62 protein-coding genes, 2 pseudogenes and 3 riboswitches (2 of these 67 cut by a window edge) are annotated in these 56,620 nt (G+C 34.6%); of the genes and pseudogenes, 40 read left to right on the forward strand and 24 right to left on the reverse strand.

Annotation, left to right across the window (positions count from 1 at the left end):
- Both MRBLBA3_RS01945 and MRBLBA3_RS01950 read left to right on the forward strand, forming a co-directional pair.
- On the forward strand, positions 1-651 hold the 3' portion of the coding sequence (locus MRBLBA3_RS01945; RefSeq protein WP_000428552.1) for an NAD(P)-dependent oxidoreductase. The gene continues 228 nt to the left of window position 1, outside the view; 651 of the gene's 879 nt are visible here — the last part of the coding sequence; its start codon lies beyond the left edge, outside the window; it ends in the stop codon at positions 649-651.
- 5 nt (positions 652-656) lie between these two features.
- Complete coding sequence (locus tag MRBLBA3_RS01950; RefSeq protein WP_044737832.1) at positions 657-989, forward strand: DUF3909 family protein; 333 nt, start codon at positions 657-659, stop codon at positions 987-989.
- Positions 990-1,050: 61 nt separating this feature from the next.
- Here MRBLBA3_RS01950 and MRBLBA3_RS01955 read toward each other — a convergent pair whose 3' ends face one another.
- From MRBLBA3_RS01955 to MRBLBA3_RS01980, 6 genes are all read right to left on the reverse strand, one after another.
- Positions 1,051-1,326 carry a hypothetical protein gene (locus MRBLBA3_RS01955; RefSeq protein ID WP_044737833.1) on the reverse strand — a complete coding sequence of 92 codons (276 nt, stop codon included), beginning with the start codon at positions 1,324-1,326 and terminating at the stop codon, positions 1,051-1,053.
- Positions 1,327-1,645: 319 nt separating this feature from the next.
- Positions 1,646-2,158, reverse strand: a complete 513-nt coding sequence (locus MRBLBA3_RS01960; protein ID WP_000057299.1) for a 1,2-dihydroxy-3-keto-5-methylthiopentene dioxygenase — start codon at positions 2,156-2,158, stop codon at positions 1,646-1,648.
- Positions 2,136-2,774 (reverse strand): methylthioribulose 1-phosphate dehydratase, encoded by a 639-nt coding sequence (locus MRBLBA3_RS01965; RefSeq protein ID WP_044737834.1) that lies wholly within the window; start codon positions 2,772-2,774, stop codon positions 2,136-2,138. Before MRBLBA3_RS01965 ends, MRBLBA3_RS01960 begins: the two co-directional genes overlap by 23 nt.
- Entirely contained in the window at positions 2,771-3,430 is a 660-nt protein-coding gene (locus MRBLBA3_RS01970) for a 2-hydroxy-3-keto-5-methylthiopentenyl-1-phosphate phosphatase (protein WP_044737835.1), read from the reverse strand. Before MRBLBA3_RS01970 ends, MRBLBA3_RS01965 begins: the two co-directional genes overlap by 4 nt.
- Positions 3,427-4,671: a 2,3-diketo-5-methylthiopentyl-1-phosphate enolase gene (gene mtnW / locus MRBLBA3_RS01975; protein ID WP_000014175.1), complete on the reverse strand. Its 1,245-nt coding sequence runs from the start codon at positions 4,669-4,671 to the stop codon at positions 3,427-3,429. Before mtnW ends, MRBLBA3_RS01970 begins: the two co-directional genes overlap by 4 nt.
- 65 nt (positions 4,672-4,736) lie before the next feature.
- Positions 4,737-4,842: riboswitch (SAM riboswitch) on the reverse strand.
- 64 nt (positions 4,843-4,906) lie between these two features.
- Positions 4,907-6,085, reverse strand: coding sequence for a pyridoxal phosphate-dependent aminotransferase (locus MRBLBA3_RS01980; RefSeq protein ID WP_000765520.1), 1,179 nt, complete (start codon positions 6,083-6,085; stop codon positions 4,907-4,909).
- Between the two features lie 100 nt (positions 6,086-6,185).
- Between MRBLBA3_RS01980 and MRBLBA3_RS01985 the strand changes: the two genes are divergently transcribed.
- From MRBLBA3_RS01985 to MRBLBA3_RS02000, 4 genes are all read left to right on the forward strand, one after another.
- Positions 6,186-6,965 (forward strand): carbon-nitrogen family hydrolase, encoded by a 780-nt coding sequence (locus MRBLBA3_RS01985; RefSeq protein WP_044737851.1) that lies wholly within the window; start codon positions 6,186-6,188, stop codon positions 6,963-6,965.
- Positions 6,966-7,037: 72 nt separating this feature from the next.
- Positions 7,038-7,180: riboswitch (SAM riboswitch) on the forward strand.
- A gap of 91 nt (positions 7,181-7,271) precedes the next feature.
- On the forward strand, positions 7,272-8,453 hold the full coding sequence (gene mtnK, locus MRBLBA3_RS01990; RefSeq protein ID WP_044737837.1) for an S-methyl-5-thioribose kinase: 1,182 nt from the start codon (positions 7,272-7,274) through the stop codon (positions 8,451-8,453).
- Positions 8,450-9,514, forward strand: a complete 1,065-nt coding sequence (gene mtnA, locus MRBLBA3_RS01995) for an S-methyl-5-thioribose-1-phosphate isomerase (protein ID WP_044737838.1) — start codon at positions 8,450-8,452, stop codon at positions 9,512-9,514. The genes mtnK and mtnA overlap by 4 nt, the downstream gene beginning before the upstream one ends.
- A 64-nt stretch (positions 9,515-9,578) precedes the next feature.
- On the forward strand, positions 9,579-9,716 hold the full coding sequence (locus MRBLBA3_RS02000; RefSeq protein WP_000393342.1) for a YvrJ family protein: 138 nt from the start codon (positions 9,579-9,581) through the stop codon (positions 9,714-9,716).
- Between the two features lie 210 nt (positions 9,717-9,926).
- Here MRBLBA3_RS02000 and MRBLBA3_RS02005 read toward each other — a convergent pair whose 3' ends face one another.
- Positions 9,927-10,703, reverse strand: a complete 777-nt coding sequence (locus MRBLBA3_RS02005; RefSeq protein WP_044737839.1) for a 3-hydroxybutyrate dehydrogenase — start codon at positions 10,701-10,703, stop codon at positions 9,927-9,929.
- 195 nt (positions 10,704-10,898) lie between these two features.
- Between MRBLBA3_RS02005 and MRBLBA3_RS02010 the strand changes: the two genes are divergently transcribed.
- Genes MRBLBA3_RS02010 through MRBLBA3_RS02025 form a run of 4 tightly spaced genes read left to right on the forward strand, consistent with a single transcriptional unit; the run spans position 10,899 to position 13,097 of the window.
- Positions 10,899-11,231: a PadR family transcriptional regulator gene (locus MRBLBA3_RS02010; protein ID WP_000107977.1), complete on the forward strand. Its 333-nt coding sequence runs from the start codon at positions 10,899-10,901 to the stop codon at positions 11,229-11,231.
- Positions 11,231-11,998, forward strand: a complete 768-nt coding sequence (locus tag MRBLBA3_RS02015; protein ID WP_212087908.1) for a DUF1129 domain-containing protein — start codon at positions 11,231-11,233, stop codon at positions 11,996-11,998. Before MRBLBA3_RS02010 ends, MRBLBA3_RS02015 begins: the two co-directional genes overlap by 1 nt.
- Positions 11,999-12,011: 13 nt before the next feature.
- Positions 12,012-12,773: a DUF1129 domain-containing protein gene (locus MRBLBA3_RS02020; protein ID WP_044737841.1), complete on the forward strand. Its 762-nt coding sequence runs from the start codon at positions 12,012-12,014 to the stop codon at positions 12,771-12,773.
- A gap of 51 nt (positions 12,774-12,824) precedes the next feature.
- On the forward strand, positions 12,825-13,097 hold the full coding sequence (locus MRBLBA3_RS02025; protein ID WP_044737842.1) for a hypothetical protein: 273 nt from the start codon (positions 12,825-12,827) through the stop codon (positions 13,095-13,097).
- A gap of 191 nt (positions 13,098-13,288) precedes the next feature.
- On the opposite strand, the gene MRBLBA3_RS02030 is transcribed toward MRBLBA3_RS02025, so the two are convergent.
- On the reverse strand, positions 13,289-13,906 hold the full coding sequence (locus tag MRBLBA3_RS02030; protein WP_363379639.1) for an ImmA/IrrE family metallo-endopeptidase: 618 nt from the start codon (positions 13,904-13,906) through the stop codon (positions 13,289-13,291).
- A gap of 177 nt (positions 13,907-14,083) precedes the next feature.
- Between MRBLBA3_RS02030 and MRBLBA3_RS02035 the strand changes: the two genes are divergently transcribed.
- The 3 genes from MRBLBA3_RS02035 to MRBLBA3_RS02045 all read left to right on the forward strand — a co-directional run bounded on the left by MRBLBA3_RS02035 (position 14,084) and on the right by MRBLBA3_RS02045 (position 16,249).
- A complete protein-coding gene (locus MRBLBA3_RS02035; RefSeq protein ID WP_000288333.1) occupies positions 14,084-14,377 on the forward strand; it encodes a DUF3928 family protein in 294 nt (97 codons plus the stop codon).
- A 107-nt stretch (positions 14,378-14,484) separates the two neighbouring features.
- Positions 14,485-14,934 carry an NUDIX hydrolase gene (locus MRBLBA3_RS02040; protein WP_000540508.1) on the forward strand — a complete coding sequence of 150 codons (450 nt, stop codon included), beginning with the start codon at positions 14,485-14,487 and terminating at the stop codon, positions 14,932-14,934.
- 139 nt (positions 14,935-15,073) lie between these two features.
- Positions 15,074-16,249 carry an acetyl-CoA C-acetyltransferase gene (locus tag MRBLBA3_RS02045; RefSeq protein WP_044737845.1) on the forward strand — a complete coding sequence of 392 codons (1,176 nt, stop codon included), beginning with the start codon at positions 15,074-15,076 and terminating at the stop codon, positions 16,247-16,249.
- 30 nt (positions 16,250-16,279) lie between these two features.
- Here MRBLBA3_RS02045 and MRBLBA3_RS02050 read toward each other — a convergent pair whose 3' ends face one another.
- Together MRBLBA3_RS02050 and MRBLBA3_RS02055 are read right to left on the reverse strand one after the other, a co-directional pair.
- Positions 16,280-17,005: an AAA family ATPase gene (locus tag MRBLBA3_RS02050; protein ID WP_000567976.1), complete on the reverse strand. Its 726-nt coding sequence runs from the start codon at positions 17,003-17,005 to the stop codon at positions 16,280-16,282.
- Between the two features lie 10 nt (positions 17,006-17,015).
- Positions 17,016-17,284, reverse strand: a pseudogene (locus MRBLBA3_RS02055) (hypothetical protein).
- Between the two features lie 148 nt (positions 17,285-17,432).
- On the opposite strand from MRBLBA3_RS02055, the pseudogene MRBLBA3_RS02060 reads away from it, so the two are divergent.
- Together MRBLBA3_RS02060 and MRBLBA3_RS02065 are read left to right on the forward strand one after the other, a co-directional pair.
- Positions 17,433-18,160 (forward strand): annotated as a pseudogene (locus tag MRBLBA3_RS02060) (DUF4184 family protein).
- A gap of 190 nt (positions 18,161-18,350) precedes the next feature.
- Entirely contained in the window at positions 18,351-19,109 is a 759-nt protein-coding gene (locus tag MRBLBA3_RS02065) for a hypothetical protein (RefSeq protein ID WP_000973888.1), read from the forward strand.
- A gap of 36 nt (positions 19,110-19,145) precedes the next feature.
- On the opposite strand, the gene MRBLBA3_RS02070 is transcribed toward MRBLBA3_RS02065, so the two are convergent.
- Positions 19,146-19,577: a DUF3997 domain-containing protein gene (locus MRBLBA3_RS02070; RefSeq protein WP_000832854.1), complete on the reverse strand. Its 432-nt coding sequence runs from the start codon at positions 19,575-19,577 to the stop codon at positions 19,146-19,148.
- 131 nt (positions 19,578-19,708) lie between these two features.
- On the opposite strand from MRBLBA3_RS02070, the gene MRBLBA3_RS02075 reads away from it, so the two are divergent.
- The 3 genes from MRBLBA3_RS02075 to MRBLBA3_RS02085 all read left to right on the forward strand — a co-directional run bounded on the left by MRBLBA3_RS02075 (position 19,709) and on the right by MRBLBA3_RS02085 (position 21,113).
- Positions 19,709-20,164: an RDD family protein gene (locus MRBLBA3_RS02075; RefSeq protein WP_044737847.1), complete on the forward strand. Its 456-nt coding sequence runs from the start codon at positions 19,709-19,711 to the stop codon at positions 20,162-20,164.
- 278 nt (positions 20,165-20,442) lie between these two features.
- Positions 20,443-20,538 carry a hypothetical protein gene (locus MRBLBA3_RS02080; protein ID WP_000145641.1) on the forward strand — a complete coding sequence of 32 codons (96 nt, stop codon included), beginning with the start codon at positions 20,443-20,445 and terminating at the stop codon, positions 20,536-20,538.
- A 65-nt stretch (positions 20,539-20,603) separates the two neighbouring features.
- Positions 20,604-21,113: an SDR family NAD(P)-dependent oxidoreductase gene (locus MRBLBA3_RS02085; protein WP_000218315.1), complete on the forward strand. Its 510-nt coding sequence runs from the start codon at positions 20,604-20,606 to the stop codon at positions 21,111-21,113.
- Between the two features lie 66 nt (positions 21,114-21,179).
- Here the strand turns inward: MRBLBA3_RS02085 and MRBLBA3_RS02090 are convergent, their stop codons facing one another.
- Positions 21,180-22,280 (reverse strand): ABC transporter ATP-binding protein, encoded by a 1,101-nt coding sequence (locus MRBLBA3_RS02090; protein ID WP_000818942.1) that lies wholly within the window; start codon positions 22,278-22,280, stop codon positions 21,180-21,182.
- Positions 22,281-22,552: 272 nt separating this feature from the next.
- Between MRBLBA3_RS02090 and MRBLBA3_RS02095 the strand changes: the two genes are divergently transcribed.
- Positions 22,553-24,229, forward strand: a complete 1,677-nt coding sequence (locus MRBLBA3_RS02095) for a glycoside hydrolase family 13 protein (protein ID WP_044737848.1) — start codon at positions 22,553-22,555, stop codon at positions 24,227-24,229.
- Positions 24,230-24,268: 39 nt separating this feature from the next.
- On the opposite strand, the gene MRBLBA3_RS02100 is transcribed toward MRBLBA3_RS02095, so the two are convergent.
- Positions 24,269-26,029, reverse strand: a complete 1,761-nt coding sequence (locus MRBLBA3_RS02100) for an alpha-glycosidase (protein ID WP_363379644.1) — start codon at positions 26,027-26,029, stop codon at positions 24,269-24,271.
- Between the two features lie 325 nt (positions 26,030-26,354).
- Here MRBLBA3_RS02100 and MRBLBA3_RS02105 point away from each other — a divergent pair, with 325 nt between their 5' ends.
- The 4 genes from MRBLBA3_RS02105 (at position 26,355) to malR (ending at position 31,141) form a co-directional block, all read left to right on the forward strand.
- Positions 26,355-27,614, forward strand: coding sequence for an extracellular solute-binding protein (locus tag MRBLBA3_RS02105; protein ID WP_000709907.1), 1,260 nt, complete (start codon positions 26,355-26,357; stop codon positions 27,612-27,614).
- Between the two features lie 76 nt (positions 27,615-27,690).
- Entirely contained in the window at positions 27,691-28,992 is a 1,302-nt protein-coding gene (gene malC, locus MRBLBA3_RS02110) for a maltosaccharide ABC transporter permease MalC (protein ID WP_001194980.1), read from the forward strand.
- Entirely contained in the window at positions 28,993-29,835 is an 843-nt protein-coding gene (gene malD, locus MRBLBA3_RS02115) for a maltosaccharide ABC transporter permease MalD (protein WP_001022608.1), read from the forward strand.
- Between the two features lie 283 nt (positions 29,836-30,118).
- Entirely contained in the window at positions 30,119-31,141 is a 1,023-nt protein-coding gene (gene malR / locus MRBLBA3_RS02120) for a maltose operon transcriptional repressor MalR (RefSeq protein WP_000219030.1), read from the forward strand.
- 14 nt (positions 31,142-31,155) lie between these two features.
- Here malR and MRBLBA3_RS02125 read toward each other — a convergent pair whose 3' ends face one another.
- The gene (locus MRBLBA3_RS02125; RefSeq protein WP_000434572.1) at positions 31,156-32,319 is read right to left on the reverse strand and encodes an aminotransferase A; all 1,164 of its coding nucleotides are present in this window, start codon (positions 32,317-32,319) and stop codon (positions 31,156-31,158) included.
- A gap of 117 nt (positions 32,320-32,436) precedes the next feature.
- Positions 32,437-32,637, reverse strand: coding sequence for a hypothetical protein (locus tag MRBLBA3_RS02130; RefSeq protein WP_000929279.1), 201 nt, complete (start codon positions 32,635-32,637; stop codon positions 32,437-32,439).
- Between the two features lie 309 nt (positions 32,638-32,946).
- On the opposite strand from MRBLBA3_RS02130, the gene kinB reads away from it, so the two are divergent.
- The gene (gene kinB / locus MRBLBA3_RS02135; protein WP_044737686.1) at positions 32,947-34,221 is read left to right on the forward strand and encodes a sporulation sensor histidine kinase KinB; all 1,275 of its coding nucleotides are present in this window, start codon (positions 32,947-32,949) and stop codon (positions 34,219-34,221) included.
- 58 nt (positions 34,222-34,279) lie between these two features.
- Here the strand turns inward: kinB and MRBLBA3_RS02140 are convergent, their stop codons facing one another.
- On the reverse strand, positions 34,280-35,029 hold the full coding sequence (locus MRBLBA3_RS02140) for a DUF3967 domain-containing protein (RefSeq protein WP_000387500.1): 750 nt from the start codon (positions 35,027-35,029) through the stop codon (positions 34,280-34,282).
- Between the two features lie 236 nt (positions 35,030-35,265).
- Between MRBLBA3_RS02140 and nucA the strand changes: the two genes are divergently transcribed.
- Positions 35,266-35,700, forward strand: a complete 435-nt coding sequence (nucA, locus tag MRBLBA3_RS02145; RefSeq protein ID WP_044737687.1) for a DNA-entry nuclease — start codon at positions 35,266-35,268, stop codon at positions 35,698-35,700.
- A 35-nt stretch (positions 35,701-35,735) separates the two neighbouring features.
- Complete coding sequence (comJ, locus tag MRBLBA3_RS02150; protein ID WP_000424027.1) at positions 35,736-36,125, forward strand: competence protein ComJ; 390 nt, start codon at positions 35,736-35,738, stop codon at positions 36,123-36,125.
- A 37-nt stretch (positions 36,126-36,162) separates the two neighbouring features.
- Here the strand turns inward: comJ and metE are convergent, their stop codons facing one another.
- From metE to MRBLBA3_RS02165, 3 genes are all read right to left on the reverse strand, one after another.
- Positions 36,163-38,451, reverse strand: coding sequence for a 5-methyltetrahydropteroyltriglutamate--homocysteine S-methyltransferase (metE, locus tag MRBLBA3_RS02155; protein ID WP_044737688.1), 2,289 nt, complete (start codon positions 38,449-38,451; stop codon positions 36,163-36,165).
- A 130-nt stretch (positions 38,452-38,581) separates the two neighbouring features.
- Positions 38,582-38,769, reverse strand: a riboswitch (cobalamin riboswitch).
- Positions 38,770-38,991: 222 nt separating this feature from the next.
- The gene (locus tag MRBLBA3_RS02160) at positions 38,992-39,549 is read right to left on the reverse strand and encodes a PadR family transcriptional regulator (protein WP_000062078.1); all 558 of its coding nucleotides are present in this window, start codon (positions 39,547-39,549) and stop codon (positions 38,992-38,994) included.
- Between the two features lie 91 nt (positions 39,550-39,640).
- Positions 39,641-41,182: an MDR family MFS transporter gene (locus MRBLBA3_RS02165; RefSeq protein WP_000388063.1), complete on the reverse strand. Its 1,542-nt coding sequence runs from the start codon at positions 41,180-41,182 to the stop codon at positions 39,641-39,643.
- Positions 41,183-41,797: 615 nt separating this feature from the next.
- Here MRBLBA3_RS02165 and MRBLBA3_RS02170 point away from each other — a divergent pair.
- Positions 41,798-42,298, forward strand: coding sequence for a hypothetical protein (locus MRBLBA3_RS02170; protein WP_000708186.1), 501 nt, complete (start codon positions 41,798-41,800; stop codon positions 42,296-42,298).
- A 31-nt stretch (positions 42,299-42,329) separates the two neighbouring features.
- On the opposite strand, the gene MRBLBA3_RS02175 is transcribed toward MRBLBA3_RS02170, so the two are convergent.
- Positions 42,330-42,563: an SPP1 phage holin family protein gene (locus tag MRBLBA3_RS02175; protein WP_000939454.1), complete on the reverse strand. Its 234-nt coding sequence runs from the start codon at positions 42,561-42,563 to the stop codon at positions 42,330-42,332.
- 164 nt (positions 42,564-42,727) lie between these two features.
- On the opposite strand from MRBLBA3_RS02175, the gene MRBLBA3_RS02180 reads away from it, so the two are divergent.
- Complete coding sequence (locus MRBLBA3_RS02180) at positions 42,728-43,381, forward strand: diguanylate cyclase domain-containing protein (protein WP_000875437.1); 654 nt, start codon at positions 42,728-42,730, stop codon at positions 43,379-43,381.
- A 552-nt stretch (positions 43,382-43,933) separates the two neighbouring features.
- Complete coding sequence (locus MRBLBA3_RS02185) at positions 43,934-44,596, forward strand: YkyA family protein (protein WP_044737689.1); 663 nt, start codon at positions 43,934-43,936, stop codon at positions 44,594-44,596.
- 31 nt (positions 44,597-44,627) lie between these two features.
- Here MRBLBA3_RS02185 and MRBLBA3_RS02190 read toward each other — a convergent pair whose 3' ends face one another.
- Positions 44,628-45,086 (reverse strand): YkyB family protein, encoded by a 459-nt coding sequence (locus tag MRBLBA3_RS02190; protein WP_000804854.1) that lies wholly within the window; start codon positions 45,084-45,086, stop codon positions 44,628-44,630.
- A 141-nt stretch (positions 45,087-45,227) separates the two neighbouring features.
- Between MRBLBA3_RS02190 and ppx the strand changes: the two genes are divergently transcribed.
- Together ppx and MRBLBA3_RS02200 are read left to right on the forward strand one after the other, a co-directional pair.
- The gene (gene ppx / locus MRBLBA3_RS02195; RefSeq protein WP_363379651.1) at positions 45,228-46,802 is read left to right on the forward strand and encodes an exopolyphosphatase; all 1,575 of its coding nucleotides are present in this window, start codon (positions 45,228-45,230) and stop codon (positions 46,800-46,802) included.
- 108 nt (positions 46,803-46,910) lie between these two features.
- Entirely contained in the window at positions 46,911-49,019 is a 2,109-nt protein-coding gene (locus tag MRBLBA3_RS02200; RefSeq protein ID WP_363379653.1) for a polyphosphate kinase, read from the forward strand.
- A gap of 167 nt (positions 49,020-49,186) precedes the next feature.
- Here the strand turns inward: MRBLBA3_RS02200 and MRBLBA3_RS02205 are convergent, their stop codons facing one another.
- Entirely contained in the window at positions 49,187-49,423 is a 237-nt protein-coding gene (locus MRBLBA3_RS02205) for a hypothetical protein (protein ID WP_000283735.1), read from the reverse strand.
- 97 nt (positions 49,424-49,520) lie between these two features.
- Entirely contained in the window at positions 49,521-50,378 is an 858-nt protein-coding gene (locus MRBLBA3_RS02210) for a metallophosphoesterase (RefSeq protein ID WP_000724520.1), read from the reverse strand.
- Between the two features lie 194 nt (positions 50,379-50,572).
- Between MRBLBA3_RS02210 and fadH the strand changes: the two genes are divergently transcribed.
- The 3 genes from fadH to MRBLBA3_RS02225 all read left to right on the forward strand — a co-directional run bounded on the left by fadH (position 50,573) and on the right by MRBLBA3_RS02225 (position 53,480).
- Positions 50,573-51,337, forward strand: coding sequence for a 2,4-dienoyl-CoA reductase (gene fadH / locus MRBLBA3_RS02215; protein ID WP_000660900.1), 765 nt, complete (start codon positions 50,573-50,575; stop codon positions 51,335-51,337).
- 253 nt (positions 51,338-51,590) lie between these two features.
- Positions 51,591-52,808, forward strand: a complete 1,218-nt coding sequence (locus MRBLBA3_RS02220; RefSeq protein ID WP_000564296.1) for an EAL domain-containing protein — start codon at positions 51,591-51,593, stop codon at positions 52,806-52,808.
- Positions 52,809-52,991: 183 nt separating this feature from the next.
- A complete protein-coding gene (locus MRBLBA3_RS02225) occupies positions 52,992-53,480 on the forward strand; it encodes a DUF3993 domain-containing protein (RefSeq protein WP_001233796.1) in 489 nt (162 codons plus the stop codon).
- A gap of 26 nt (positions 53,481-53,506) precedes the next feature.
- Here the strand turns inward: MRBLBA3_RS02225 and MRBLBA3_RS02230 are convergent, their stop codons facing one another.
- Complete coding sequence (locus MRBLBA3_RS02230) at positions 53,507-53,743, reverse strand: glutaredoxin domain-containing protein (RefSeq protein WP_000717868.1); 237 nt, start codon at positions 53,741-53,743, stop codon at positions 53,507-53,509.
- A gap of 232 nt (positions 53,744-53,975) precedes the next feature.
- Here MRBLBA3_RS02230 and MRBLBA3_RS02235 point away from each other — a divergent pair, with 232 nt between their 5' ends.
- The 6 genes from MRBLBA3_RS02235 to MRBLBA3_RS02260 form a co-directional block, all read left to right on the forward strand.
- Positions 53,976-54,212: a YkuJ family protein gene (locus tag MRBLBA3_RS02235; RefSeq protein ID WP_000055151.1), complete on the forward strand. Its 237-nt coding sequence runs from the start codon at positions 53,976-53,978 to the stop codon at positions 54,210-54,212.
- A 173-nt stretch (positions 54,213-54,385) separates the two neighbouring features.
- Positions 54,386-54,535 (forward strand): hypothetical protein, encoded by a 150-nt coding sequence (locus tag MRBLBA3_RS02240; RefSeq protein WP_000440501.1) that lies wholly within the window; start codon positions 54,386-54,388, stop codon positions 54,533-54,535.
- A gap of 74 nt (positions 54,536-54,609) precedes the next feature.
- Positions 54,610-55,128 (forward strand): ribonuclease H-like YkuK family protein, encoded by a 519-nt coding sequence (locus MRBLBA3_RS02245; RefSeq protein WP_363379656.1) that lies wholly within the window; start codon positions 54,610-54,612, stop codon positions 55,126-55,128.
- 127 nt (positions 55,129-55,255) lie between these two features.
- Positions 55,256-55,447 (forward strand): antirepressor AbbA, encoded by a 192-nt coding sequence (gene abbA, locus MRBLBA3_RS02250; RefSeq protein WP_000409964.1) that lies wholly within the window; start codon positions 55,256-55,258, stop codon positions 55,445-55,447.
- Positions 55,448-55,613: 166 nt separating this feature from the next.
- On the forward strand, positions 55,614-56,057 hold the full coding sequence (gene cbpB, locus MRBLBA3_RS02255) for a cyclic-di-AMP-binding protein CbpB (RefSeq protein ID WP_000623577.1): 444 nt from the start codon (positions 55,614-55,616) through the stop codon (positions 56,055-56,057).
- A 177-nt stretch (positions 56,058-56,234) separates the two neighbouring features.
- On the forward strand, positions 56,235-56,620 hold the beginning of the coding sequence (locus MRBLBA3_RS02260) for a LysR family transcriptional regulator (protein WP_002077049.1). Its footprint extends 499 nt past the window's final position; the window shows 386 of its 885 coding nt (coding positions 1-386); its start codon is at positions 56,235-56,237; its stop codon lies off the right edge, out of view.

Below are 56,620 nucleotides of genomic sequence, written 5' to 3' on the forward strand. Positions count from 1 at the left end.
GAAGTGTACTTTGGGATAGATGGAATTTTGGAGAATGCAAATGAAGACACGATAGCAATTGATTTTACGACATCTACACCAACATTGGCAAAACGTATTAATGAAACTGGTAAAAGTAAGAATATATATACGTTAGATGCGCCTGTATCTGGAGGAGACGTTGGTGCGAAAGAAGCAAGACTCGCAATTATGGTCGGTGGCGAGAAAGAAATATATGAAAAATGTTTACCGTTATTTGAAAAGCTAGGAACAAATATTCAGTTGCAAGGACCAGCAGGGAGTGGACAACATACAAAAATGTGCAATCAAATTGCGATTGCTTCTAACATGATAGGGGTATGTGAAGCAGTAGCATATGCGAAAAAGGCTGGACTTAATGCAGATAAAGTATTAGAGAGTATTTCAACAGGAGCAGCAGGTAGCTGGTCATTAAGTAATTTAGCTCCGCGAATGTTAAAGGGAGATTTTGAACCAGGGTTTTATGTAAAGCATTTTATGAAAGATATGAAGATTGCTTTAGATGAAGCTGAAAAACTACAATTACCAGTACCGGGTTTAACCTTAGCGAAGGAATTGTATGAAGAACTAATCGTAGATGGAGAAGAGAATAGCGGAACACAAGTATTATACAAAAAGTATATAAGGGGGTAAATGAGATGGATCTCCAAAAGTTTGATGAGATGATTGATGCTGTGCAGCAATCAACTTGTATACAGATTAATGATAAGCAAAAAGAAGCATTTAAACAAAAATACGATTTTGAGCCAAGTTTCGAATATGGACGAGATGAGAAAGGGCATTATGTTATACGAACTTCGAAAAAGATGTTAGAGGAAATGGAGTTTTATTTGGCATTGAAATATGATCGAGATGGAATTGCCCTTTATATGCATGCTGAGATTGGAGGGACATGTCACATATCCGTTAGCTATAGTGAAGAGGCACTTCATTTGCAAGAATTGTTTCAATTTCTAGAAGAAAATAAATAAAAAGTCCTCATTTGAGGACTTTTTATTTATTTAGGCAGGCATAATATTTAAGTTGGATAATTTATAGGCTGGAAGCGCGGCGGCATCGTTCAATTGGGAATGGAATAACTTGTGCAATGTGATTAGGACCAAACTGTTTCGCGCGAGCATGGCGTAGTATATAAAATGCGCACAGGAGAGCAACAGGAATAGCGCCGTACAAACCAAAAAATAAAGCGCTTACACAAGATGCAACAAAACCTAATACACCAACTTCTAATTCTTCCATAATAGCTCCTAAAATGACAGGAATAGCTCCACATGAAACTCCTAATATAAGTGCGATAAGTAAACTCATGATTATCCCCCTCTGCTTGCAATATTCTTTTCCTTCTTATTACTTGTAGTATATCATACATAAAACAGAATTTTCAGAAAAAATTCAAAAAAAGTTCAATGAATGTTCAAAAAGTGTTCCGAAATGTACTTGATAAAGTGGAAGTGTGATTTGAGATATTTGATTTGAACAAACGAAAGGGACAAATTATTTTAGTGAATAAAAAATCAGGCTTACTTCAATGTTATGAAATAAGCCTGTTCCATAGGAGGATGTATATATATGTAGAGTCAATAAAAGATTGGAAAAGGGGCTCCAATCTTTTATTCAACTAGCTACCTTAATAAATTGGAACCCAACCTTCTGTTGTAACAAAAATACGAATAGCTACAACTTGGCGATCATCTTGTAAGGTAAAATAATGTCTTGCATTTTCAGGTACAGATATAAGATCACCAGGCTCAAGTTCAACGTCAAAGAATCGACCATCTTTTCCTTCAATAGCGAAGATGCCATGACCGCTGACAATAAAGCGAACTTCATCGTCAGTATGATGGTGTTCTTTTTGGAAATTAATTAATAACTCGTCAAGGTTAGGTGTGCTACTAGAAAGTGAAATCACATCATATGCTTTATAACCTCGGCGCTCTGAAACATCAGCAATTTCTTTTGAAAACACCGTTAATATTTCAGCTTTGTTTTCATCTGTTAAGGAGTAATTTTCTTTTAAATGAGTAGGAAGTTTAGAAATATTCCATTTCTCATATAAAACATCTTCTCCTTGTAGAAAGTTTGATACCTCTACTTCACTTTCAATACGAGTATTTTCCTCATGAATACGAATTTGCGCCATTAGAAACGCCTCCTTGAATTGATAATAGTTTTATATGAAATTGGAATAAAAACTCATAAGCTTCTAATCTTTTCTTTGCATCAAAGCTATCTCGGCCCCATACGGTAATACCATGGTTACGGATTAATACTGCTCCTGAATCTCCCTGTATATGCTTTCGGAAGTTTTCTCCAAGCGTTGGGATATGGGCATGGTTTTCGATAATAGGAATGTGAATCGTTGCACCTTCTTCCCAAATATCGAGAGCTTTAATAATTTCTTGATTTTGAAGGGTGACTGCATCACTATATAAATTTGTGATGACATTATTATCAGTTGTATGAACATGAAGTACGCACCCGGCATTCGTATTGTTATAAATATGTGTATGCAATATTGTTTCTGCTGAAGGGCTTAATTCAGTCTCTAATACGGGAACCCCTAGATGATCTACTAAGAGAAAATCATCTGGAGTAGTTTTTGTTTTATCTTTACCACTTGCTGTAATAAGAAAAGTGAGTGGCTCATGACTAACCTTTATAGAAATATTACCACTCGTTGCTGGAAACCAATTTCGTGTTGTTAATTCTTTTTTTATCTCGCTTAAGTCATACCATTGACGAAAAAGTTGTTTCATAATTTCACCTCCAACAAATGTTTTAATGCAGCTTGAACATCTTGAAATGTTTCAAAGGGTGTATAATCAATATGATTCTCTTCACATTTTGTAATAAGAAAGTCGCGGGCAAATACTTTATCCGCTTGTTTCGCAGCTTGTAAATCAGTAATTGAATCTCCAATCACAATATGAAAATCATTTGTACCACTTAATTTACGGATTAAAGATGATTTACATAATCCGCAATGATTTTGACAATGATGATCACAAGGATGAGGCCACTTAACGGTAATGTATTCACTTGAAAAGTCTGTTTCATTACAGTAAATTTGCTCTTTTGGAATGATTCCTTGTAAGAGTGGATAGACGAAGAAATCCATTCCACCTGATATAACGTAAAAAGAAATGTTATTTTTATTTACAAATTGTATAAATTCATGAAAACCACTACGGATTTCAGCAGTTTCTATTAAAAATTGAATAATATCATCGTGCAAATTAGTAGGTATTAATTGAAATAATTGAGAAACACCTTCTTGAATAGATAGCTCCTGTGATAAAATTCTATTCTTTACTTCTTCAGCTTCTGGTGGTGCGAATTTTTCCATAATGGACATAATGTTATCATTATTTGTAATCGTGCCATCGAAATCACAAAATACTTGAATACTCATAATTTCACCCCATGAGAAGGATTTCCCCATATTTGTAGTGCACTATGCAAATTTATGTCCTCTACTTCATGGAGTGGTTTATTTTGCAAAGTAGCATCAATTGCAGTACGGAAAGCTTTACCGCCACCCTGAGCTCCATTCGGATGTCCATGTATCCCACCGCCAGCATTAATAACAACATCTTTACCGAAATCGCGTAGAATAAAGGGAACGAAACCAGGGTGAATACCAGCAGACGGAACAGAAAAACTCTTCTTGAAAAATGCATCGTCTTCAGTTAAATGTTTTGAGATGGCAAGAGCCTCCTCTTTTTCTAACGCAACACTTCCATATGGAGATGGGAATAATGAAAAGTCAGCCCCAGCATAACGTAGTAGTTTTCCGAGTAATAATGGAGATGAAACTCCATATAACTTGGATGCTGAGTAAGCACCACTTACAGCAGGATGTGCCATAATAGGAATTGGAATTTCATCGTCTTCTACAAGTGCTTGCAGTACATCTAGTCCGTAAGCAAATACGTTAAATAATAGAATATCAGCCCCAGCTTGCACTGCACGTTTCGCATTTTCTTTTAAATCAAAAGTTCGTCCTGTTAAATTTACTGCATATAACGTTTTATGTCCGTAAGTTTCGTATACAGATTGTAAAACTTCTTTCCCAGATTCAATTCTTTTTGTAAGTGGTGTTAATGAGTTTTCGAATAAAATTTCATCATCTTTTACAATATCTACGCCTCCAATTGCCTGATCGCGTAGTTGAGTTTTTAAATATCCAATATTCCGTCCTATCATCCCTTTGAAAATACTCATTAGAAGAGGGCGATCTTGAACTTGTAAAAGGTTTCGGATGCCTTCAATTCCAAATTTTGGTCCAGGAAACTGTTTCTTTAATTCGTCTGAGAATGTTAAATCAATGAGTTTAATTTCTCCATCTAACGAAAGTTTTCCAAATGTTGTTGTCAAAATGGCAGGTAAGTCGGGGCTAAAGTTCAGCGATGGATAATGAATTTTAATGAGTCCACGTGATACTTTTTTGCCAAGGTAAGAGTTAGTATGTTCTTGTTCGTCTAACGCTTCAATATGAATGACATTGCCTTTATGTTGTTTTAATTGTTCTTGCAATAAGTGTGGCAAATGAGTCCAAGAGCCAATTGTTAAACCGAGTGCAATTTGCTCAGCTTTTTTTTCTAAGTTATGTGAATCATCATGGATTAAATATGTCGCTATAATTCCGCTCATTGTTATAACCTCCTAGTTAAATAAAAAAAACCTCTCAGCTAAGGAGAGGTTTTTTTACAACCAGCTCCTTATCTGTCAGCATAATGCTGCGAGAATTAGCACCGTGTCTACAATTGTAGATCGGTTGCCGGGTTTCGTCGGGCTCGTCCCTCCACCTGCTCTTGATAAGAAGTATTTAGAAATGTTTAAATTTTTAAGATAACTGAATTTTGTCAGATATTTTTCATGTTGTCAATTACTTTTTGAAAAAATTTAATTTATCAATTCGATTAATGGCTTCTCGTAATCTATCTTCTGTATGCAAGAGACCAACGCGGACATACCCTTCGCCATGCTCACCAAATCCAACACCAGGAGCAACTGCAACGTGTGCTTTTTCTAGTAAAATATCAGAAAATTGCTCAGATGTATATCCTTCTGGTACAGGAAGCCATGCAAAGAATGATCCTGTTGGAATGTCTACATTCCAACCAATTGAGTGACAAGCTGAAATAAGAGCGTTTCTTCGAGATTCGTAACTATTTACAAGGTCTACTACGCAAGACTGTGAACTTAATAGTGCTTCGCGGGCAGCATCTTGAATTGCACCAAAAATACTAACATACATATGATCTTGCAATAGGTTAATTGTCTCAATCACACTTTCATTCCCCACAGCAAAAGCGATGCGCCATCCGGCCATATTGAAAGTCTTCGATAGAGTGTAAATTTCAATACCTGTATCTTTGGCACCGTCTGCTTGCAAGAAACTAATGGGCTTTTGACCATCGAATCCAATAGCACCGTATGCAAAATCATGAACGACTAATATATTATGTTCATTAGCAAAATGAATGGTTTCATCAAAAAAGTCTTTTGATGCAGTAGCACCGGTAGGGTTATTTGGATAGTTTAAAAACATTAACTTTGCACGCTCGGCAATAGAGTTATCAATTTTCGTATAATCCGGTAAAAAATTATTCTCTGCAATAAGCGGCATTGTTTCAAATTGTGCTTTTGCTAAAGCAACTCCTGATAAATAATCTGGATAGCCTGGATCTGGAACGAGAATAGTATCACCAGGGTTTGTAAAACAAATTGGTAATTCTACTAATCCAGCCTTTCCGCCAAACAAAATAGCAACTTCAGTTTTTGGATTTACTACTACATCATATTCACGTTGATAGAATGTTGCCACGGCTTCTTTTAAGCTTTCGTGTCCGCGAAATGGCGGATATTTATGATGAATGGTCTTTTCAGCAGCATCTTGTAAAGCTTTAACGATATGCTGCGGTGTTGGTTGATCTGGATTACCTTGACCTAGATTAATAACATCGTGACCAGCTGCAACGACTTTGTTAACTTTTGCAACAAGTGAAGCGAAAAATTGTGTTGGCAATGATGTTACTATCTCAGAAGGTTGAAATAATTTCATACTTTCCACCTCTTTTGAAAGTTGTTACAATTCTAGTGACAAATGATATAATCTTTCCAGTATTTTGTAAAGAGAAAAAATGAGAATGGGGCTGAAAAAAATGAAAGTCGCATGTATTCAAATGGATATTGTCTTTGGAGATGTAGAAAAAAATATTGAGAACGCCAAAAATAAAATAAGTGAAGCGATGAAGGAAAGACCAGATGTTATTGTCTTACCAGAACTATGGACGACAGGATATGATTTAACGAGACTTTCTGAAATTGCAGATAGAGAGGGAGTAGAAACGAAAGAAAAGTTGAAAGAATGGTCGAAACAATATGGTGTACATATTGTTGGTGGTTCCATAGCGAAGCAAACAGAACAAGGTGTTACCAATACAATGTATGTTGTAAACAAGGAAGGAGAACTAGTCAATGAATATAGTAAAGTACATTTATTTCAGCTTATGGATGAACATAAATATTTAATCGCTGGAAATAGTACAGGCGAATTTAAGTTAGATGATATAAAGTGTGCTGGTACAATTTGTTATGATATTCGTTTTCCGGAGTGGATGCGCGTTCATACTGCTAAAGGTGCAAAAGTTTTATTTGTTGTAGCAGAATGGCCATTAGTTCGTTTAGCGCATTGGCGTTTGTTGTTGCAAGCAAGAGCAGTTGAAAATCAGTGTTATGTTGTTGCATGTAATAGGGCAGGAAAGGATCCGAATAATGAGTTTGCAGGTCATTCTTTAATTGTGGATCCTTGGGGTGAAGTTGTAGTAGAGGCAAATGAAGAGGAATCAATTTTATTTGGAGAACTTAAATTCGAGAAGATTAAAGAGGTACGTAAAGGAATTCCAGTTTTTGCAGATCGCCGTCCAGAATTATACAAATAAAATGTTGACAAGTGATTTTTATTCTTGGTATAGTCTTCAACATAAAGTTAAAAATTCTAAAAAATTATATAACTCTTATCAAGAGCAGGTGGAGGGATTTGGCCCGATGAAGCCCAGCAACCGACCGTAATACCATTGTGAAATGGGGCGTTTATTTACGCCAAAAGGCACGGTGCTAATTCCAGCAGAAAGTAAATCTTTCTGGCAGATAAGAGGGGAGAAGATAAACTTCAAACCTCTTTCTTTGTGGAAAGAGGTTTTTCTACGTCAGAAAAACCTCTGAATTTAAAAAAGGGGGAGAAGACGATGGGATATTATTCATTAACTGAAACAACAGCTATACAATATGCGAAAGAACACGGTTATTTTGAAAAGAAAGCAAATGTAGTTTGTCATGAAATTGGAGATGGAAATTTAAATTACGTGTTCAAATTAGATGATGGAGAGAAGTCTATTATAATAAAACAAGCACTGCCATATGCGAAAGTAGTTGGTGAGAGTTGGCCATTGTCTATAAAAAGAGCGACGATTGAAAGTAAAGCACTACAAATTTTTGCGAAGTATGTGCCGGAATATGTGCCGGGAGTGTACAGTCATGATGAAGAGTTAGCAGTAACAGTCATAGAAGATCTATCAAGGCTAACAATTGCAAGAAAAGGATTAATAGATGGAGAGGAGTACCCACTTTTATCCCAACATATTGGTCGTTTTCTAGCACATGTGTTGTTTTATACTTCAGATTTCGGGTTAGAGTCAGAAGAGAAAAGGGTACTAGAAGGTGCATTTGTAAACCCAGACCTTTGTAAGATTACAGAAGATTTAGTGTTTACAGATCCGTTCGGTCATTACGATACAAATGATTATGAGCCGGAGTTACAACTAGCGGTGGATGAATTGTGGAGTGACAAAACTTTAAAGTTAAAAGTCGCGCAATATAAATATAAATTTTTAACGAGAAAAGAAGCGCTTATTCACGGTGATTTACATACTGGTAGTATTTTTTCATCACCTTCTGAAACGAAAGTGATTGATCCGGAATTTGCAACATATGGCCCATTTGGATTTGATCTTGGTCAATTTATTGCAAATTTATTATTAAATGCGTTATCGCGTGAAGAGGAAAAAAGAAGTGTGCTATTTTTCCATATCGAGAAAACATGGAGTTATTTTGTAGAAGCTTTTACGAGGTTATGGATTGGAGAAGGTGTAGAAGCATATACGAAAGAAAAACAATGGTTACCAATTATTTTACAAAACATCTTTACTGATGCTGTCGGATTTGCTGGATGTGAACTTATTCGTAGAACAATTGGCTTAGCTCATGTAGCTGATTTAGATGAAATAGCAAATAAAGAAAAAAGAATTCAAGCTAAGAAGCAAGCGTTATCCTTAGGCAAAGAACTAATAAAATATGAATCTAAGAGTGCTGATATTCAATTGTTCCGAACGTTATTTCAACAGACAGTTTCTGGAGGCGTAAAAGCATGAGTACAATTGTTACTATTCCGAGGTCTGTCAGTTGGAAAGGTGATGCCATTGCAGTATTAAACCAAACAAAACTACCGCATATTACTGAGTTTAAAACATTAACGACTATTGAAGAGGTATGGAAAAGCATTATTATGTTAGAAGTACGCGGGGCACCTGCAATTGGAATTGTAGCTGCGTTTGGTTTGGCGCTTGCGGCAAAGAAATACGATGCTATAAATATCGATGAGTTTCAAAAGAAGTTTAATAGAGATTGTAACTATTTAGGAACATCACGCCCGACAGCAGTCAATTTATTTTGGGCAATCGATCGTATGAGAGAATCTATTCGAGAGATTACTACAATAAAAGAAGCTCAAAAAATATTAGAAGAAGAAGCGCTTCGCATTCAGCAGGAAGATGAAGAGGTATGCCGGAGTATTGGAGAATATGCGTTAACATGCTTTACAGACGGTGATAAGATTTTAACAATTTGTAATGCCGGAAGTATTGCAACTGCAAGGTATGGTACTGCATTAGCGCCGTTTTATATTGGGAAAGAAAAAGGTGTACACTTACATGCGTATGCATGTGAAACGAGACCAGTTTTACAAGGTGGCCGTTTAACGACATGGGAGTTGAAGCAAGCGGGTATTGATGTGACGCTTATTACAGATAATACGGCAGCCCATGCAATTCGTACGAAAGAAATAAACGCGATTATTGTAGGAGCGGACCGAATTGTCGCAAATGGAGATACAGCAAATAAAATTGGAACAATGAATTTAGCTATATTAGCAAAGTATTTCGATATTCCATTTTACGTTGCAGCTCCGCTATCGACATTTGATACTACGAAACAAACAGGCGCTGAAATTGTTATTGAAGAAAGAGACGAAACAGAAGTTACGAAAATTTTTGGAAAACAAGTAACGCCAATTGGAACTACTGTTTATAATCCAGCATTTGATGTAACACCAAACGAATTAATTACAGGTATTATTACCGAGAAAGGTATTATACGAGGAGATTATAAACAGGAAATTGCATTATTATTTGAAAAACAAGCTAATCACAAATAGCTTGTTTTTTTATGCCTAAGAATCTCTTTTCCTCTTATTTATGTAATGAAGGGAGGAGAGAAAGATGGAAGAGTGGATCAGGATGATAGGTAATGTGGGGTTTCCAATTGTTGTAACGCTATATTTACTACATCGCATTGAAAGTAAATTAGACGGAGTGATTGTTGCAATTGAGAAACTCCCTAAACAATTACTAAAGTAGAAAGATCCTCGCGATAGAAAGTAAATAAAGTTTGCTCGCGAAGAGCAAACTTTATTTTTTACCCCGCATTAACGGGCAGTAAAACTCCCACCTCAAAATTTGCTTGGAGCAAAGAAGTTAGGTCGGAGATTAACTGCCCGTAAAAGCCCGATTGGTGAAGGCTAATAATCAGTGGGGATGAACAAAACCCCCACGGATTAAAGTTTCACTTTATTGAGCAGTATATCCACCATCGATAACAACAGCTTGACCAGTTATGCCTTTTGCTTTTTCACTTGCTAAAAACATAGCATAATCCGCAATTTCTTGTACTTGCAACAAGCGCTTTTGTGGTACGAGAGGATAAATAACATCTTCTAAAACATTTTCAAGTGGTACATTTCGCGTAGTTGCTAAGTCTTGTAGTTGGTTTCGTACAAGAGGGGTATCAACATATCCAGGACAAAGAGCATTTACAGTAATTCCATGAGTCGCTCCCTCTAAAGCAGCCACTTTTGTTAATCCAATTACGCCATGTTTCGCACTATTATAAGCAGCTTTTCCAGCAAATCCGACAAGGCCATTAATGGAAGCGACATTAATAATCCGACCATACTTTTGTTTTTTCATAATCGGAAAGGCATGCTTAATTGCGATGAAAGGAGCGATTTGCATAATTTTGATTAGCAGCTCGAACTTTTCAGTTGAAAAATCTTCAATCGGTGAAACGTGTTGCATTCCTGCATTGTTAATTAATATATCTAATGAACCGAAATGATTAACTGTTTGAGAAATTGCTGCTGCAATTTCTACTTCAGATGTAACGTCACATTTTAAACCGATAGCCTGAAATCCTTCCTTTTGTAATTGTTCAGCAGCTTCTTTCGCACGCTCTTCAAGACGATCAGTAATAACAACTTTTGCGCCTTCTTTTGCAAAAGCATTCCCCATCTCATATCCAATACCACTCGCAGCACCTGTTAAAAAGACAACTCGATTTGTAACCATGATGAAAAGCACTCCTTCATAATAAAAGTTCTCTTATTGCTCTATTTAGAGAGGCGATAATGAAATTCCTGCAAACATTTGGAAAAAATCTTTGGCTATCTTGTTTTGCAAAATAGTCTCTGCTATACTATTTTGTAAAGCAAGATACTTACGCTTATCTATCTTGTAAAACAAGATAGTGGGAGGATTTGAGTTATGTCGACAAGTCAAATGCTAAAAGGGATTTTAGAAGGTTGCTTACTTGCTATTATTTCTGAAGGTGAAATATATGGTTATGAAATGAGTGAAAAACTAGCGAAATATGGTTTCACAATGGCGAGTGAGGGAAGTATTTATCCGTTATTAATCCGAATGCAAAAGGAAGGATTAATAACAAGTGTAATGAAGGAATCTCCATCTGGTCCAAAGCGAAAATATTATACATTAACAGAAAAAGGCGAGGAAGCACTGGATGAATTTATGGATCGCTGGGAAGCGATGCAAAGTAGTGTAGAACGTCTACTTGAAGGGAAGGGAAGAAGAAAATAATGTTATCAAGTGAAGCGCGAAATTTTTTATTAGATATGAGGTTGTTTTTGACAGCAAAGGGTGTGAAAGAAAGTGATATTGAAAGCTTTTTAGAAGATGCAGAGTTGCATTTAATAGAGGGTGAGAGTGAAGGGAAAGGTGTAGAAGATATTTTCGGAAGCTCACCGAAAGAATATGCCAATGAACTTGTAAAAGTAATGGAAAGGGATAGACAGGAAACGTGGAAGCAAATCGGTTTTACGGTAATGAATATCGTAGCATTTTGGGTTATTGCTTCTATTTTAATAGTGAATAATGGAGTTTTACAGATTTCACTTATTCAGTGCATTGGCTATAGTTTTACATTGATTTTAGCTGTAATGGGTCCTAATTTTTTACTTCGTAAAATGACCTTTGTAACAAGCTTTACAAAAACATGGTTTTTAATGTGGTTTTTAGTCATGATAGCGCCAATGTTTTTATTAGGAGCGGTTACGATATTAGATGTGTTATATCCTACAAAGATGGTTACATTCACTCAAGTGCAAAGTTATATATTAGGTGGTGGGATTTTTATTATTACAGTAGCGATAAATATGTATTTTGAAGGATGGTTTAAAAACTTATATTTAATTATTCCGCTTTCTATTATGCTAGTGTTTAAAACATTTACATCAGAAGATCTCGTGCCAATGTTATTTCAAATTATATGTTTATACGGAAGTTTGTTTATTTTAATTTTCCTTGAAATTATGATGAAGACGAATAGAAAAGAAACGGTTAAATAAGGGAGGGGTTATAATGAAGGTTTCTAAAGAAGGTGAAAAGTTTTTAATTGATACGAAAGTGTATTTAATAACAAAAGGAATTAAAGAAGCGGATGTGGATGCTTTTCTAGAAGATGCAGAACTTCATTTAATAGAAGGAGAGCAAGAGGGAAAGACAGTAAATGATATATTTGGTGATTCACCAAAAGAGTATGCGGAAGAGTTAGCGAAAGAGATGGAGAAGGATAAAGGCGGGAGTATAAAAAGCATTTTAGGGATGATTATTGGTATTGGTGGATATTGGTTACTGACAAATATTTTATTTGGAAATCCGAATCATGAATTTACATTAACAAATGTACAGTTGATTGGGTATCCAATTGTTTTAATGATTACTATTGTGGGGACTATTTTTGCTTTTAAGATGTCATCATTTAAGAGCAAAATAAAAGAATTTAGCATTATTTATGTAGCAGCTTTGCTACCAATTTTATTACTAGTATTATTAATGTTTATGAATAAATGGTATGGGACACCTGTCTTGCAATTAACTACAATGCAAAGTTATATACTAGCTGGATTTATCTTATTAGTACTGCTAATTGGTGAAGCGTACATGCTTGGATGGATTGGAATGTTAGTTGTTATCATACCGCTATTAATTATGTTTGTATTTAAAGAATTAGGGAAGCAAAACCCATATTGGGGAATACTAGAGCCTTTACTTCTGTACGGAAGTTTATATGTATTAATGCGATGGTCTTTAAAAAATGAGGAGAAAAAAACTGTAAGCTAGCTTTATATTAATAGTGAACGAACTGAATTTTTTATTAAGGGGGGAACAAATATGCAAAGTATATTTCTAGGTATATTGTCTATTATATTTTTAGGTTTAACGATTTTGGGGCTATATACTACCTTTTCGAAAAAGGTACACGATGACTATTTCGATACTTTATTAGATGACACATCGGGTTATATTTTATTCTTCGGTTTAATAGGAAAAGGGCTGCTTTGGATATGCAAAAATTTATTTCCAAAGAAATATTATATAAGGATTTTTAGAGGAATTAGGCTTATGTTTAGTTGCCTATTTTTATCCCGCATTAACGGGCAGTAAAACTCCCGCCTTAAGATTCGGATGGAGCAAAGAAGTTAGGTGGGAGATAAACTGCCCGTAAATGCCCGATTGGTGAGGGCTGATAATCAGTGGGGGATGAAGACCCCCACTGATTAAAGTTTCACTTTATTTCTAGCAGCCGGGATTTGGTTTGTTGATTGGAATAAGTTGTTTTAAACAGTAACAAGGCGTTACTGTTTTTTTCTTTGTAATAAAGAACTTTGTAAGGAGAGTTCCTTTTGTTCGCTCGTTAATAAGGAATGAATATGGACGTTTTCTGGGCGGGGAACTATAGGGTACATAAGATTTGATGGAGAAGGATGGTGCTCCGAGCCAGTTGGGGAATGAGGATCTGCATGAGTAAGCTTTCCATGAATCCGTCTTGTAAATAAAATATGACCAATTTCGTGAGCGAGGGTGTATATATTTTTCATTGGAGCAGCTGAGTTTGTTAAAACGATGTAACCAGTAAGTTGCTGTTGTTTTGCTAAAGAATAAGCGCAGGCAATTACTGCTGTTTCTTTGAAATAATCACTGCCAATATAACAAATGTAAAGATCACATTCTGGAGCTTCATTTACACACGTTTGGAAAAAGGATGCTAATTTTTCCTGACTCTGAATGGAACTTTTATAACTAATCTCACGGTCAGAAAAACGGAAAAGCTCATTTAACACAATTACTTCTTGAATTTGAAATGTAATGGGATGCCAAATTGATTCTGCAACTGCTAAATCTTTTGCGATGCGGTCGTCAGAAATATTAGCGCCTGGCGTAATGCAAATACATATATTGACGTATGGATCCATAAGGAACACCTCAAGTGAAAAAATTCTTCCTATAATATATGTGGGGAAAAGATGCTATGTATGGATAAACGCCTTGTTTATTACATGAAAATATAGACTACAAGTCGAAAAAATTTCATAGTTCTATAACGTAGTGTGGTCATCTTTTTGATATAGTAAAGGAAAGGGGGAGAATATATGTATACATTAAAAATCGTTTCAGACAGAGAAGCACTTTATCAATTTGCGAGTTACGTAAGAGTTGTGCAAGGGGTTGAAGATGTATATGTAGAGGTGGGAGAACCTTTATATGAACATCCATTAATGAAATTTTATGTACATATTACAATTGAAGAAACATATGATCAACATAAAGCGTTACAAGAAATAGCTAGATTAGTAGAATTAGGGCGTTTTACATACGTCCATTATAGCAATGAGGAAATTGAAGAAGCTTTTGAAGCTGTAAAATACGAAAGCTTTAAGAAATAACGGTAAAAAAAGGAAGCGAAAGCTTCCTTTTTTGTTGAAAATTACATCAACAAAAGGAAGAGAATTTTGTTATGATAAGGAAGGGTGAGGAAAGGAGAGTTTACATATTGGGGTATATTGAAGAGTTACGCGAAGTAGTTGGTACGAGACCACTTATTTTAGTAGGGTCAGCAATTATTATATTAAATGATAATCAAGAAGTATTGCTTCAATATCGTTCAGATACATATGATTGGGGTGTGCCTGGCGGGGCAATGGAATTGGGAGAAACGACAGAAGAAACTGCTCGTAGAGAATTATTCGAGGAGACGGGGCTAAGTGCAAAAATAATGCAATTTCTTGGTGTTCTTTCAGGAAAAGAAGTTTATTTCCGTTATCCAAATGGAGATGAAGTTTTTAATGTAATTCATCTGTATCAGGCACATCATGTAAGCGGAGAATTAAAGCTCGATCATGAAGGGTTACAACTTCAATATTTTCCGGTAGATAAGTTACCGAAATTGAATGAAACGACAGAGAAGATATTGCAAAAATTCTTATATGCATTAACAGAATAGAAGGTTAATTCCTTCTATTTTTATTATATTAAATATTTTGATTTTTTAGTATGTTTATAGTATGATAGTTGTAGATATACATCTTATGGAATTTCACCTAAAAACTGACTAGGATACATAAGAGAGGGGCAAGTACAAAATGCATAATGTTGTTATTACAGCTGCAGTTCGTTCACCAATTGGAACTTTTGGGGGAGCGCTAAAAAATGTAACGCCAGTAGAATTAGCTGTTCCTGTACTTCAGGAAGCTGTAAAACGAGGCGGGGTAGAACCACATGAAGTTGATGAAGTAATTTTAGGTCATTGTATTCAAAGAACTGATGAAGCAAATACGGCGAGAACGGCTGCATTAGCGGCAGGATTTCCTGACACAGTTACGGGGTATACAATCCAACGCCAATGTTCTTCAGGTATGCAAGCAATTATGTCAGCTGCAATGCAAATTCAATTAGGTGTGAGTGATATTGTTATTGCAGGTGGAGTAGAAGCGATGAGTTCGAGCCCTTATGCATTGAAACAGCACCGCTGGGGACAACGTCTACAGCACGGAGAAATTCGTGATACGGTGTGGGAAGTGCTAGAAGATCCGATTCATCATATTATGATGGGTGAAACAGCGGAAAATTTAGTTGAACAATATGAAATTACAAGAGAGGAACAAGATGAAGTTGCACTTCGTAGTCATTCATTGGCGCTAAATGCAATCGAGTCTGGATATTTTGACGATCAAATTGTTCCTATTACAATAAAAGAACGCAGAAAAGAAATTGTATTTTCGAAGGATGAACATCCACGTGCAGATATTACAGCGGAAAAATTAGCTGGATTAAAACCAGCTTTCCGTAAAGATGGATCAGTAACTGCAGGGAATGCATCTGGTCTTAATGACGGAAGTGCAGTTCTAGTATTAATGAGTGAAGAAAAAGCGAAAGAAAAAGGCTTACAACCGTTAGCTCGAATTGTTGGATATTCAGTAGCTGGAGTAGATCCTAAAATTATGGGAATTGGACCAGCACCAGCAATTCGTAAAGGATTAGAAAAAGTAGATTGGTCATTAGAAGATGCTGATTTACTTGAAATTAATGAAGCTTTCGCTGCACAATACCTAGCTGTAGAGAAAGAGTTAGGATTAGACCGTGAGAAAGTGAATGTAAACGGTAGTGGTGTAGGACTTGGACATCCAATCGGTTGTACAGGAGCTCGTATCACTGTAAGTTTAATTCATGAATTGAAGAGACGCGGATTAGAAAAAGGAATTGCTTCTCTATGCGTCGGCGGCGGTATTGGGGTAGCATTATTTATAGAAGCACTATAAAAAAGAAGCAGCAATCGCTGCTTCTTTTTTTTAAGAATCAAATAAATGATGAAATAATCGATCACGATTTTCAAAGAAAAGCTTCGTCGTTTGGTAATGCTCGGTTTCTTCTAATGTAGATTCGTGAATCCCTTCTTGTGTTAAAGAGTATATAGTGGATTCAGGGTAAGCCATTAAAATAGGAGAGTGTGTCGCAATAACAAATTGTGAACCTTGTTCCGCTAGTTCGTGCATTCGAATGAGCATGGAAAGTTGTCTCATTGGTGATAGAGCGGCCTCAGGCTCATCTAAAATGTATAAACCTTGTCCTGAAAAACGGTTCATAAATAATGAAAAGAATGATTCACCATGGGATTGCTCGTGAAGTGAAACACCGCCATAAGATTTTATAGCATCTATTTCATCGATATAAGAAGCAACGTTATAAAATGATTCAGCGCGAAGAAAGAAACCGTCGTTTGGTGTATTGAAACTTTTGGAAATTCGAAGGTATTCATGTAAAGATGAATGTGAATCGTTTGTGCTAAAGCGGAAATTTTTCGTTCCACCTTCTGCATTAAATCCTAAAGCAATTGCAATTGCTTCGAGTAATGTTGATTTACCCGTTCCGTTTTCTCCAATAATGAATGTTACATTTGGGTGGAAGGCAAGTGATTGTAAAGTTCGGATAGCGGGTAAACAGTAAGGATATGCGGAAAAGCTAGGGATATTTTCTTTTTTTAATGTGACATTTTTTAAAAAGGGTACGTCAATCAATATATAAACCTCAATTCATAACGGATTTTAATTCTAACAAAGCAGCAAATACAAGGGTAAGACAACTTGCTAATAGTATTGTATATTGAAGTGTGCCAAAGCCAAGGCCTTCCCAGTCGAAAGTCAGTCTCTTCCATTTAAAAATGAAAAGAACGCTCATAAAGCCAACGAGAGCAGGCATATATTTTATAATTTTGTCGTGCTTCCATAGAAAGAAGCTAATGTATGTACTTAACAAAAGATAAACAGAACAAGAAAAAAGACAAGTGTTAATGACAGGCGAATACTTCCTTATTTTCTGAATATTTCATGTGGATTATAACACGTAAACTATCATATTCCAATGTGAAAATAAATATTGCATCAAGATCAATTCTCTCGTTATGATAGATGGTATTCTATTGAAAATATGAAAAGGAGTCAAAACATGCCGTTTACATTTGCGCATCCAGCAGCAGTTCTTCCTTTTGTGAAGAAACAGTCCAAATATATTTCAGTAACGGCTCTTATATTAGGGAGTATGGCGCCTGATTTTGAATATTTTTTACACTTTAGACCGTATGGTGTCATTGGGCATACGTGGCTTGGATTCTTATATTTAAATTTACCACTTGTATTTCTGTTAGCATACATTTATCATTACATTTTAAAAAAGCCATTTATAACAAATTTACCTAAACCGTTTGCTGGTTACTATACATATGCGGTAGATGAGAGGTGGCGGCTTCATACATGGAAGAATTTCTTTGTATTTTGCTATTCTGCTTTATTTGGTATGCTCACGCATGTCGTTTGGGATGCCTTACTCATAATACAGGCTATTTCGTTATGGAAATACCATTTTTACAAAAAGAATTATATAATATCCCGGTGTATAAATATATGCAACACGGGAGTACATGTGTTGGTTTATTATTACTATTATATGTACTATGGAAGTATAAAGATGAAACAGGGAAAGATATTATTATAGCTTCAGAAAAAAGGAAGTATTGGGTTTCGGCAATAATTGTGACAGCTCTTATATTTATCGTTCATGCGTTCATAGATCCCTATTTTCATATTTTCCAAATAGGGGGTATAATAGTATCTGGACTGACAAGTTCGTTTTGTGGACTTCTCATTGTTTCTATAGTTTACAAAGCAAGGGACTAATTTACCCCGCTATTTCCGGGCAAGTAAGACTCCCACCTCAAAATTCGGTTGGAGCGAAGAAGTTAGGTGGGAGATCAACTGCCCGTAAAAGCCCGATTGGTGAAGGCCGATAATCAGTGGGGATGGACAAAACCCCCACTGATTAAAGTTTCACTTTATATTAATGAATGATAGTGTTAGGAGAAATTAAATGATGAAAGCATGGAAAAGTATTTTTGTTTTATGTAGTTTTCTTCTTATGTTAAGTGGTTGCTTCCATCAAGAAGAAAAGAAGGCAGAACCTAAAAAGAAAGAATCTATTCCAGAAACAAAAGAGTATGGTGGGCGTGAGCTTAAAAAAGTAGGGCAAAAAGTGAAAGAAAAAGGATGGGGGACATTTGAATTAGAACAGATTCATTCTGTGAATCAAACATTTGAAGTAGCCCCAATGAAAATTCATGTACAAGACGTTAAAGTTATCTCATTATCACAAATGAGCAAAGATGCAAAAAATACATTGAAAGTGTATACGGCATTAACTCCTGAAGAAGTAAAGCGTAGATTGGGAGATAAAGTGAGTCAAGAAGATGCTGAATTATATGCATCGTTAAGTGGAACAGAGATTAGCGAAACGATTCGGTATGTCGAAATTACATATAAGGTAGAAAATAGTGGAAATAAGAACATGCAATTCTTCTCTATGAATGATGTGATTATTAATGATAAACAACATTTTAATGTAGGGACTCAAAACTTTTTATATGAAGAAGACACACTGGTGGGGACAAAGAGTGTATCAAGGGAAGATTATAAGCCTGGTGAGACACGAGCCGGAATTATCGGTTTAATACTTGATGATGGAAAAGAGAAGGTAAAGGATATTAAGTTTACAACAGATGATTTAGCGGCAGGAGATACTCATGAAGCTGTTCAAGAGCCACAAACTTTCAATATCTCACTTTCCAAGTAAGGTGTGTATTTAAACGAAAACAGTCAGCATAAAAATTTATGCTGACTGTTTTTTTAGCTCTTTCACATATGAATCTACACTTTGAAAAGGTACTGTAATTTTAAATGCATCTTTTTGTTCGTTAAATTGTTTTTCATTATAAGGACCGAATCGTTTATTATGCTTTACATCGATAATCCAATAATGTTCATTTTTTTTATTTGTAATTGCTGCATCGGGATTATTTGGATCTGATTTTTCCACAATTTGTTTTGTGATAATGTATTTATCGTCCCAAGCAATTTCTGTGATTTTTGCAGGGATGTATTGTGTAGCATATACAGCATCTTGCGAGGGGAAAAGTTCAAATGCATCTCCAGAAGTATGTATGAGTTCATATTCGTCGTTAATGGTATAGGTTAAATGGTTTGTATTGCCTGTACAACCTGTTAATAAGAGTGCGGCAAATAGGATTATCCATCTTTTCAATATGGGAACCTCCTTTATAGTGCTGTTGTAACACATTGTACAAGAAAAGTAAGAGAAACGCTAGTTTACAATGTTTTTTAGAAGTGGTACGATGAAACGGGTAAAGAAGGATATGAAGGAGTCGACATAGAATGAAGTTAAAGATGCATCGTCCAGCGCTTGTAATGAATCGCATAGGTGCTTCCCTTATTGACATGTTTTTAATCTCGGTTATGTACGGTGCGATAGTAGCTGTTATCACTGGAAACTATAGTGCTATTTTCAATCGTTTTAATATAAGTTTTGGTGACTATAGATATGACCTTACGGTAGCTTTCATGCTAATGGCTATATATTTTATTTTGTTACCATTTATTTGGAACGGTGCTACAGTAGGTAAAAAGGTAACAAGAACAAAAGTAATTTCATTAACAAGTGAAAAACTAACGTTACAAACATTAATAATACGATTTTTTGTATTGTTATTACCAAACATATTGTTACTTGGAATTCCATTAATATGTAACGTATATATGATGTTATTCCGCAAAGATAATTGTGGTTTCCATGATTTAATTGCAAAGACGAAAGTGATGAGTCTGGTATAAGAAACATTTAGATTATACGTTATAATAGTGAAATAAGACTTTTTATTGTTTGCATATAAAAAGTCTTATTTTTTTTAGAAATTTGATAAATGTAATTGATATAATGGAATTTATATGGGATGGATATCTCCTATATAGTACTCGCCATGTTACTGAAGGATGTTTAAAGAAGCGATAGCTAATTCAAACATCCTATTTTTCCTTTGAATAGATTGAAAATTAAGTTAATGGTATAATGAATATAAATAATATTGTTATATTACAAAGGGGGATTTGGAATGACCGGAGGTAGCTTAATATTTTGGGGGATTCTTATTTTTATCGGTTTAACCTTTGATCAATATAATAGTAAGAAAAAAGAAACAAAAAAGTAATCGTTTACAATTTGTAAGGTTAACTTTTCCTGCTTGCGGACTAATCTAATAAAGGAGTATACTGAATGACGGTAAGACATATAGAAGGGGTAATGAAAATGAAGCTTGCAGGAAAGGTTGCCATTGTAACTGGTGGTGGCATCGGTATTGGACGTAGTACAGCTCTTTTGTTGGCTAAGCAAGGCGCGAAAGTAATTGTGACGGACATTGATCAAGAAAGTGGACAAGCAACAGTGGAAGAAATTACGAATCTAGGCGGAGAGGCACTTTTTGTATCCTATGATATGGGAAAACAAGGAGATTGGCAACGCGTTATCAGTATTACTTTGAATGCATTCAGTCGCATTGATATGCTTTTTCAAAATGCTGGTTTATATAAAATAGATTCTATTTTTTCTCGCCAACAAGAGAACGATTCCAATGTACTTTGTATTAATGACGTTTGGATAGAGATAAAACAATTAACGTCATCTTTTATGAAACAGCAAGAAGAAGTGGTGCTTAGTGACTTACCGATTTTCGGTATTATTAGCACGAAAGGACAATCATTTCATACAGTAGACGCCCTAGTATAATAATGAAAACCGCCCTCAATGTATGTGGACGGTTTTTTTGTATGTTCTATAATAGAACTTTATTTTTTAACGAATACGTTGTTCTGTTTGACTGTCAAAGAAATGCGCTTTATTTAAATCAAATGCAAGTTTAATTTGATCTCCAGGTGAAAAAGTATGTCTTGCATCAACACGTGCCGCAAAATCTTGATTTCCAAGTTTCATATATAAAATAGATTCAGCCCCTAACAACTCTGCAACTTCAATTTTTGTTGTGAAAGTAGTAGATTGTGAAGCTTCTAAAAATAATAGTTCATCATGAATATCTTCTGGACGAATACCTAAAACAATTTCTTTATTTACATAGCCTTGTTCGCGTAATAACTTCATTTTCCCTTCAGATACTTTAAACTTTAGTGAATTGTCTATAACGAAATCGGTTTCAGTTAATTTTCCGCGGAAGAAATTCATTGCGGGTGAACCGATAAAACCACCAACGAAAATATTTTCAGGTGTTTCATATACTTCTTTTGGAGTTCCGATTTGTTGGATTTTTCCATCTTTCATAACAACAAGACGTGAAGCCATTGTCATTGCTTCAGTTTGATCATGTGTTACATAAATTGTCGTTGTGCCAAGGCGGTGGTGTAATTTAGAAATTTCGGATCTCATTGCAACACGTAGTTTTGCATCTAAGTTTGACAATGGTTCATCCATTAAGAAAACTTTTGCGTCTCGAACAATTGCTCTTCCTAATGCAACACGTTGTCGTTGTCCACCTGATAATGCTTTTGGTTTTCTAGTTAAGTATTGTTCAAGCCCTAAAATTTTCGCTGCGTCGTTCACGCGACGATCGATTTCATCTTTCGGTATTTTTCGAAGTTTTAATCCGAATGCCATATTATCATACACACTCATATGCGGATAAAGAGCATAGTTTTGGAAGACCATTGCGATATCTCGATCTTTTGGAGGAACATCGTTCATTAGCTTACCATCAATTGAAAATTCTCCTTTTGAAATATCTTCAAGGCCAGCTACCATTCGTAATGTGGTAGATTTTCCACATCCAGAAGGACCGACGAATACGATAAATTCTTTATCTTGAATGTGTAAGTTAAAATCTGTTACGGCTGTTACGTTATTATCATATATTTTATAAATATTTTCTAATTTAAGTTCTGCCATGATATTTCCCCCTAGAAATTTATGCAAACGTTTTCTTTGAGTTCATTATAAACGAATAGATTCAAAAAAGAAATAAAAACACTAGAAAAAAATAAAACGTTTTCATTTCCACAAGAAAATATAGTAAGTTTCGCTCGTTTTCTTAGAAAAAGAAGAATAAATATTGTAAGCGCTATTTTAAATTAAGATAGAATCTGTTATCATTCATTAATGAAAACGTTTGCGCCTTAAAAAAGAAAAAAATTATAGTATAGATGAAATGGGGTAGCATAATGGAAAAACAATGGTGGAAAGAAAGTGTAGTATATCAAATTTATCCTCGTAGTTTTATGGATAGTAACGGTGATGGCATAGGGGATCTTCGTGGCATTCTTTCAAAGCTAGATTACTTAAAAGAATTGGGTATTGATGTAATTTGGTTATCACCAGTCTATGAATCTCCAAATGATGATAATGGTTATGATATAAGTGATTATTGTAAAATTATGAATGAGTTCGGAACAATGGAAGACTGGGATGAACTATTACATGAAATGCATAAACGTAATATGAAACTTATGATGGACTTAGTTGTTAATCATACTTCAGATGAACATAATTGGTTTATTGAATCACGTAAATCGAAAGATAATAAATATAGAGACTATTATATATGGCGTCCTGGAAATGAAGGGAAAGAGCCGAATAACTGGGGAGCAGCGTTTAGTGGCTCTGCATGGCAATATGATGAAATGACAGACGAATATTATCTACATCTGTTTTCTAAAAAACAACCAGATTTAAACTGGGATAATGCAAAGGTAAGACAAGATGTTTATGGCATGATGAAGTTTTGGTTAGAAAAAGGAATTGATGGATTCCGTATGGATGTTATTAATTTTATTTCTAAAGAAGAAGGCTTACCAGCTGTTGAAACGGATGAAGAAGGATATGTTTCAGGGCATAAACATTTTATGAACGGTCCGAACATTCACAAATATTTGCATGAAATGAATGAAGAAGTATTGTCTCATTATGACATTATGACGGTTGGGGAAATGCCAGGTGTAACGACTGAAGAGGCTAAATTATATACAGGTGAAGCTAGAAAAGAACTACAAATGGTATTCCAATTTGAACATATGGATTTAGATTCAGGAGAAGGCGGGAAATGGGATGTAAAACCATGTTCACTCCTTACTTTAAAAGAGAATTTAACAAAGTGGCAAAAAGCATTAGAGCATACAGGATGGAATAGCCTTTATTGGAATAACCATGATCAGCCTCGCGTTGTATCTCGTTTTGGTGATGATGGAATATACCGTACTGAATCTGCGAAAATGTTAGCGACGGTGCTTCATATGATGAAAGGAACACCGTATATTTATCAAGGAGAAGAAATCGGAATGACGAACGTTCGATTCCAATCAATTGATGAATATCGAGATATTGAAACGTTAAATATGTATAAAGAAAAAGTGGTAGACCGTGGCGAAGAGAAAGAAAAAGTAATGGAATCTATTTATATAAAAGGCCGAGATAACGCTAGAACGCCAATGCAGTGGGACGATAAGAATCACGCTGGATTTACAACAGGTGAGCCATGGATTGCGGTAAACCCTAATTACAAAGAGATTAATGTGGAGCATGCAATCCAAGATGAAAACTCAATTTTTTATTACTATAAAAAATTAATTGAGTTACGTAAAAATAATGAGATTATTGTGTATGGATCATACGATTTAATACTAGAAAATAATCCTTCTATTTTTGCTTATGTAAGAACATATGGAGAAGGAAAGCTTCTGGTGATTGCAAACTTTACTGCGGATGAATGTGTATTCGAATTACCTGAGGACATTATTTATAACGAATCAGAGTTATTAATACACAATTATGACGTAGAAAATGTATCGATAGAAAATATTATATTACGACCATATGAAGCAATGGTATTTAAATTGAAATAAGAAAAATCCTTATGCCACCCTGGCATAAGGATTTTTCTATTACCATTTTAAAATAGAGAATGCGTACGGTGGAAGTGTAACTTGTAATACACTTGCTTCCGCTGAAAATTCTTCGTTTGTATAAATATTAAGTATTTTCTTCCCAGTAATATGAAGAGGGAGTGAAGCAGTAACTTCACTATCAGTCGGATTTAAAACGAAAAAGATAGTTTCATCTTCAAATGTTTTCGTATAAGAAATATAATTATGTTCATCATTTGCTTCGATGAATTGGAAAGTACCATGTCCTCCAAATGCTTTATATTGCTTTCGTAATGAAATTAATGTTTGTACATGTGTAAATAATAGATGATCTTGTTCTTTCGTATCCCAAATCATACATTTGCGACAAGCTGGATCCATACCGCCGTCCATACCAATTTCATCTCCATAATAAATACAAGGAGAGCCGATGAAAGAAAGATGAAATACATAGAGTAACTTTAACTTATTTGTATCCCCATTACATGTTGCTAAAATTCTAGGTGTGTCATGACTGTCTAATAAATGAAATGCCGCTTCATTTACATTCATAGAGTAGGAATGTAAAGAATCCGTAATTTGTTTCATGAATTCATTCGCATGAATGGAATCGTTAGCAAAGTAAGAAAGTAGGGCGTTTGTCACAGGATAGCTCATTACAGCATCAAATTGATCCCCTTGTAGCCACGGGAGTGCATCATGCCAGATTTCTCCTAGAATATATACTTCAGGATTTAATGCTTTTATTTCACTACGGAATTCTCTCCAAAAACTATGATCGACTTCATTTGCGACATCAAGGCGCCAACCGTCTATATGGAACTCTCTTACCCAATAACGACCTACTTCAAGTAAATATTCTTTTACATCTGGATGAGCAGTATTTAATTTAGGCATATATGGTGTAAATGCGAAAGTATCATAATTAGGAAGCGGCTCAGTTATAATTGGAAATTCATGAATATGGAACCAATCTTTATAGGCGGAATTCTCACCATGGTTCAGCACGTCTTGAAATTTATCGAAGAAGTATCCGCTATGATTAAAAACAGCGTCGAGCATTACTTTTATACCACGTTTATGACATGCTTCAACGAGTTCTTTAAAAGTTTCTTTCGTCCCAAATTGTGGATCGATTTCCATGTAATCAATTGTGTCGTATTTATGATTCGAGTGAGCTTTAAAAATAGGAGTGAAATAAATCCCAGAGATTCCAAGCTTCACAAGGTAATCAAGATTTTGAAGAATGCCAGCGAAATCACCCCCGAAAAAATTAGTAGCAGTTGGCTCTGCACTTCCCCAAGGAAGGGTGTTTGCCGGATTTAATGCGCTATCCCCGTTAGCGAATCGTTCCGGGAAGATTTGATACCATACTGTGTCTTTAATCCAAGATGGTGCCCTGAAAACGTCTTTTGCATGAATGAATGGAAAGCAGAAAAAGTTACCGACATCGTCATTTGGAATGTTAGAAAAAAATCCTCTTTCTGTATAAATAAGAGTGTCTACGTCGTTTTTTAATTCGAATCCATATCGTAAGCGTTTAAATTTTGGTTCGATTGAAACCGACCAATAATCAAATAACTCAGTAGATCCGGTTTTTTTCATCGGTGTACTCGCTGTAATCCATTTCCCATCTTGCCATTCGTATGGATCACCGTAGATGAGGGCGGCGCTGTGAACATCATCTCTTTTTGTGTGTATTCGGATGTGAATTGTTTTTTCGTTGTAAGCGTATGCATAATTATCTTTTGGCCTATGATAGATCGCTTCTTTAAGCATATAGAAAATCCCCCTTTAATATCTCTATACATATTGTTACCTAAAACGAAATAATAAAGATTATGTTGCAAACGATTTCCTTTCACATAACTTTAATATTGCTTATAAGAGTAGTATTCATTTTATGTAAAGTCAATGGATAAAGAGTATGAGGAGATTATTTTGAAAATTAATATTTGCAAAATGAATAAAAGAATGTATAATGATAGACAAATAGCGCAAACGTTTTCATAGATTGAGATATTGTTTGCGCTTCTATTAAACTATTCAATGCAAACGTTTTCAATTTCTAAGGTACATAGAGAATTTAGGGAGGTTTTTTGGGATGAAGAAAGCATTATCACTATTAACAATTTCAGCATTGTCAATCGGTATGTTATCTGCATGTGGACCGAAAGATTCAGGGAAAAAGGAAGCAAGTAAAGAGAAGAAAGATTATGATCTTCTCGTTTGGGAAGATGATAAAAAAGGTGTTGGTTTAGAACCAGCTGTGAAAAGCTTTGAAGAAAAATATAAAGTAAAAGTTAAAGTTGTTGAAATGCAAATGACGGATCAAGTGAAGAAGTTACGTCTTGATGGACCTGCGGGGACGGGGCCGGATGTTGTAACATTGCCACACGATCAAATTGGAAATGCAGTAACAGAAGGCTTACTTTCTGAAGTAAAAGCAGATGATGCTGTGAAGAGTAAATTTACTGACTTATCAATAGAAGCACAGACATATAACGGAAAATTATATGGTTTACCAAAAGCAATTGAAACACCAGTTTTTATTTACAATAAAAAATTAATGCAAAAAGCACCAGAAACGATGGATGAGCTGTTTAACTTCTCAAAAGACTTTACGAAGGATGGCAAGTACGGATTTTTAACATTAGGAGATAACTTCTACTTTGCTAACGCGTTTATGGCAGGTATGGGCGGATATGTATTTGGTGAGAAAGACGGAAAGCCAAATGCAGGCGATGTTGGATTAAATAATAGTGGAGCAGTACAAGGTGCTGAATATCTTCAAAAATGGTACAAAGAAAAGTTATTCCCAAAAGGTATTATTGGTGAATCTGGTGGCCCTGCTGCGGACGGATTATTCAATGAAGGAAAAGCAGCGTCTATTATGAACGGACCGTGGGCGTTCCAAGCGATGGAAAAGAACGGAATTGATTATGGTGTTGCTCCAATGCCGAAATTACCAAATGGTCAACCGATGAAAACATTTGTTGGGGTAAAAGGATGGCATGTAACAAGCTTCTCTAAACAAAATGATTTAGCTACAAAATTCACTGAGTGGGTAACTAATGAAGAAAATGCAAAAATTCGATTTGAGAAAACAAAAGAAATTCCTCCAGTAAAATCAGTAATGGAAGATCCAATTATTAAAGATAATGAAGCTGCAAAAGCAGTTGCAACTCAATCAGAAAATGGAGTTCCAATGCCGAATATTCCGGAAATGCAAGAAGTGTGGAAACCAGCTGGAGACGCTCTTCAGTTAGTTGTTACAGATAAAGAAGCACCAAAAGCAGCACTTGATAATGCAGTGAAGCAAATTAAAGGGAATATAGAGGCAAACCACAGCAATAAAAAATAAGGTGAAATTCGTGCCTCGAATATAAGAGGCACGAATTCTCTCCCTTCCAAGTAGGAAGAAAAAAGGGGGAAGGAACATGCAAACATCTATGGAGCCAGCGAAAGATTTAAACGGTTCAAAACATAGGAAAATGGCAACCATGTTATCAATCATTCCAGGCGTGGGCCAAATGTATAATAAACAATTTGTAAAAGGTCTTATTTTTCTAGTATTAACAGGTTCATTTATTGTAGCCTTTGCTGATTTATTAAATATGGGATTATGGGGAATTGTAACGCTTGGTACAGAAGTTCCACGTGACCATTCTGTCTTTCTATTAGTAGAAGGAATCTTGGCACTCATCGTCATCGTGTTTGGACTCGGAATATATGGATTTAATTTATATGATGCATATCAAAACGGGAAAAAACGTGATATAGGAACACCGTTAAACTCTGTAAAAGAACAATACCGTAATTTACTAGATCAAGGTTTTCCATATTTAATGGTTTCACCAGGTTTTCTATTACTTATCTTTGTAGTTGTATTTCCAATCATCTTCGTAATTTTAATTGGATTTACGAACTATGATTTATATCATTCTCCTCCAGCTAAATTAGTAGATTGGGTAGGGTTTAAAAACTTTATTGATATCTTTACATTACCGATGTGGAGAGAGACGTTTTTAAGTGTATTTTCTTGGACTGTCATTTGGACATTCGTTGCAACGACATTACAGGTTGCGCTTGGTATTTTCTTAGCGATTATCGTAAATCAGCCTGGTATTAAAGGGAAGGCAATTATTCGAACAATCTTCATTTTACCGTGGGCGGTCCCAGCATTCGTATCTATTCTTGTTTTCTCTGGTATGTTTAATGAAACATTTGGAGCGATTAACAATCAAGTACTAGCTTTATTCGGAATTGAAAAGATTGCTTGGATGACAGATCCATTTTGGGCGAAGATTGCTTTAATTATGATTCAAACGTGGCTTGGATTCCCGTTCGTCTTTGCAATGACGACAGGTATATTGCAATCGATTCCAGGAGAATTATATGAAGCTGCTACAGTAGATGGAGCTACAGCTTGGCAACAGTTTCGTAAAATTACATTGCCACTTGTCTTATATGCAACAGCACCAATATTAATTACGCAATATACGTTTAACTTTAATAACTTTAGTATTATCTATCTATTTAACGGCGGAGGTCCTGCTGTAGCTGGACAAGACGCAGGTGGAACAGATATTTTAATTTCATGGATCTATAAGTTAACGATGACTTCGGCGCAGTACGGGAAAGCAGCAGCTCTTACAATGATCTTATCGTTAATCGTTATTACAGTTGCGTTATGGCAATTTAAGAGAACAAAATCATTCCAAGAAGAGGATATGATGTAAATGAATATTAAAAGACAAAAGATGTTACGTCTCTCATTAAGTTATCTCGTTATTTTCGTAATGTGTGCCATCATTTTCTATCCATTATTATGGATTATTGGCTCATCGTTTAATCCGGGTGATAGTTTATCTGGATCAAGTATTATTCCACAAAATGCAACGTTAGATCATTATCGTAAGTTATTAGATTTAGAGAATAGTAATTATTTACTATGGTATAAAAACACATTAAAAGTAAGTGTTTTAACGATGATTTTCTCAGTGTTAGCAATTAGTTTTACTGCGTATGCATTTTCGAGATACCGTTTTGTTGGAAGAAAAAATGGTTTATTAACATTTTTAATTCTGCAAATGATTCCAAACTTTGCAGCGTTAATCGCTCTATACGTATTAGCGCAGTTAACAGGATTAATTGATACGCACCTTGCATTAATTTTAATTTATGTAGGCGGGGCAATCCCAATGAATACATGGCTTATGAAAGGGTATTTTGATACGATTCCGAAAGAATTGGATGAGTCAGCTCGTATGGATGGAGCAGGACATTTCCGTATTTTTTGGCAAATCATTATGCCACTTGCAAAGCCGATTGTAGCAGTTGTAGCGTTATTCACTTTCATCGGTCCATTTACAGATTTCATTTTAGCGAGTATTATTTTGCGAACACCAGAAAATTATACGTTAGCAGTTGGGTTATATGAAATGGTAGCGAAGAAATTTGGTAATGAATTTACAACGTTTGCAGCCGGTTCAGTTTTAATTGCAATCCCAATTTCAATTTTATTCCTATCACTACAAAAATACTTTATTTCTGGTTTAACAGCTGGAGGTACGAAAGGATGAAAAATGGGACATTACGTCCCATTTTTCTTTTCATCTCCCTATAAAAAATTTTATAGGGAGATGAAAAGAGATTTGACATCGCATATGAAAAGAAGTGAAATAAATAGTATATTATAGTATAGGAAAAAAGAGCTATATCCCTTACAATACATGGAGAGGGATAATATGATAAGTTTTGCAAGATAGAATAAATAAATGAAAGTTTATGACTTCTCCTATGACTTGCAACGGGTGCAAGATAAAATATATGAAAATGGCAGAGAAGTGAAAGGAGGGGATTTTTATGACAGTTACAATTAAAGATGTGGCGAAGAAAGCAAACGTAGCACCATCAACTGTTTCTCGTGTAATTGCTGATAATCCAAGTATAAGTGAAAAGACAAAGCGCCGTGTTCGAAAAGTAATGAGTGAATTAGGGTATCATCCAAATTTAAATGCAAGAAACCTTGCGAACCAAACGACGAAGACACTTGGTCTTGTTATGCCGAGTTCTGCAAGTAAAGCTTTTCAAAATCCGTTTTTCCCAGAAGTTATAAGAGGAATTAGTTCATTTGCACATGTGGAAGGGTATGCGCTTTATATGTCAACTGGTGAAACGGAAGATGAAATTTTTAATGGCGTTGTAAAAATGGTACAAGGGCGTCAAATCGGTGGTATTATTCTTTTATATTCAAGAGAGAACGATCGGATTATTGAATACTTGCATGACCAAAACTTCCCGTTTGTTTTAATTGGAAAACCATATGATCGAAAAGATGAAATTACATATGTAGATAATGACAATTATACAGCTGCAAGAGAAGTGGCGGAATATTTAATTTCACTAGGCCATAAACAGATCGCGTTCATTGGTGGTGGATCAGATTTACTTGTAACGAGAGATCGTTTAGCCGGTATGAGTGATGCTTTAAAACTAGCAGACATTGTATTACCGAAAGAGTATATTTTACACTTTGATTTTTCAAGGGAAAGTGGTCAACAAGCCGTTGAGGAGTTAATGGGACTGAAGCAACCACCGACGGCAATTATGGCAACGGATGATTTAATTGGACTGGGTGTACTAAGCGCACTTTCTAAAAAAGGATTCGTTGTACCGAAGGATGTTTCTATTGTAAGCTTTAATAATGCTTTATTATCAGAAATTGCGAGTCCGCCGCTTTCGACAGTTGATGTGAATATATATCAGCTAGGATATGAAGCAGCAAAAGCTTTAGTTGATAAAGTAGAGAATGCTGAGTCAACTGCAAAGTGTATCATTATTCCACATAAATTACTGAAGCGTCAAACTTGTGATCATTATGCATAAAAAAAGCTAAGAGTTTAACTCTTAGCTTTTTGCTTTAGAAAGGCTTCTAAACGGTCACAGCCTTCTTTTAAAGTTTCGATGCTATAAGCATAGGAAAGGCGAAGGTAGCCTTCACCGTATTCCGAAAATGCTGTTCCAGGAACAACGGCTAGCCCGGCTTCTTTTACAAGATCAAGTGCAAAATCAAATGATGAAGATGTTAAATGTCCAACATATGGGAATAAATAAAATGCGCCTGTTGGTTTCTCGACCGTTAAACCCATTTGAATGAGTCTATTATATACGTAATCACGGCGTTTTTTGTATTGATAGCGCATCATCTTCGGGGCATCTTTAGCAGCTGTTAAAGCTTCGATTGCAGCATATTGAGCGATTGAAGTAGCACATGTAACATTGTATTGATGAACTTTTAATATGTGTTTTGCTAAATATTCTGGAGCAAATAAAAGTCCGATACGCCAGCCGGTCATAGAATGTGATTTTGATAAGCCGTTAATGACAATTGTCTTATCACGCATTTCTGGGAAATGAGCGATAGATGTGTGTTTTTCTTCATATACAAGTTCACTATAAATTTCATCAGAAAGAACGAAAATATTTTTATCTTTTAAGACAGATACAATATCTTCTAATTCTTCTTTTGATAAGGTAACACCAGTTGGATTAGAAGGATACGGTAAAACGACGCATCTTGTTCGTTCTGTAATTGCATGTTGCAATGCTTCAGCTGTTAAACGAAATCCAGTTTCACGAACATCTATAAAAATAGGAGTTGCACCACATAGTCGAATAATCGGCTCGTAACCAGGATAAATAGGAGCTGGTAAAATTACTTCCGTTCCTGGTTCTAAAATAGTTCGGAATGCAACATCAATTGCTTCACTGGCACCGATTGTAACGATGGTTTCGTTTTCAGGTGAATAATGTAAATCGTAGTTGTCTTTTACAAAGTTACAAGCTGCCTTACGTAATTCTAGTAAACCGGCGTTATGTGTATAGCTTGTATAATTTTCTGTAATAGCCCGTTTTGCCGCTTCTTTTACGAGAGAAGGTGTAGGGAAATCGGGTTGTCCAATTGTTAAAGAGATAAGATTATCATAGTTTTGAATCATGTTAGAGAATTGACGAATTCCAGAAATTTGGATGTCCTTCACTCTAGGATTAATGAATTGTTCCATTGTATCTCCCTTTCTTCCGTTTGAAAATTAAGTCCATTTTATCATATTTTCTATGATTACGCTTTGCATATGTTATTTAGAAAGAGAGAAAAGAAAAAAGCCGCTGAAAGCGACTTTTTAATAACCGTATTCCCAATCTATTTCATCTTCGTTCCAAAGTACGGAAGATACTTTGCCGAGATGGACAACAGATTCATTTACAGCACATGTACAGTTATCTTCCCCTGCTTTATGTTGCAGTTCTTCGTATACTGATTTTTCAACGTTTTCTAGCACAACCAAATTTTCTTCTTTTAAAACAAGCGTAGTACCCGCCATTTTTATCTTCCTCCTACTAAAGTAATGATCACTTATTTGTAAACATAGATAGTATGGATTATATGCTGTATTTTGCGATAGTTGTCCGTCGAGTGAAGTGTTTTTTTATTTCTTTGTAATCCGTATTCATTGTATACTGCATGAAGGAAATTTGGTACAGGGTTTACAATCATTTCGGAAATCTGTAACATTTATTATTAGTTGTTAACAAATAATTAACAAATATGTTAAGAAAAATCAAAATTTTAAAACAAATCAACTTATAAAATGATATAATCATATCAAAATACATATAGGGGATGAGAGGCTATGGAGCTGATTCGTGATTTAATGATCCAAATTGCCATCATTATTTTACCACTATTTTTATATGAAGCGATTCGTTTAAATCGTTATCAAGAAATGCTTCCGAAGCCTAATCGCTACTTTATTATGTTTTTATCTAGCGTTACACTCGTTCTCTCCATGACATACTCTATTTGTTTTGGTACCGTTTGTGGATACAATTTTCATCCAATCCCAATTGTTAGTGGTTTTTTATATGGGGGGATTGTTGGGCTCATCCCTGCCATTATTTTTGTTGCATATGAATGGATTGTTAAGGGATTCAGTTGGTTGCCTGTCGTAGAAGTTGTATTTCTTTCAATAATTCCATTGTTTTTGTCAAAGAAATGGTCTCTTTTTTCAAGAGATAAGAAGCTAATATTAGCTTTTATGATTGCATCATTTTATGTTCTTGTTTCATTAGTATTTGGGATGTTGAATGTCCTTTTAGAAACAGGTTTTACACCGTACATATCTAATCTATATAGTGGGTATATATTTGCATCACTTATTATGGTTATGACAATGGTGTTTCAAGTGTATTTGACTGAGTATTTAAACGAAAATGCATTATTGCGTACAGAAATGCAAAAATCAGAAAAACTTAATATTGTAAGTGAGTTAGCTGCAAGTGTTGCACATGAAGTTCGAAATCCGCTCACTGTGGTACGTGGGTTTATTCAATTGCTAGAGAGTACGGAAGACGTAAAAAACAAAGATTATATGCGTCTCGTATTAGCTGAACTGGATCGTGCTGAACAGATTATTTCAGATTATTTAAATTTAGCAAGGCCACAAATTGAAAAAAAAGAACATATTTGTTTATCAGCACAATTAATTGAAATGACAACGCTTATGTCATCATTTGCAGCAATGCAGGGCGTTTATTTGCAAGTTGAGATTTCTGAGAGCCTTTATACTATCGGTGATAAAACGAAATTGAAGCAAGCTATTATGAATGTTGTTAAAAATGGTATTGAAGCAATTCAAGGAAACAAAGGGTATTTAAAAGTAACGGCTATTCAAAAAGATGAAACGATTGTAATAAGAGTTAAAGATAGTGGCGTTGGAATGACAAAAGAACAGTTAACAAGGCTTGGACAACCGTATTATTCTTTAAAAGAAAAAGGAACAGGATTAGGTCTTATGGTAACATTTAGTATTTTACAAGCGCATAATGGTACATTGGAATATAAAAGTGAAAGTGGAAAAGGAACTGAAGCTATTATTATATTGCCAGCTGTACGATATAAGGAATAAAAGTTACCGGTAGAAGGTAACTTTTTATTTTATTGTGCATTAGAAAATATACAGAAGTTTATTCATTTGTTTTTTCTTGTTTTGTTCGAATGAATAAACTTCTAAATGATTGAAAGAAGCTTTGCTCTTTTGAGGCGGCGACCAATCTTTTTGTTTCTTGAATTTCGCGAATAACTTGCATGAGTTGTGCATCACGGCTGCTGTCTTTATTGTAAATTTGATGGACAAGTTTATTCATTTTTTCTTCTTGTTTAGATTCTCGCTTATACATATGATTCATTAATAAGTCCATCTTTTCTTTCTGGAGTGCATCTGTTTGAGCGGCGTGATCAACTAGATCTTGTAACATTTTTTCTTGAGATCCTTCCTTTACATAAACTTGTTGCATAAGTTCATCTAATTTCTCGTCTTTTAAACGATTTTGTGTAATGAGAGTAGAGTTTTGATGAATAATTGCTTCATTTAATTGAGCAAGCATTTCAAGTTTTAACATGAACTCCTCAAAGTTACGCCCATCTTCTTTTTCTTTTGGTTGTATTTCTTGCTTATCTTGAATAACAGGTACAGGTGGGGCCTCTTTCTCTTTTAAAATAATAGGTATTGTTTCTGAAATATCTTCTTGTAATGTAGCAGCTCTTTCATGTATAGATTTCAATAGTTTTAAATCATCCAATTTATAAATACGAGCATCAGCTGTTTTTGAAATGATATAACCGTGTTCCTCTAAGAGTTGGCTATATTTTCGGACTATATGTTTTGGGATACCTGTTTTATTTGTAACATCTTTCGTTTTATAAATAGCTTCCATGATAGTTCCTCCCCAAAAAGTATCGTATATATCATTTCAATCTTTTATGAGGACTTCCTTTGAAAAAGAATGTCGGAAGGTTATTAGTTTTCTACAGCATTAGTGAAAAGATGGGGAAAAATGAATGTTTTTGGCGGAATGGAGAGGAAGAGCTAAAATAATGTCTGAAAACATACATAGAAGAAGTTTGTTATAATAGCTGAGGAAAAGAAATTGGTAGGAACACGGAGGTACACATGAAGCAATTAAAAGGTATTATCATTTCAATTATTGCAATTCTTTCTCTTTTGGTAGCGGTATATGAAGTACTTATGCCAGAGGAGACAAGTACGAAAAAAACAACTACGTATGATCAAATTTTAGAGTTCCCCAAAGAACGATATCCAGAGACAGGGAAACATATAGCGGATGCTATAAAAGAAGGGCATTCAGAAATGTGTACAATTGATCGTAATGGTGCAGCGGATAGAAGGAAATTATCGTTAGCGCCATATCCGACGAAGAAAGGTTATGATCGCGATGAATGGCCGATGGCGATGTGTAAGGAAGGCGGAAAAGGAGCTCATATTGAATATATAAGTCCAGCAGATAACCGCGGTGCAGGTTCTTGGGTAGGGAATAAGCTAGACAAATATCCAGATGGTACGCGTGTGAAATTTGAAGTGAAATAGTAGTTGCACATTTCATAATGAAGGAGAAGGGAACTATGGAGTTAACAATTTCTTATTCACAATTAATGTTGATGAACTATGACGGTGAACAGCCTTACGTAGATTGGACAGATGAAGATTTTGAAAGAGGTTATGCTAAGGCGGATGGAACTGTTATTTTTGAAGCACTCTCTGATTATACTTGTGAAGTAAAAGTGACTTGTGGAAAACATATTGAGAAAGAAGAAGTGCTTAGAACGGTTGCGGTTCCTTTTACAGTTGAAAATGAATGTATCGTTGTAACGAGTATTCTTTCAAATAGATTTCAGATCCCTATTCCAAATGGTGAGTATACCGTTGTATTACAGGCAATTCCTCTTGAAGAGCCAACGGATGATGAATTATATAAAATACAATATGAATTCTTTTTTGAAAGTAAAGAATAAAAAATGGGTTATCCTTTTGGAGGATAACCCATTTTTGTTATGCGTTTGTTTTTAAAAGGGAACGAGCATCTTTTGCTGCTTGCACCATGTGTTCTAAAGCCGGAATGACTTCTTCCGTTCTTCTAGTTTTTAAACCACAGTCCGGATTAATCCAGAAATATTTAGGATCACATACTTGTAAAGATTGTTCTACGATTGCGAACATCTCATCTTTACTTGGGACACGTGGACTATGAATGTCATATACACCTAGACCAATTCCTTTTTCATATGTTGTATGTTTTAATGTATCAATAAATTCTCCATGACTTCTTGATGTTTCGATAGAAATAACATCTGCATCTAACGCACGAATGGCATCTACAATATCTTCGAAGTTACTGTAACACATATGGGTGTGAATTTGTGTTTCGTTTGCTACAGAAGATGTTGCTAAAAGGAATGATTGAACTGCCCATGTAATGTATGCATCCCAATCTTTCTCTTTTAACGGCATACCTTCACGAAGTGCGGGCTCATCGACTTGGATTACTCTTATTCCAGAAGATTCAAGTAATTCAATTTCATGACGAAGTGCTAGTGCAATTTGATATGAAACTTCTTTTCGTGAAATATCATTTCGAACGAATGACCAATTTAAAATAGTGACAGGTCCAGTTAACATTCCTTTTACAACTTTCTCTGTTAAGCTTTGTGCATAAACAGTTTCCTTAATAGTCATTCCGTTAATAAAGGCTACATCACCATAAATAACAGGTGGTTTTACGCAGCGGGAACCGTATGATTGTACCCAACCGTTTTTAGTGAATGAGAAACCAGCAAGGCGCTCACCAAAATATTCGACCATGTCAGTTCTTTCGAATTCACCATGCACTAGTACATCAAGACCAATATCTTCTTGGTAACGAATCCACTTCGAAGTTTCCTTTTCAATGAACTGATTATATTGTTCATTTGTAATATTACCGTTACGCCACTGTTTACGAGTTTGACGAACTTCGGATGTTTGCGGGAAGCTACCGATAGTTGTTGTTGGTAACAACGGTAATTGTAAAGCTACTTGCTGTAGTTCATATCGTTTTTCAAATGGAAGAGGACGTGAGAAATCATCTTCTTTAAGTGATGTACTTGCAAGTTTTACATCTTCACGATTACGTGCAGCTGATGAGCGGATGGCATTATGTGCGTTACGATATGTTGTCAGCTCGCTACTGATACTTTCTACACCTTTAGTAAGAGCAGAATGGATAAGGACTAGTTCTTCTAATTTTTGATTAGCAAATGCAAGTGCATCAAATAATTCAGTTGATAAGTGTTCTTCTTCTGTTTTATCAATTGGAGTATGCAATAAGCTACAAGAAGGCTGAACAATTAAACCTTTTGCTGCAATTTGATTTTGTAATGTTGTAAATAAAGAAAGTACATCATCAAGATCAGCTCTCCAAATGTTACGGCCATCTATACAACCGATAGCTAAAATTTTATCAGCTGGGAATCCATATTTTGAAATAGCATTTATATTACCTTCTTTGCCATGAACAAAGTCTAATCCAATACCGGAAACAGGGAATGTAATAATTTCTTCATAGTTCTCTTCTACACTATCAAAATATGTTTGTAGAAGTAGGTTAGCATTCGGAACTTCTTTATGAATAGCTTCGTAAAGTTCTTTCGCTTGATTAATTTCATCTTTTGTTAAAGATGCGAAGATTGGTTCGTCAACTTGAATAACTTGTGCTCCAGCTACGTGTAATTCAGAGAATAATTGAACATAAGGTGCAACTAGCTCTTTTAAAATAGTGGCAAATTGATCTTCGTTATAACCTTTTGCTAGTTTTAGGAATGTATAAGGTCCTAAAATAACTGGTTTTCCATCAACGCCTAACTCTTTTTTCGCTTCTTCATATAAACGAAGAGGACGATTGTCTTTTAATGAGATTTGTAATCCTTCTTCATATTCAGGAACAATATAATGGTAGTTTGTGTTAAACCATTTTGTCATTTCAGAAGCAACGTGATCTTTAGAACCACGTGCCATCGCAAAATATACATCAAGGTAAGATGTAAACTCTGAAAAACGTGACGGGATGAACCCTAACATGTAGGCTGTATCCAGAACGTGGTCATAATATGTAAAATCGCCAACTGGAATTAATTCAATTCCTTTTTCTTGCTGTACTTTGACGTGTTGAAGGCGAATTTCTTTCATTGTCGTTAAAAATTGTTCTTCATCAATTTTATTGGACCAAAAAGCTTCCAATGTTTTTTTCCACTCTCGTTGTAGTCCGATACGTGGATAACCTAAGTTACTTGTTTGAATTGCCATTTTAAATTCCTCCCTAATTGAAAGTAAGCATTTCCGTTTACTAGGAAATACCTGTAACAAAAAGCATAAAGGCATAGAAAAATAAGCCTTCCTTTTTGTTCTTAACACCTCATCATCATCCGTGAGTCTACCAGTGTTGTTAAAATAGGCAGGTCTCCTGACTTATGCTTCATATAATTTCTTTCACCTTCCCGTTTTCACAGTGGCACAAAAAAGAAATCTTAGCATTTACAGTGGCGGGACCGTGTTGGAGTTTCACCAAACTTCCCTTTTAAACACGAAATGAAATGTTCGTGTACCTATTTTCCTTTTGAAAGGAATGTAACAAGCAATATGATATTGAAACAAATTCTAACACAATTTTCGGAATTTTGTCCACTGTTTTAAAATAAGAAAATTCTAAAGTTTTTTATTTATTTTATTCAGAAAATTAAGAATTTATAGTAGGGATTTATTATTAAAATGAGGGTATTTTGAGTTGTGGGGAATAATTATAGTATTAGGTTTTTCTAAAAGAGGGGGCACCTCTTTTAGAAAAACCTAATCATTATCTACACCTATTTCTGAAAGACGACCTACAGAAGCATCTTGTAAGAGTGTGTTTAGCCAACGTAACTCAACGTTAATATGCTCAATGACGCTTTGTAAAATATACAGTTGAGCACGAGGAACTAGTTGTTTGTTGTGATCGTATATCGTTTGCATTGTATGTAAATATAGCATTGTATCATCTCTCTTTTTTTCCAAAATAGGAACTAGTTCTTGTTCGTCGCTAAAGTGAGCGAAAGAGAGCGCAGAATAAATAGGTTTATATATTTGGTTTTTCGCTTCAAATTGTTTTAATAATAAAGTGTGGAAAAGGGCTTTTCCTTCTTCTGTTATATGGAAGATTGTTTTATCTGGTCTATTCGTATCTCGAACAATATGGGTAACGCTAATCGCACCTTGTTTTTCTAATTGCTCGAAGGCATAGTATAGCGATCCTTTGGCATATTTAATATAACAATCCATTTGTCGTTCTTTCATTATATGTTGAACTTCATATGGATGTTTATCTCCTTCGAGTAACAAGCCGAGAATGACTAACTTCATGCTCATGCTGTCTCAACTCCTGTATATAGAAACTTTATATATATTATAAACGGTATATCCTCTTTCATAAAGGGATATACCGCTTCGTTTTTCTATATTAGCTTACTTGTTTTTGTTTTTGCTTCGTTTTCGGACCTGTTAAAAGACGTTCATTTCCCATAAGTAAAATACAAACTATACTTAGTACAGCTGGGATAAGTGCCCAGAAAAATGTATTGGCAATAGATGTTGCAAGAGCATCCTTAATACCACTCAGTACTTCAGGAGGTAGTTTGTCAGCGGCATTTGGTGATAATAAAAAGCTAGTGTCTCCACCTTTTGGAGCCATTTTTGCTAGTTCAGGTGGGAATACAGTGCTTAATTTATCAGTAAAAATATGATTTTGAATTGTACCGAAAATCGTTACACCAAGGGTCATTCCAAGTGAACGGAAGAATGAGTTCGTTGATGTAGCAGAACCGCGATCTCTCATTTCTAGTTTATGAATAGATGCCATACTTAAAACTGAGAAGGAGAATCCAACTCCAAGTCCAGCAAGCACCATAAACATTGTTACAAGTGTACGAGGTGTTTCCATTGTTAAAGTACTTAGTAAATAAATACCAAGAACGAAGAACACTCCGGATGCTATCATGATGTTACGATAACTTGTTCGTGAAGCTAACTGTCCGCCAGTTTGACTTCCAATTACAGACCCTACCATCATGGGTGTCAAAATTAATCCAGCATTTGAGGCTGAACCACCGAGAACACCTTGAACGAAGATTGGAATATAAACTGTACAGATGATAAAAGCTGCGCCATAGAAAAAGGCAACACCTTGGCTAGCTGCAAATAAAGGTTTTTTAAATAAATGGAAAGAAATAATAGGTTCTGTTGCGTTTCTTTCTACGAAGAAGAAGATAATAAGCGTAATAACAACAGTTGAAAATAAACCAATAATCACATTAGAGTCCCATGCATATTCTTTACCGCCAAGTTCCAGGGCAAACATTAAGCAAACGATACTAACGACAAGTGTAATAGCACCAGCCCAGTCGATTTTTTGTTTTCGATATTCTAGAGACTCGTTGTAGTATTTAGTAATGAAGAAGAAGGAAATAAGTCCTAATGGTATATTAATATAGAAGACCCAGTGCCAACTTATATAATCTGTAATATAAGCACCTAATAGAGGCCCGAAAACACTAGATGTTCCGAAAACGGCACCAAATAGACCTGTCATTTTCCCTCGTTTTTCAGGTGGGAATATATCATACATAATTGTAAATGCGATAGGCATCAGAGCGCCACCGCCAATTCCTTGAATGGCTCTATAAATACTTAGTTGTTCAATACTTGTTGCTGTCCCGCAAAGTGCAGAACCGAATAAGAAAAGAATTAGTCCACCAATATAAAAGCGTTTCCGTCCGTACATATCAGATAGCTTACCGAAAATAGGCATACCGGCCATTGTTGCTACCATATATGCAGATGTGACCCAAACGAATTTGTCGAACCCTCCTAAGTCTCCAACGATTGTTGCCATCGCAGTTGCGACTATTGTGTTATCCATTGCTGCCATTAGAATACCAAGTAGTAAACCAGCAACAACAAATTTTGTTTTACTTGCTTCGTTTTTTGATAGTTGTGCTTCCAAAAGTAGCCCTCCTTTAATAAAAATTACACTAACTTAAGTTTTTAGATGCAGTGCATGAAAAATCTTTGTGTGTAGTTTGTTTCATTTCCTCTTTATTTATAAAAATTGAGCCTACATGATATAAAGAATGGAAATCATAGATTATATTATAGTCAAATTTGACTAAAAGGCAAATGTTTTCTATCGCCAAATTATTTTATCCCGCTTTAACGGGCAGTAAGACTTCCACCCCCAAAATTCGGCGAATGCGAGGAAGTTAGGCGGGAGTCGGGCCGTCCGTAAAAGCCCGATTGGTGAGGGCTAATAATCAGTGGGGGATGGACAAAACACCCACTGATTAAAGTTTCACTTCATTATATTGACAAAAAGAGAGAGCAAGAGTTGATTTTGTTATGTAGTCAAGGAAGGAAATTGTAAAAAAATATTTAATAAAGAATAACCTGTGCCAACCTATTAAAAATGGTTTTTTCTTTATATTGTCGAATAGGATAAAAGGAAAAGAAAAATTAAAGGTGGTTTGTAACAAGCTCAATATTTTTTCTAAGTGTAGTTTATTGCGTCGGGAGGCAGAATAAAGTTGTATAGATGATACATCTGGAATGAGGTGAATATATTATGAAAATATGGAAACGAATTTCGGATCAAGGAAGGTATTCTATACCGTTACAGCCGGTTTTGTGGATTGATGGTTCTAAAAAGGACACGGAAGCACCAAATGTAGCAGTCGCATTACAAATCCGAAGTATGTATAAAGAAAATTTTTCATATGAGATGATCTATGATGTTAATGACATACTAATTATTCGACTTGAAGTTGAAAATAAAGGCGTTGAAATGATTTCGCGAGTAGTTGTAAGTCATATGATTCGGGATTATTTCGCGTATATTCCAAACTCTTTAAAAGCAGATAAGGGAATAAGTGAGTTTTTATTTCAGCTCGTAAGGTGGCGAATCGATAATTTATCGCCGGGTGAAAAGGTAGAATTAATTTGTCAAATAAAAGCAAATAAAGATAAAGCTCCTCCAAATTCATTATTTCAGGCTACATATACATTTCAATATAAAGGAGTATCATATGGACCGCTACAAACAAATGAAGTGGTTGTCAGAAAATGAGAAAAAGGAACCTACGCGAAAGGTTCCTTCTTTAATGAAGATTATGCTTCTTGAGTAATTTTTTTTGTTCCATTCCTTTTTTTCCAACATAGTTATTTTTGTATCCAAAATATAGAATGAATAGAAATGAAATAACATTTACTATAGCGTCAATTTGATCGTTTGTAATGAAGTTTATTCCGAAAGAGTTAAATAGTAATTTTAATGATAATAAAAAGCCAGCTAGTAAGCGCATAATATCTGATAGATTTTCTTTTTGAAGCATATATATCACTCCTTTCTAAAAACGATATATATTATATATATGAAATAAATTAGAAAAGGTATACAAGCTTAAGTAGAAATGTACATTAAATATGTACATTTTTTATTTTGTAGAAAAACATTATTGTTATAGAAACATATATTGGTATAAAAAGGGGGGAGAGTATGAAATATAAAGGGAAAATTAGTGGGTTATTACTTGGGAACACAGTTGCGATTACAGAATGGATCGCACTTCAGGATGTAATCGCTAAGCTAGATTCGCGATCATTTTTTACCGTCTTTATTATTTATATATTGCAAATGATACTAAGTTGTTATTTTGGACATTGGTACGATAAAAGAGCGAATACGCATGAAAATATTGAAGCAGGAGGAATGACGAACAACGATTTTGTCGTTGATTTTTTCGGGAAAGTAGCTGCTTTATCAGAAAGAGATTCTCGTAATATTACAGTGTATATCCTTTCTGTAAAAGAATGGGATGTATTAAAAGACACAGTGCAAGGAAAAAAATTAGATGAGTTAGTCCAAAGAGTAGAACGTACAATTGTAAAGACAGTTCGAAAGGGTGATGTAGTGACGAGGTGGGATGAAAATAAATATGTTATCGTAGCTGTTGATAATGGCTATGAAAAGTCAACAATAACAAATCGATTAATCAAAAATATTCAAAATGAAATAGCGAATGATTTATTAAATGTCACACTATTATTTGGGGCTGCAAGTTATCCGATAGAAGGGAAAACTTTTGAAGATTTGCTTAGAAAAGCACAAAATCAATTGTATAATTATAGAAACTTGCAAAGTCATGAATGAAATTTTGATTTGAAGAAGTATGATATAAAGAGTTTTTTGTAACATTTTTTTGACTTTTGTTACAAGGAAAACTTTTTTTGTAACAAAAGTCTTTAAAAATATATGGAATCAGCATATAATTGTGTGTGGATGTATCAATGCATTTTGCACAATGTTTTCAGTTTAAAAGTGTAGAGGAAAACATGCTCTGCACTTTTCCTTTTTAAGAAATTAAAAGAATCTTTGTAAGAGTTGCGAGGTCATCTTCGCACTATGTAAAATGGACAAAGAGGTTATTTGGTAGAAAGCGAGAAAGGGAATGATAGACGTGAGAGGTTTTAGATTATCTTTTATCAGATGAAACATTATAGTGTTTCTTGCAGTAGGTAAGATTACAGTAAATACCTTTATGTTTTAAGACATTACATAATTTCAAGTGCTAAAATTGTACAAGCAGTATAAATAATTATTGATGATCTTCGTAAAAAAGATGCGAGCGTGAAATAGATAAAGAAGTTACATGTTTTCATGGGATTTTTGGCACGATGATCGTTTACTAATAGGAGGAAAAAGATGTTGAAATATAGTAAATTAGCAATTGTAACTGCATTATCAATGACTTTACTAGCCGGTTGTTTCGGACCGAAACCAGAAGAGGAATTATATGTTGCATTTGAAAATGCTGCAAAGCAAGAAAAAACAATGTTTGAAGATGCGAAGAAACTTGAAACTTTAGAGAAAGAGGGACAAGAATTATATAACCAGATTGTTCAAGAAGGAAAAGATAATAATCAAGCTGTTAAGGAAAAACTGAATCAAGCAGCGAAAAATACAGATGAACGAGAAAAAGTGCTTAAAAAAGAAAAAGAATCTTTAAATAAAGCACAAGAAGAAGTGAAATCAGCAGATAAATATGTGAATAAAATTGAAGATAAGAAATTGAAAGATCAAGCGGATAAAGTGAAAAGCACATATGAGAAACGACATGATTCATTTAACAAGATGTATGATAGCTATAATAAATCGTTAAAACAAGAAAAAGAATTATATACAATGTTACAAGATAAAGGTACGAAATTAAAAGATATTAGTGAAAAAGTAAAAGTAGTAAATCAATCTTATAAGGATATTGAATCAGAAAAAGACAAGTTTAATGAATTTACGAAATCTTATAATACAGAAAAAATAGCTTTTTATAAACAAGCAAATATTAAAATTAAAGAAGAGAAAAAATAAAACAGTTTGGCCTATATTAGGCCAAACTGTTTTATTTTTTTGTATAGGTACGGCTATACCATGGAACTGGTTCGCTTAATTTTTTTTCTTGTTTTAACGCTTCAGGACCAATATAATCTTGCAGTGTTTTTTTTGCTATTGTTAAAGATAAGGTTGTTTTCGGATTTCGGTAGGAGGATTCAAGGTGACCAAGATGCGGTAGGGTGCGAAAATCATCTTTCGTAGGAGGGATATGGAAAAAATAATCACCTAAACGTATAAGAACATCGGATTGTTGTTGACTAAAACGTGGATTTCTAGAAAAATGTAATCCTTCTTTGATAGCCTTCTTTTCAGTAATTAAGCGTTCTAAAGCAGTCTTTTTTAACCAGTATAAGTACTTAGGGTTAGTTGCAGCTTTAGCATGACGATTCACAACGAAAATAGATTGAGCTAGTCTATTAATAGAATGTTGGTTATGTAATTGAGATTGTGGTTGTGAAGGTTTCATATTGAATCTCCTTTCAAGTTTTCCTTATTATAGCATAAATAAAATGGGTTTTTATTATATGCAAAAAGTAATTGTATATATTTTCAATATTAAAGCAATATTGTTACAAAAAACAACTATTTTGTATAATAGTAATAGAATATGTTTCAGAAATTTGATAATGAAAGAGTGAGAAGTTTGAAAGAAATATTAAAACAACAATATGCCATTATAGACATTGGTTCTAATACAATGCGCTTAGTTATTTATGAAAAGCAAAACGGAGGTTTTTATAAAGAGATTGAAAATACGAAAGTGGTCGCTAGGTTAAGAAATTACTTAGTAGATGGTGTATTAAGTGAAGAAGGAATGGAAGTATTGTTACAAACATTATTTCAATTTCAAGAAAGTACACGATTTCATAAGTTGCATCATGTGCTTTGTGTCGCAACGGCAACAATTAGACAGGCAGAGAATCAAGATGAAATTAAAAAACTTGTTGAAGGACAAACAGATTTTACTCTTAGAGTTTTATCAGAATATGAAGAAGCGCGTTACGGTTATTTAGCAGTTATGAATTCTACTTCATTTTCAGAAGGAGTTACAGTTGATATTGGTGGCGGAAGTACGGAAGTTACATATATTAAAAATAGAGAGATTTTAGAGTACCATAGTTTTCCTTTTGGTGCGCTTTCTTTAAAACAACAATTTATTAAAGGTGATATTCCTACTAAAGATGAATTAGAGGGAATTCAAGAGTATTTAGAATGTCAATTTCGAACGTTACCATGGTTGATTGATAAAAAATTGCCTCTTATCGCAATTGGTGGTAGTGCGAGGAACTTAGCGAAAATCCACCAAAATTTAATAAGCTATCCTATAGCAGGAGTACATTTATACAAAATGAAAGAAGAAGATATTGAAAATGTAAAAGGTGAATTGGAAAAACTATCATTTATCGAACTTCAGAAAATGGAAGGATTGGCAAAAGATCGAGCTGATACAATTGTTCCAGCGGTTGAAGTATTTCGTAAGCTTGTGAATATTATAGAAGCAACGGCATTTGTATTAAGCAGAAAAGGATTAAGAGAAGGTATTTTCTATGAAGAGTTAACGAAAGATTTAGGGATTTCATATTATCCGAATGTAGTTGAAGAAAGCTTGCATTTATTATCACACGAATATGAAATGGATATGGAATTTGTTATTCAACTTATCAAACATGGAAGGGTGATTTGTCAACAGCTTGAAGAAATAGGACTTATTTCTGTTTCAATAAAAGACTGGGAAGCATTCCATCAAGCAGCGAAAGTATTTAACATCGGAAAATATATAGACGAAGAAGCGAGTCGTTTACACACGTTTTATTTATTGGCGAATAAAACAATTGACGGCATGATGCATAAAGACCGAGTTAGATTAGCGCTTATTGCCTCGTACAAATCAAAAATGTTATTTAAACAACATTTAGCTCCATTTGAAGGTTGGTTTGAGAAAAGTGAACAAAAAAAAATTCGGTTATTAGGAGCTGTTTTGCAATTTTCAGCTGCTTTAAATGTGAGACAAAGATCGCTTGTTGAAACGATATCTATAACAGAAAGTAATGAAGGATTAACATTTAGAATTGTATGTGAGCAATCGGCATTAGCAGAAAAAGTGCAAGCTGAAAAGCAAAAAAAGCAGCTGGAAAGAGTATTGAAAACGAATATTAACTTATCATTTGAATCAAAACGTTAAGTTGTACGGATGTCTTTACAAAAAATTAACACTTTGGAATATTGTAATTTGATAAAATAAAAGTAACTAAATTATAGTAAAAAAGTTTCAAAGGGAAGTGTGAAGAGAATGGAATTGCTAAAGGGGAATTTAGTAAATTTAAATGATACAGCTTATTATAATAACCGTGAGTTGAGCTGGCTAGCTTTTAATGAACGTGTACTACAAGAAGCGCAAGATGAAAATAATCCACTTTTAGAAAGATTAAAGTTTATTAGTATTTTTAGTTCAAATTTAGATGAATTTTTTATGGTGCGCGTAGCAGGTTTGAAAGATCAAGTAAGTGCCGGATTTAATCAGCCAGAAAATAAAGCGGGTTTAACACCGAAGAAACAGTTAAATAAGATTGCGATAAAAGCTCATGAGTTAATGACTGTACAGTATGACACGTTTAAAGGTTATGTATTGCCAGCGCTTGAACTAGAGGGGATTGAGCGTCTAACATTCCATGATTTGACGAAAGAGCAGAGAGAATTTATAGAAGAATATTTTGATGAACAAATCTTTCCGGTATTAACTCCTGTAGCTATTGATGCGTATCGTCCATTTCCAATGTTATTAAATAAAAGCTTGAATTTAGCTACTATTTTATATGATGAGAAGCAAGCAGAGGAAGAAAATCGTACGAAGTTAGGAATTGTCCAAGTGCCTTCTTTACTGGAGCGTTTCATATTTTTACCGAGTGAAGGGCAAAAACATAAATTTATTTTATTAGAAGATGTAATTAGTGGTTTTACTCATAAATTATTCACAGGATATAACGTATCACCCGTTACTCGTTTCCGTATTACACGTAATGCGGATTTAACAATCCATGAAGAAGGTGCACGCGATTTATTAAAAGTAATTGAAAAAGAACTGAAAAAGCGTAAGTGGGGAGCTGCCGTTCGTTTAGAAGTCGGTAAAGAACACATTGATGAAAGAGTGTTAGCGTTATTGTATGAGGTGTTGGAAGTAAAAGATGAAGATGTGTACATGATGGATGGACCGTTAGATTTAACATGTTTATTCTCCTTATATAAAAAATTAGCGCCTTTATATGAACATCTAGTATATCCGGCTCTTATTCCCCAACCTCCTCAAGATTTAGGTGATGAGGAAGATGTATTTGAAAAAGCGATAGAACATGATATTTTATTACACCATCCCTTTGAGTCGTTTCAGCCAGTCGTTGATTTTGTCCGTGATGCGGCAGATGACTCGAATGTACTTGCAATCAAACAAACATTATATCGTGTAAGTGGAGATTCTCCAATAATTCAGGCGTTGAAGATAGCAGCTGAAAAAGGGAAACAAGTGACGGTATTGGTTGAGTTAAAGGCGAGGTTTGATGAAGAGAATAATGTTCATTGGGCTAAAGAATTGGAACAGGCCGGATGTCACGTTATTTACGGAGTAAGTCACTTGAAAACGCATAGTAAAATTACGTTAGTTGTAAGAAGAAAAAACGGAAAAATTGAAAGGTTTGTACATCTTGGAACCGGAAATTATAATGATGCAACAGCGAAGTTATATACCGATTTTGGATATATTACATCGCGAAAAGACTTTGGTATAGATGCAACAAATTTCTTTAATTATTTGAGTGGCTATACAACGAAACCGCATTTTCATCATTTATCTGTTGCACCATTTGATATAAGAGAGCAATTTATGGATTTAATAGATGAGGAAATCCGTTACCATAGACAATATGGAAATGGATATATTATCGCTAAGATGAATTCGTTCACAGATAAGCCGTTAATAAAAAAAATGTATGAAGCATCGCAAGCTGGGGTAAGGGTAGAGCTCATCGTTAGAGGGACATGTTGTTTAAGACCTGGGATTCTAAATGTAAGTGAAAATATTCGTGTAGTTAGTGTTGTGGGAAGATATTTAGAACATAGTCGTATTTATTATTTCCATCATAATGGAGATGAGAAAATATACTTATCTTCAGCTGATTTGATGACACGAAATATGGAAAAACGAGTAGAAATATCTTTCCCAATTTTAGATATTGAAATGAAAGCGAGAATAAAGGCAATTTTACAGCTTACTTTAGCTGATAATGTGAAAACACGTGAACAAAATAAAGATGGTGACTATTATTATATTATTGATAGTGGTGCAGAAGAAATTGATAGCCAAGTGAGTTTATTTAAGATGGCTTATCAAAATACAGATGCTGAATAGTGGGAATATAGTAAAAACCTCTTAGTGCAATTAAGAGGTTTTTACTTTTTTTCTCTACTCATATGTTCCTAAAATGGAAGAATGAGTAGAGAGAATAGTTTTTATTATAAGCGTGTGATGAGTCGGTTCCTTGAGAGAATAAGATTTGGAAGAATCGCTTTTTTTAATTAGTAATAGTATGGTTGCTGACAAGGCCCTCCGTAGCAAGGAAAGGGTGCTGGTGGTGGGAAAGGTGGTGGATAAGGCGGATAAAACGGTCTAGGGCCGAAAGCTAATGCTCCGCCGAGTAATCCTCCAGCAATTCCGGCTAGAAATGGAACACCGAAAAATGGAAAGAAGCGTGAGTCGCCTGCTGGGCCAATAGGTGCTGAACGAACTGGGATTGGTTGATAATATGGATACATGAACAAACCTCCTTTATTGGACTCATTTTTATCATATGGTAGACCAAGCGTGGATGAGCGAGTACAAGAAAGGATAAGTAAGAAAATAGGCGAATTGTTACAAATGTTGTAGGGTGAAGAGTGTAATTTCGGGTTTTGACATAAAGCGGAATGGGACACGTGTTCTTCCAATACCTCGATTGACATAGAGAGTCAAATCCTGAATGTTATAGAAACCTTCAATATATTGTTTTGCAAGCGACGGAGTAATAATAGCACCTAAAAAAGGAATTTGTACTTGTCCGCCATGGCTATGACCAGAAAGTTGAAGGTTGATTGGATATGTAGCGATTTGTGGCGCGATATCTGGTTCGTGAACGAGAACAATTGTATAAATATTTTGTTTTGCGTGCTGTAAAGTTTCCGCTATTTTTGGTTTACCTAGTAGTACATCATCGAGCCCGAAAATGGAAATTTCACTATTATCCAGTAAACGAATTCGCTTTTCACTATTTTGTAAAATTTCAAATCCCGATTCACGCATGATGTGATCATAGTATTCAGTTCCATATCCTCCATGGTCGTGGTTGCCATAAATAGAAAATTTACCGAAAGGTGCTTGTATATTCTTTAAAATGGATGCCACAAAAGGAGCCTCGGTATATGTTTGATAATCATCAATGAGGTCACCAGTAAAAAGGACAATATCTGGCTTTGCAGCATTGATTTTGGAAACAATTTGAGATAAATGTTGGAGAGAGAGATAGTATCCTAGATGTAAATCGCTAAATTGAAGAATTTTCATACCATGAAAACTTTTTGGTATGAGTTGTGATGTAAGTGTGTGTTGGGTAAAAGAAAGCAAATAGGGTTCTATATATTTAGCATAATAATAGCCGATGCTAGCGGTTATAAATGAATATAGACAAGTGCGTATTCCAGCTTTTAAAAAATTTCTTCTTGTAATTTTTTTCATATACAGGTTACTTGAATCTCCTTTCAGTTTTTTTAAAATATATTTTAAATATTAAAAAAATATTATAAATTGCGAAAAAAGGAACGAAAAGAAGTCTCTTCACGTTAAAATATCAGAAAATATTAAAAATATAAAGATTTCTGTTAAATAAAATGATAAAATGAATGTGTATTCATTTTTTGGAGGGGATGTATGTGAAAGAGAAGGTAGTTATTATAACAGGTGGATCAAGTGGAATGGGAAAAGGAATGGCGACTCGTTTTGCGAAAGAAGGGGCACGAGTAGTTATTACAGGACGTACAAAAGAAAAATTAGAAGAAGCAAAGATTGAGATTGAACAGTTTCCGGGGCAAGTATTACCTGTACAAATGGATGTACGAAATACGGATGATATTCAAAAGATGATTGAGCATATTGATGAGAAGTTTGGACGAATTGATATTTTAATAAATAATGCAGCTGGAAACTTTATTTGTCCAGCAGAGGACCTATCTGTGAATGGCTGGAATTCGGTCATTAATATTGTATTAAATGGTACATTTTATTGTAGCCAGGCTGTCGGAAAATATTGGATTGAAAAAGGTATAAAAGGAAATATCATTAACATGGTGGCAACATATGCATGGGATGCAGGGCCAGGAGTTATTCATTCAGCAGCAGCTAAAGCGGGTGTATTAGCAATGACTAAAACGCTTGCTGTTGAGTGGGGACGTAAATATGGGATACGAGTTAATGCTATCGCACCAGGGCCGATTGAACGTACGGGCGGTGCCGATAAATTATGGATTTCAGAAGAAATGGCTAAGCGTACAATACAGAGTGTCCCACTTGGTAGGTTGGGGACACCAGAAGAAATCGCTGGTCTAGCTTATTATTTATGTTCAGATGAAGCTGCATACATAAATGGAACTTGTATGACAATGGATGGTGGCCAACATTTGCACCAATATCCATTTTAAAAGGATGAAAAATGAATGATTTATTCATTTTTCATCGGTAAAATGTGACAGAATTGTGACGCGTGAGAGAAAGGTGTTTACAAAGGGGAATATATACGGTATATTTAAGACCTCTTTTTTCTTCATAGTAGAATTGCTAATTCCCCTTAGCATTTTACCCCTCTAATCCCTTCAGGAAAACTGAAGGGATTTTTTATTATTTTTCCGTAAATATCGTGTTATAATTTTTGAAAAGTAAAGGGAGGGAAGCACGTTGATAGATGCATTAGATATAATGAGTAACTTGGATAAAGTCCTTCCTTATTATCAAGCTATTTTTAGTGCTGATGAGCATACAGTAATTGGATATGAAGTTGTAGGACGTATTCAAACAGAAGAGGGCATACAAAGTTTAGCATCTTTCTTCCATGATGATTCTATTCCGAGTGAGTTCCAACTGGAAGCGGATAATATCATAGTAGAAAAAGCGTTAAATAGGTATTTAGAAACAGATCAAAAATTATTATTATTTATACATCGGAATGCCAATGTATTAATGAATGATGAAGATGAAAGTTTACTTCAACTTTTATTGATGTATGAAAAACAAGGTTTAAATTTGAACCACATTGTTTTAGAGATTACAGAACATGAATGTAAAGAAGATATCGAGCAATTTAATCATTTGCTGATGTATTATCGTACATATGGTATTCAAATTTCGATTAATAAAGTTGGAACGGGTACAAGTAATTTAGAACGTATTAGCGTGTTAGCACCGGATATTTTAAAAGTAGATTTAACAAACCTAAGGCAAACTGCACTTTTACAATCTTATCAAGATATTTTATATTCCTTATCTTTACTTGCTAGAAGAATTGGTGCGACATTGTTATATGAAGAGATAGATGCTTTTTATCAACTACAATATGCTTGGAAAAACGGTGGTAGATATTATCAAGGTAATTATTTGAAAGAATGTTTACCTGATTTTATTGAAACGAATGTTTTAAAAGAGCGACTTGGTAATGAATGTCATCAATTTATTCTGCATGAGAAGAAAAAGTTGCAAAAAATTTATAATTTAACAGAGATGTTACGTGATCGAATTGGTGATGTTCTGTCAAAACAAAAAAAGAATGAAGATATAAATGACTGGTTATTACAATTTAGCCAAAGTGTATCACAATGTAGTTTTCGGATATTTATTTGTAATGAAGATGGTTTCCAGCAATCAGGTAATGTTATGAAAAAAGATGGGGAATGGATTGTGATGCCAGAGTATTATATGAAAAACTGGAGTTGGCGTCCGTATTTTCTCGAGAATATCATGAAAATGCGTTTTGAAAATAAGGCGCGACTTTCAGATTTATATGCCGATATTGAAACTGGTGAAATGGTACGAACATTTTCTTTCCCGATTGATGATGAAAACTTTTTATTTATAGATTTATCTTATGAATATTTATATGAAGAAGATGTTTTATTTTAATGCACGAAGTGATTCGTGCATTTTTTTGTTTGTTTTTATCATAAATTGGTAATAGTGAAAATAATAATGAAAATGCTGTCTATCGTTGTAAAGATTTTACGAACGAAATCATCCCTGTTTTTGCATAATCATTGTTACAATGAATACTACAAAGACAAGCTCTTTTAAAAGGAAGGTGAAAAAATGAGGAAATATGGAATATGGTTTGTTCTATTTATATGTGTTGCCTTTCTAGTTGGCTATAGTGTCACAACTGTTTTAGGGAAAGAAGAAGTGAAAGTGGATCGGAAAGAAGTGTTTACAACGATACAAAAAGGTTATGAGACGCAATTTTCAATTCGAGGGAAACAAATACCAATGAATAAGATGATAGAGACGTTATCACCATATTTTACAAATAATTTCCTTCAAGTTTTTACGGATGAAAACAGTAGAAATGAAAAACAAAGTGGTGAGTATTTACTTCCAGCAAAAGAAGCTCCGTTTTCCTTTAATTCAGAAACAAAAATGTCATATGATGAGGAACATAAAAATTTATACGTCTATGAACGGGCAAAAAGTGGACAATATCAAATTGTGACATTACAAAAGGATAATGGGAAATGGAAATTAGCAGGGTATCATGAAAGTCAGGAACTTTTGGCTGAAATAAAAAGGTTACAACAATTATGAGAATAGGAATAGGTTTCTCCCTATTCCTATTCTATACCAAGTAGCTGTTGTAATTTTTCAATTTGAAAACCTGCGACAACTTCTCCGTCAATTACAACTGTTGGAGTTGAATAGGAGTCATAATCATATAAAAGACGATTGCGTGCAGCGGCGTCTTTTTTTACGTCAAATTCTTCATACACAACGTCATTATGTTTTAAAAATTCTTTCACAATGGTACAAGGCGGACAATCAGGCTGTGTATAAACCTCAATTTTTTTCATTGTAATTCCTCCCTTTTTCTGTGTTTTATTATATTCTGTCAGTATAAAAAGAGCAATAAAGAAGGAAAAAGATATTCTTTCTTCTTTTTCCTTCGTATTTCGACAAATTTTAGTTGAGTTTCTGTCCAAGAACCTTTATCCTAGACTGTGGAACATTTTTTCTGTTATGACGGATAGAATGAGTATAGCTGTAAAACCTATTGGTAGGAAGATCAGAGAAAGGAGAGATTTCATGTCTCTACTCCAAGGAATTTTAACTCGACTTGTTAGTCTACAAGAACAAGCTGAAAGCGGTGAAGTAGCACAACGCTATTTTGAAGTGAACGGTGAGCGCAAATGTAGCGTGAAATTTTTCGATAAAAGTGAAATGTATGAGTTAGAAGTGTATCAACAAGGTGAAAAACCTCAAGTGTATCAATTCGACAACATCGACATGGTTGCAATTGAGATTTACGACATCATTTCTTGATACATATAAAAAAGGTACTGCCATTTGGCAGTACCTTTTTTAGTTATATTAATTAATAGGCTATACAGGTAGTGGAAGTCGCAATCAAATAAAAGAACTTCCACAAATGTATATGTATAGGAATTTTTTATTTTTCCTACAATGATAGTAAATAGTAATAGGAGGTGAAAAGGATGGAACGCTTACCGATTGTTATTTGCCCTAATTGTCATAGTCATGCTGAAATGAATCATGTATTAACTGCTCAGTCTAATCAAAATGTAATTTATACGTGTAGGTTTTGTCAGTATGTAATCCGAAATATTGAAACGAATAAAGGGTAGTGAGTTATAATTTTTGTTTTTGTCCCATACAATGAGAATACGAAAAGTCTGTCTAATTGAAAGGACGTGACTATGTGGACGGTGAACATACATTTTATAATGTTTCTGAGAGACATTTGAATTTTGATATGGTATTTAACCGCATTTGTAGTTTCATTGAAAAGGATCCGCGAAATTTATATCGCTTATCTATTGGGACAGACTCACAAGCGCATCAAGAGGATACGAGGTTTATTACAGCGATACATATTCATCGGGTTGGAAAAGGAGCATGGGGATGTTTGCATCACAAATCAGTAAAAAATAAGCCAGCAACTTTGCGAGAGAAAATATATTTAGAAACGCAGTTTAGTCAAGAAGTTGCCTGTCTATTTACTCCAAATCATATACAAACAATCTGGGATTTATTGCACCCATACGCTCAAGATGGAGCGGGATTCATAATGGAAATTCATTTAGATATTGGGAATGATGGTTTAACAAAAGAATTTATTTTAGATATGACGAAGAAAATTCAAGCGATGGGATTAACAGCAAAAATTAAACCGGATGCTTATGCGGCGTTTAGTTATGCGAACAGGTATACGAAATAATGTGAAATGGTTTCTATATACTCGCAGTTATTAAATATCTTTATTAAAAACTGAATATTACATCTATTAAATAAGTTGAAAATTTTATATAATAAGAGTGATGATGCGAGGGCAAGGAGAGGGACATATGGAAAAGGAATTTGTTTTAACGAGAGAAGAAGAAGATTTATTGTTGGATATTCTGTTTCAGCAAAATTATGCGAGCGAAATTTTAGCGGTGGAGCTCACAGACATTGAGAATGGTTTAAAACAGACAGATGTGACAAAATATAAAAAAATCACAAGATTGTTTTACCGATTAAAAAATAAAGGGTATTAAGCGCTACCGGAATGGTAGTCTTTTTTTTATGTTGTATGCTAAAATAGCTGTGTATCTTTTTTATTAGAAGAATGTCGGGACAAAATAATAATATGAAAACGCTATCATAAAATGTGAATAGGATCAGAGAATATAAGCAGGAAAAAGGGAAAATGGGGGATGTAACATGATTAGTATTCCGAAAGATGAGTTTCAACAAATTCTTGTGAAGGATTTAATGATTTCATCAGAAAAAGTAGCACATGTCCAAATAGGGAATGGTTTAGAACATGCTTTACTCGTTCTTGTGAAATCTGGATATTCGGCGATTCCTGTTTTAGACCCTACGTATAAATTACATGGGTTGATTAGTACTGCTATGATTTTAGATGGTATTTTAGGATTAGAGCGCATTGAGTTTGAAAGACTTGAGAATATGAAAGTGGAACAAGTGATGAAGGAAGAGATTCCAGTTCTTATGTTAGAAGATTCCTTTGCAAAAGCTTTAGAAATGACAATTGATCATCCTTTTATTTGCGCTGTCAATGAAGAAGGTTACTTCGAGGGTATTTTGACACGTCGAGCTATTTTAAAATTGTTGAATAAAAAAGTGAGACAGCATAATCGATAACATAGGAAAAGTGACTTCATATAAAAGGAGAAGTCACTTTTTTTCGTGCATATCAGTTGTGTATGTATTATATTTAAAAAGACATAAAACATAAGAAAAGTTTGAACTAACAAACCGTTCTAATGTATAAAATTATTCAATTAAATTAAAGATGAAATGCTTATTAAAATTAGGTGTATGGAAGCTAAGGAAAGAGGGAGAAAGTTGCAAATCGATGATTTTCAAATGATGGTTGTGTTAGCTCAGGAATCAAATATGAGAAAAGCGGCGGAACGTTTATTTGTTTCCCAACCTGCGCTTAGTCAACGATTACAATCTATGGAGAAACAATGGGGAATGAAATTTTTTATTCGTTCACAAAAAGGATTGACAATTACACCTGAAGGGGAAAAAGTTGCAAATTATGCAAAAGAAATGTTACAAAAAGAAGAGGATATTAAAAGTGAACTGGCTCTTTTTAGAACGGAAACATATGGTACGCTAAAAATAGCCGTTGCGTCAGTCATTGGTCAATATTGGCTTCCACCTGTTTTGAAAAAATTTGTGCATAAGTATCCTTCTGT

Source organism: Bacillus sp. LBA3-1-1.1 (genome assembly GCF_040676495.1).
Classification (GTDB): Bacteria; Bacillota; Bacilli; order Bacillales; family Bacillaceae_G; genus Bacillus_A; species Bacillus_A nitratireducens.

Coding starts and splice junctions, on each gene's coding strand:
- MRBLBA3_RS01950 (WP_044737832.1), top strand. CDS start 657: ATGGATCTCCAAAAGTTTGATGAGATGATTGATGCTGTGCAGCAATCA.
- MRBLBA3_RS01955 (WP_044737833.1), bottom strand. CDS start 1,326: ATGAGTTTACTTATCGCACTTATATTAGGAGTTTCATGTGGAGCTATT.
- MRBLBA3_RS01960 (WP_000057299.1), bottom strand. CDS start 2,158: ATGGCGCAAATTCGTATTCATGAGGAAAATACTCGTATTGAAAGTGAA.
- MRBLBA3_RS01965 (WP_044737834.1), bottom strand. CDS start 2,774: ATGAAACAACTTTTTCGTCAATGGTATGACTTAAGCGAGATAAAAAAA.
- MRBLBA3_RS01970 (WP_044737835.1), bottom strand. CDS start 3,430: ATGAGTATTCAAGTATTTTGTGATTTCGATGGCACGATTACAAATAAT.
- mtnW (WP_000014175.1), bottom strand. CDS start 4,671: ATGAGCGGAATTATAGCGACATATTTAATCCATGATGATTCACATAAC.
- MRBLBA3_RS01980 (WP_000765520.1), bottom strand. CDS start 6,085: ATGAAATTATTTCAACCTTCTGAGATAGTAACATCATTGCCAACACAA.
- MRBLBA3_RS01985 (WP_044737851.1), top strand. CDS start 6,186: ATGAAAGTCGCATGTATTCAAATGGATATTGTCTTTGGAGATGTAGAA.
- mtnK (WP_044737837.1), top strand. CDS start 7,272: ATGGGATATTATTCATTAACTGAAACAACAGCTATACAATATGCGAAA.
- mtnA (WP_044737838.1), top strand. CDS start 8,450: ATGAGTACAATTGTTACTATTCCGAGGTCTGTCAGTTGGAAAGGTGAT.
- MRBLBA3_RS02000 (WP_000393342.1), top strand. CDS start 9,579: ATGGAAGAGTGGATCAGGATGATAGGTAATGTGGGGTTTCCAATTGTT.
- MRBLBA3_RS02005 (WP_044737839.1), bottom strand. CDS start 10,703: ATGGTTACAAATCGAGTTGTCTTTTTAACAGGTGCTGCGAGTGGTATT.
- MRBLBA3_RS02010 (WP_000107977.1), top strand. CDS start 10,899: ATGTCGACAAGTCAAATGCTAAAAGGGATTTTAGAAGGTTGCTTACTT.
- MRBLBA3_RS02015 (WP_212087908.1), top strand. CDS start 11,231: ATGTTATCAAGTGAAGCGCGAAATTTTTTATTAGATATGAGGTTGTTT.
- MRBLBA3_RS02020 (WP_044737841.1), top strand. CDS start 12,012: ATGAAGGTTTCTAAAGAAGGTGAAAAGTTTTTAATTGATACGAAAGTG.
- MRBLBA3_RS02025 (WP_044737842.1), top strand. CDS start 12,825: ATGCAAAGTATATTTCTAGGTATATTGTCTATTATATTTTTAGGTTTA.
- MRBLBA3_RS02030 (WP_363379639.1), bottom strand. CDS start 13,906: ATGGATCCATACGTCAATATATGTATTTGCATTACGCCAGGCGCTAAT.
- MRBLBA3_RS02035 (WP_000288333.1), top strand. CDS start 14,084: ATGTATACATTAAAAATCGTTTCAGACAGAGAAGCACTTTATCAATTT.
- MRBLBA3_RS02045 (WP_044737845.1), top strand. CDS start 15,074: ATGCATAATGTTGTTATTACAGCTGCAGTTCGTTCACCAATTGGAACT.
- MRBLBA3_RS02065 (WP_000973888.1), top strand. CDS start 18,351: ATGATGAAAGCATGGAAAAGTATTTTTGTTTTATGTAGTTTTCTTCTT.
- MRBLBA3_RS02075 (WP_044737847.1), top strand. CDS start 19,709: ATGAAGTTAAAGATGCATCGTCCAGCGCTTGTAATGAATCGCATAGGT.
- MRBLBA3_RS02080 (WP_000145641.1), top strand. CDS start 20,443: ATGACCGGAGGTAGCTTAATATTTTGGGGGATTCTTATTTTTATCGGT.
- MRBLBA3_RS02085 (WP_000218315.1), top strand. CDS start 20,604: ATGACGGTAAGACATATAGAAGGGGTAATGAAAATGAAGCTTGCAGGA.
- MRBLBA3_RS02090 (WP_000818942.1), bottom strand. CDS start 22,280: ATGGCAGAACTTAAATTAGAAAATATTTATAAAATATATGATAATAAC.
- MRBLBA3_RS02095 (WP_044737848.1), top strand. CDS start 22,553: ATGGAAAAACAATGGTGGAAAGAAAGTGTAGTATATCAAATTTATCCT.
- MRBLBA3_RS02100 (WP_363379644.1), bottom strand. CDS start 26,029: ATGCTTAAAGAAGCGATCTATCATAGGCCAAAAGATAATTATGCATAC.
- MRBLBA3_RS02105 (WP_000709907.1), top strand. CDS start 26,355: ATGAAGAAAGCATTATCACTATTAACAATTTCAGCATTGTCAATCGGT.
- malC (WP_001194980.1), top strand. CDS start 27,691: ATGCAAACATCTATGGAGCCAGCGAAAGATTTAAACGGTTCAAAACAT.
- malD (WP_001022608.1), top strand. CDS start 28,993: ATGAATATTAAAAGACAAAAGATGTTACGTCTCTCATTAAGTTATCTC.
- malR (WP_000219030.1), top strand. CDS start 30,119: ATGACAGTTACAATTAAAGATGTGGCGAAGAAAGCAAACGTAGCACCA.
- MRBLBA3_RS02125 (WP_000434572.1), bottom strand. CDS start 32,319: ATGGAACAATTCATTAATCCTAGAGTGAAGGACATCCAAATTTCTGGA.
- MRBLBA3_RS02130 (WP_000929279.1), bottom strand. CDS start 32,637: ATGGCGGGTACTACGCTTGTTTTAAAAGAAGAAAATTTGGTTGTGCTA.
- kinB (WP_044737686.1), top strand. CDS start 32,947: ATGGAGCTGATTCGTGATTTAATGATCCAAATTGCCATCATTATTTTA.
- MRBLBA3_RS02140 (WP_000387500.1), bottom strand. CDS start 35,029: ATGGAAGCTATTTATAAAACGAAAGATGTTACAAATAAAACAGGTATC.
- nucA (WP_044737687.1), top strand. CDS start 35,266: ATGAAGCAATTAAAAGGTATTATCATTTCAATTATTGCAATTCTTTCT.
- comJ (WP_000424027.1), top strand. CDS start 35,736: ATGGAGTTAACAATTTCTTATTCACAATTAATGTTGATGAACTATGAC.
- metE (WP_044737688.1), bottom strand. CDS start 38,451: ATGGCAATTCAAACAAGTAACTTAGGTTATCCACGTATCGGACTACAA.
- MRBLBA3_RS02160 (WP_000062078.1), bottom strand. CDS start 39,549: ATGAGCATGAAGTTAGTCATTCTCGGCTTGTTACTCGAAGGAGATAAA.
- MRBLBA3_RS02170 (WP_000708186.1), top strand. CDS start 41,798: ATGAAAATATGGAAACGAATTTCGGATCAAGGAAGGTATTCTATACCG.
- MRBLBA3_RS02175 (WP_000939454.1), bottom strand. CDS start 42,563: ATGCTTCAAAAAGAAAATCTATCAGATATTATGCGCTTACTAGCTGGC.
- MRBLBA3_RS02180 (WP_000875437.1), top strand. CDS start 42,728: ATGAAATATAAAGGGAAAATTAGTGGGTTATTACTTGGGAACACAGTT.
- MRBLBA3_RS02185 (WP_044737689.1), top strand. CDS start 43,934: ATGTTGAAATATAGTAAATTAGCAATTGTAACTGCATTATCAATGACT.
- MRBLBA3_RS02190 (WP_000804854.1), bottom strand. CDS start 45,086: ATGAAACCTTCACAACCACAATCTCAATTACATAACCAACATTCTATT.
- ppx (WP_363379651.1), top strand. CDS start 45,228: ATGTTTCAGAAATTTGATAATGAAAGAGTGAGAAGTTTGAAAGAAATA.
- MRBLBA3_RS02200 (WP_363379653.1), top strand. CDS start 46,911: ATGGAATTGCTAAAGGGGAATTTAGTAAATTTAAATGATACAGCTTAT.
- MRBLBA3_RS02205 (WP_000283735.1), bottom strand. CDS start 49,423: ATGTATCCATATTATCAACCAATCCCAGTTCGTTCAGCACCTATTGGC.
- MRBLBA3_RS02210 (WP_000724520.1), bottom strand. CDS start 50,378: ATGAAAAAAATTACAAGAAGAAATTTTTTAAAAGCTGGAATACGCACT.
- MRBLBA3_RS02225 (WP_001233796.1), top strand. CDS start 52,992: ATGAGGAAATATGGAATATGGTTTGTTCTATTTATATGTGTTGCCTTT.
- MRBLBA3_RS02230 (WP_000717868.1), bottom strand. CDS start 53,743: ATGAAAAAAATTGAGGTTTATACACAGCCTGATTGTCCGCCTTGTACC.
- MRBLBA3_RS02235 (WP_000055151.1), top strand. CDS start 53,976: ATGTCTCTACTCCAAGGAATTTTAACTCGACTTGTTAGTCTACAAGAA.
- MRBLBA3_RS02240 (WP_000440501.1), top strand. CDS start 54,386: ATGGAACGCTTACCGATTGTTATTTGCCCTAATTGTCATAGTCATGCT.
- abbA (WP_000409964.1), top strand. CDS start 55,256: ATGGAAAAGGAATTTGTTTTAACGAGAGAAGAAGAAGATTTATTGTTG.
- cbpB (WP_000623577.1), top strand. CDS start 55,614: ATGATTAGTATTCCGAAAGATGAGTTTCAACAAATTCTTGTGAAGGAT.